Source organism: Pseudonocardia sp., assembly GCF_035305885.1.
GTDB lineage: Bacteria > Actinomycetota > Actinomycetes > Mycobacteriales > Pseudonocardiaceae > Pseudonocardia.
Window position 1 is genome coordinate 1 of sequence record NZ_DATGOP010000115.1, and the last position, 54,338, is coordinate 54,338.

A 54,338-nucleotide genomic window follows, 5' to 3' on the forward strand; every position below is an offset into this window, starting at 1 on the left:
AAGCACCGCAACGGCCCCACCAGCACGATCACCGTGGCCCACCAGCTGCACTACAGCCGCTTCGCCGACCTGGCCCACGGCTGACGGCGCGTGGGCGGCTCAGGTCAGCACGACCTCGCCGCCCACGCCGCTGCGTCCCGCCGGCGTGCCCACCAGCTCCACGGTGGTGCCGGCGCGGACGCGCTCGCCGAACACCCCGACCAGCGCCTCGGTCACGCCCTTGACCAGGCCCGCGACGATGTCGTCCGCGTCGGGGCGGGAGAAGGCCGCGTCCTTGATGCCGAACGTGACCCGGGGTGCGGGGTCCTTCGCGGGCTTGCCGCCGATGCCCCACCGGCCCACCGGGATGCCGACGAGCTGCACGACGGCGATCTCGCGCGCCCACTCCCCGTAGACGGCGACCACGGCGTCGGTGAGCGCGGAGATCACGTCGGCTTCCCGGCCCTGCAGGTCGGGTTCGCTGGCGTACACGACGAGATGGGGCATAGCGTCCTCCTGCCACGAGGCAAATACCTTTGGTTTCAAAGCTATTGGCAAGCTACCACGAGAGCAGGGCGTGTCCACCCCAGAAGACGTCGACTTCGCGGTCCGGGAGCTCATGCTCGTGTTCCCGCGCCTGGTCGGGCGGATCAAGAAGCTGCCCCCGCCGCCGGCCGTGCGGTCCCTCGAGCTGACGCCGCGGCACCTGGCGCTGCTGTCGATGCTGCTCCTCGATGGCCCGCTCACGGTGTCCGAGCTCGCCGAACGGCTCAGCGTGGCGCCGACGACGGTGAGCCTGCTGGTCAGTGAGCTCGCCGGGAAGGGTGTCCTGCGCCGCCGCGTCGACCCCGCCGACCGGCGGCGCCGGATCGTCGACCTGGGCGACGACCTCCGCCCGGCCGTCACGCGGTGGCTCGCCCCGGGGGTACGGGCGTGGCGGGAGGTGCTCGGCCCGCTCTCGCCCGCAGAGCGCCGGCTGATCGTCGACGCCCTGCTCGCCTACGAGGCCGCCGTCGCGCGGATCTCCGGCGTCGACCCGTCCGAGCCGGAGTAGCCCCGGCGAATACCGGTTGCCGCGCCGGCGCGGACCCCGGCAGCATGCCCCGCGACCGAACGACCGGCTGCGGGAGAACCTCGATGCGCGACCTCCTCGGAACACCCCAGCGTCCCCGTCGCTTCGCGGTACCCGAGGTCCTCGTCGCACATGCCCGACCCGCACACCCTGAACATCGGCATCCTCGCCCACGTCGACGCCGGTAAGACCAGCCTCACCGAGCGCCTCCTGTACGACACCGGCGCGATCCCCCGTCTCGGGAGCGTCGACGGAGGCGACACCCAGACCGACACCAGCGCCATCGAGCGGCGACGCGGCATCACCGTCCGCACGGCGGTGGCCGGCTTCTCGGTCGGTGTCACCCGGGTCAACCTGATCGACACGCCCGGCCACCCCGACTTCATCGCGGAGGTCGAGCGCGCGCTGGGCGTGCTCGACGGGGTGGTGCTCGTGCTCTCGGCCGTCGAGGGCGTGCAGGCGCAGACGCGCGTGCTCATGCGCACCATCTCCGACATGCGGCTGCCCGCGCTGCTGTTCGCCAACAAGATCGACCGCCGCGGCGCCCGCCACGACGAGCTGCTCGCCGAGGTGCGGCGCACCGTCGCGCCGAATGTCATCAGCATGACGAGAATCCGTGACCTGGGCACGAAGGCCGCCACCGTGGTCGCGGAGCCCTTCGACGCGCTGGTCGAGACCGTCGCCGAGGTCGACGACCGCGTGCTCGCGCGCGTCGTGGACGGCCCGCCGCCCACCGCGGACGAGGTCGCGGACGCGCTCGCCGCAGGCACCGCCGCCGGGCGCATCCACCCGCTGTACGCGGGCTCGGCGCTCTCCGGCGCCGGCATCCCCCAGCTCCTCGACGGGATCGTGCGGCTGCTGCCGCCCGCGCCGGTCGAGCCCGCCGACGAGCCGCGGGGCACCGTCTTCGCGGTCGAGCGGACCGCGGCCGGTGAGAAGGTCGCCTACCTGCGGCTCGCTGCGGGCGAGCTCCGGCCGCGGCAGCGGGTGGTGGTCCACCGCGGCGGCGCGGAGATCCCGCGGCAGGTGACCTCGCTGCGGGTGGTGGGCCGCTGCCGGGCCGACCGGCTGGTCGCCGGCGACATCGGCCGGGTCGGCGGCCTGGACCCCAAGGTGGGCGACCGGCTCGGCGCCCCGGCGGGCGACGGCGACGCACCCCGCTTCGCCCGCCCCACCCTCCGCACGACCGTGAGCGCGTGCGACCCGGCTGACGCGCCCCGCCTCCACGCGGCGCTCACGGACCTGGCCGACGAGGACCCGCTGATCCACGCGCAGGTGGTGCCGGGCGGCGCCACCGAGGTGCTGCTGTACGGCGAGGTGCAGAAGGAGGTGATCGCGGAGCGGCTCGCGGCCGAGCACGGGGTCGCCGCGCGGTTCGCGCCGAGCCGGATCGTCTGCGTGGAGCGGCCGGCCGGGGTCGGGCTGGCGGTCGAGGAGTTCGACCGGCGCGGGCCCGCGCTCGGCCGGTTCTGGGCCACGGTCGGGCTGCGTGTCGAACCCGGTCCGCGCGGCAGCGGCGTGGTGTTCCGGTACGAGACCGAGCTCGGCGCGCTGCCCCGGGCGTTCCACACCGCGATCGAGGAGACCGTGCACCTCGCGAGCCGGTGCGGGCGCGAGGGGTGGGCGGTCACCGACTGCCGGGTCACGCTCGTCCGCTCCGGCTTCTGCGCCCCGACGAGCGTGGCGGCCGACTTCCGGGGCCTCACGGAGGTGGTGCTGGCCAGGGCCCTCGAGCGGGCGGGCACACGGGTGTACGAGCCGTACCGGGAGTTCGAGCTGGAGATCCCCGCCGGCGCGCTGAGCGAGGTCGCATCGCGCATCACCTCGCTCGAGGCGCGCATCGGGCGGACCGACGGCGGCGCCGACCGGTGGCGGCTCGCCGGCACCCTGCCCGTCCGCCGGCTGGACGAGTTCCAGCGCAGCCTGCCCGGGCTGACCCGCGGCGAGGCGGTGTGGTGGACCCGCCCCGCCGTGGACCAGCCGGTCGCGCGCTGATCGGCTACCTGCGCCAGAACAGGTGGTGGACCACGCCGCTCGGGCTGGGCACGACCTCGAGGTGGAACCGGTCGCGCAGCTCGTCGGCGGACTCCCAGAGCCGCACCCCGGAGCCGAGCTCCACCGGTGCGACCGCCACGTGCATGGTGTCGACGAGGTCGGCGTCGAGGAACTCGCGGATGGTGGTGGGCCCACCGCCGAGCCGGACGTCCTTGCCGTCCGCCGCCTTCCGCGCCTCCTCCAGCACGTCGGCCGGGTCGCCGCCGACGAAGTGGAACGTGGTGTCGGACAGGGTGAACGACGGGCGCGGGTGGTGGGTCAGCACGAACACCGGGGTGTGGAACGGCGGCTCGTCGCCCCACCAGCCGAGCCAGTCGTGGTCGGGCCACCGGCCGCGCTGCGGGCCGAACTTGTTGCGGCCCATGATCTCGGCGCCGATGTTGTGGGTGAAGTCGCGGGTGAAGTAGTCGTCGAGGCCGCGCGTCCCGCCCGGGTCGCTCCGGTTGGGCCAGCTCGCGGTGGCGCCGGCCCAGCCGAGCAGCGCCTGCGGGTCGGCGTGCCCGAAAGGCTGCTCGAGGCTCTGGTGCTCGCCCGCGCCGAAGCCGTCGCGGGAGACGGCGAAGTTCTGGACCTTCAGCAATTGACTCATGCCCCGTGGTCGAAGGGCGCGGGCCGTTCTCGTCACGGCGACGATGTGTCGTGCGTCACAATCGGCTGAGGTGGTCCCGGGTCGCGCTCGCGATGTCGGACGGCACGCCGAGCTCGGCGAGCATCTCGGCCGCCGCGGCCATCTCCGCCGTGCGGCGGACCGCGTGCCGGTAGGAGCCGGTGACCAGCCGCTCGACGGTCGCCGCGTCGGCGCGGGTGAGCTCGTCCTCGATCATCCCCCGCAGCCAGTCCTCGCAGCCCGCGGCCCTGGCCGCGGTGAGGGCCTCGACCACGGCGGCGGACATGCCCTTGAAGAACACGCTCCGCAGCAGCTTGCGTTCCGCCGCCAGACCGGCGGGTCCATCCACGACCTCGACCGAGGCGCCGAACGGCCGCAGGAGCTCCGCCACCCGGGACGCCGCGTCGCCCGTGGCGAGCATCGGCACCCGCAGCCCCTTCCCGGGGACCGGCGCCATGATCGCAACGTCGGCGAACGGCACGGAGTGCTCCGCCGCGATCGCGGCGAGCGTGCGCTTCGTGCCCGGGGACGCGGTGTTCAGGTCGGCCCACGCCCTCGCGGCGGCGACCCCCGCCTTCAGCGCGTCGACCGCGGCGGACGCGCTGTTCACGCTCAGCACCAGGTCGGCGCCCTCGGCGGCCTCGGCCTCGGAGCCGGTGTCGAGCACCCCGTCCGGTGCTGTGACGGCGGGGTCGTAGCCCCGTACCACGGCGCCCGCGGCGACGAGGTCGCGGGCGAAGGCACCCCCGGCCTCGCCGAGGCCGAGCACGGCGATCGTCGTCATCGGCTTCCCTTCGTCATCGGGCATAACGGACCTGCCCTTGAAATTGCTGCCACGATTGTCGACAGTTTGGGCGGAGATTGCAGCGAAGGAGCTCGATGACCGACCACCCCCAGCCGTCCGCCCGTGCCCGCGAGCTGGTCCGGGGCGCCTACGACGTGCACATCCACGTCGCGCCGGACGTGATGCGGCGACGGATCGACGACGTCACCCTCGCGGAGCGGTTCGCCGAAGTGGGCATGGCGGGATTCGTCCTCAAGTCGCACTACTCCTCGACCGCGGAACGTGCGGAGGTGGTGCGCAGGGCCCGCCCCGGCGTCGACGCGCTCGGGGCCATCACGCTCAACGCGTCCGTCGGCGGCCTCAACCCGATCGCCGTGGAGATCGCCGGCCGCGGTGGGGCGAAGTTCGTCTGGTTGCCCACCGTCGACAGCGCGAACCAGCGCTCCTGCCTCGCCGCCGACCCCGAGGGCGCCAAACCGCCGATGTGGGCGCAGCTGCAGGCCGACCTCGCCGCGGCGGGCATGGCAGCCGACCCGGTGGACGTCCTCGACGCCGACGGCAAGGTGCTCGAGCGCACCCGCCAGGTGCTGCGGCTCGTCGCCGCGCACGACATGACGCTCGCGACCGGGCACCTGCACCAGGACGAGTCCACGGCGGTGATCGACGCCGCGCTCGAGGAGGGCGTGCGCCGCATCGTCGTCACGCATCCGGAGTTCACCTCGCAGCGCATCGGCGTGGAACGCCAGCGCGCGCTCGCCGAGAAGGGCGTGCTGCTGGAACGCTGTTACACAACCCCGTACACGGGCAAGGTGCCCTGGGACGTGTGGCTGGGCAACATCCGCGCGGTCGGGCCCCGGCACTCGGTCATCTCCAGCGACCTCGGCCAGCCGTTCAACCCGCCCGTCGAGGACGGGCTCGCGCTCGCCGCCGACCGGTTGCTCGCCGCCGGGTTCACCGACGACGAGGTGCGGCTCATGACCGTCCACAACAGCCGCTGGCTCGCCGGCGCCGACCCGCTGCCCGACGCGCCCGAGGACCTGCGGTGAGCCCGGTGCTCGTCGCCGACTCGGTGAGCAAGCAGTTCACCAAGGGCGACGAGGGGATCGTGGCGCTGCGCGAGCTCAGCGTGAGCATCGCCGAGAGCAGCTTCGTCACCATCCTCGGTCGCAGCGGGTGCGGGAAGTCGACCCTGCTCAACATGCTCGCCGGTCTCATCCCGCCCACCGCGGGCGAGATCCGCTACCGCGACCGCAGGCTGACCGGGCCGAACACGCGGATCGGCTACCTCACCCAGCACGACACGCTCATGCCGTGGCGCGACGTGCTGCGCAACGTCGAGATGCCGCTGGAGATCCGCGGCGTGGACGCCGCGAAGCGGCGCGCGGTCGCGACCGACCTCGTGCAGCGGGTCGGGCTCGCCGGGTTCGAGAAGCACTACCCGCGCGAGCTGTCCGGCGGGATGCGGCGGCGCGCCGGGCTCGCCCGCATGCTCGCGGGCGACCCCGAGACGCTGCTGATGGACGAGCCGTTCGGCGCCCTCGACGCGCAGCTGCGCGCCGAGCTGCAGCACGAGCTGCTGCGGCTGTGGCAGGGCAGTGGCCAGACCGTCGTGTTCGTCACCCACGACATCGAGGAGGCACTGCTCCTGGGCGACCGGGTCGTGGTGCTCGGGCGGGTCGGCCGGATCCTGCTCGACCGCGAGATCGACCTGCCCCGGCCGCGCGCGGCCGACGAGCTGCGGGTGGATCCCCGGTTCGTCGCGCTGCACAAGGAGCTGTCCACCGCGCTCAAGGAGGAGCATTCGTGACCACCGCCGTCGACGCGGGCCCGGTGCGGGTCGGGCTCGACCGCACCTGGTGGCAACGGCACGGGACGACGACCGTGGTCTGGGCGACCCGGGGCCTGCTGCTCGCCGCCCTCGTCGTGCTGTGGGAGGTCGCGTCCGACCGGTGGGTCGACAGCACGTTCATCAGCAGGCCGAGCGACATCGTCGAGCGGCTCGTCGAGTGGGGCGGCGACGGCACGCTGTGGACGAACACGTGGATCACGGTCCAGGAGATCGTCTACGGGTTCCTCCTCGGCGCCGCCACCGGGGCGCTCGCCGGGTTCGCGCTCGCGTCGATGAGCGTCGTGTACCGGGTGCTCGACCCCTTCGTGATGGCGCTGTACTCGATCCCGAAGGTCGCGCTCGCGCCGCTGTTCATCGTGTGGTTCGGCATCGGCATGCACATGAAGGTGCTGCTCGCCGCCGTCACGGTGTTCTTCCTCGTGTTCCTCAACACCGCGGCGGGGGTGCGCGAGGTGGACCGCGGGCTCGTCGATGCGGTGCGCCTCATGGGCGGCACCCGCCGCGACATCGCCCGCAAGGTGGTGCTCCCGGCGTCGATGACGGGCGTGCTGACCGGGCTGAAGGTGGCCATCCCGTACGCCCTGATCGGCGCGGTGATCGGCGAGCTCGTGGCGTCCAACCGCGGGCTGGGGTACCTGATCAACGACGCCGCGGCGCAGTTCGACACCGCGGGCGTGTTCGCGACGCTCGTGGTGCTCAGCGTGATCGCGGCGGTGCTGAACGTCCTCGTCGGCCTGATCGATCGCCGGGTCAACCGCTGGAAGCCCGCCGATGAGTAGTCGGCGGACCGTGCTGAAGGCGTTCGCCGCGGCGCCGCTGCTCGCGGCCGGGTGCGCCACGCGCCACTCCACCACGCCGCCGGGCGTGCTCAACGTCGGTCAGATCAGCAACTCGGTGGCGTTCTTCCCGCTGTTCGTGGCCGAGCGCAGGGGCTACTTCGCCGCCGAGGGGGTGCAGCTCGGCGAGCGGCCGCGGCTCGGCACCGGGGCGAAGGTTGCCGCCGCGCTCAAGGGCGGCAGCATCGACCTCGGGGCGGGCGTCATCACCGACGCGTTCAACCTCGCGAAGATCGACGACGGCACGCGGATCGTGACCAGCCTGGTCACCGAGTACTACGTCGACATCGTCGTGCCGCCGTCGTTCCCGGAGCCGGCCACGCTCGAGGACAAGATCGCCGCACTCGTCGGGAAGCGGATCGGGATCACCGGGCCGGGCAGCGGCACGGAGGCGCTGGTCACGCACCTGTTCACCAGCATCGGCCGCGACGCCGCCGTCGACTCGACGCTGGTCAACCTGGGCGGCGCCGCGACCGCCGCGATCGGGGCGCTCAGCGCGGACCGGGTCGACGCGCTGGCGTTCTTCCAGCCGATAGCCCAGCAGGTCGAGGCCGCGAACCTCGGGCGGACCTACATCTCCCCGGTGCGCGGCGACGTGCCGACCCTGCGGGGCGCGCTGCACGGCGTGGTGTTCAGCACCGAGAAGCTGCTCGACCGCAAGCCGACCGAGCTCGCGGCGTTCAACCGGGCGATCGGCCGGGCGCTGGCCGACATCCACGGCGACCCCGAGCGGGTGCGTGCCCTGCTCGCGCAGTACCTCGACAACACCGATCCGGCCGCGATCGACGCACTCGTGCCCATCCTGGAGCGGGAGGTCCCGCGGACGCCCCAGGTGGGGCGCACCTCCTACGACGTCGCGCGGGCGTTCCACCTCGACAGCGGCCTGGTGAAGAAGGCGCCGACCTACGAGGAGGTGCTGGTCGGCCCGCCGCAGGCCTGACGTGTGACGGGTGGGCCCTGGCCGGGCCAGGCCACGTCGTCGACGGCGAGGAACAGCTCGCCCGCCAGCGCGCGCGGCGTGAGCCCGCTGAACGCCCTGACGTCGCGGTGCAGGTGGGACTGGTCGAAGTAGCCCGATGCGGCCGCGGCGTGCGCCGGAGGGATGCCCGCGGCCAGCCGGTGCGCCGCGTCGTGGAAGCGGACGAGCTTCGCCGCCCGGTTCGGCGCGATCCCGATCTGGGAGCGGAACCGCGCCCACAGGCGCTTGCGGCTCCAGCCGACCTCGGCCGCCAGGCCGTCGACGCGGACCCGGCCGCGGCTGCCGACGATCCGCCGCCACGCCCGCGCCACCTCGGGGTGCACCCGCCGCCGGTCGTCGAACCGGCGGGCGAGCAGCTCGTGCGCCAGCGCGAACCGGTCCTGCCACGAGCCGGCGCAGCCGAGGCGCTCCCGCAGCCGGTCGGCGTCGCGGCCCCACAGGTCGTCCAGGGCGACGACGGCGCCCTCCAGGTCGGCGGGGCAGGTGCCCAGGAGCGAGTACGCGGTGATCGGCGACAGGCGCACCTGCACGGCCTCGACGCCGTGGCCGCGCGCCCGCAGCCGTCCGAAGGCCAGCCCGGCGGCGAAGCTGCCCCGGCGCCGGCCGGCTTCGTCCTCGACGCACACGTCGCCCGCGCCGACGTCGACGGCGAGCGTCACCGCGGGGTGCGGGATCACCCGCATGTCGAGGGGGCCGGGCCCGTGGTGGCGGAACCCCGCCAGGCTGACGCCCGGCAGCTGGCTCGGCCGCGCCGGGGCCACCACCTCCAGCGCGCCCCCGAACACGGCCTGCCCCATGCCCCCGATGCTACGAACGCCCGCACCGCGGAACATCCGTCCAATACGCCGCCGCGGCGGCGCACGACGGTGGGCGCATGGATGTCTCGACCTCCCGCATCCCCCGGCCGCGGCGCCGCGCGGTCGCGGTCGCCGTCCCGCTCGCGCTCGCCGCGCTGCTCGCGATCAACACCGTCGCGGTGGACCGGCAGGAGGCCCCGGCCTCCGGCAACCCGGTGCCGACGGCGGACGGCGAGCTGCACGTCGTGCAGGACGGCCCGCCGGACGCCCCCGCGCTCGTGCTGGTCCACGGGTTCACCGCGTCCAGCCGCTCCTGGGACCTCGTGATCCCGGCCCTGGCGCAGCGGTACCGGGTGATCCGGGTCGACCTGCTCGGCCACGGCCGGTCCGCGAAGCCGGTGGGCGCCGGGTACGCGATCCCCGACCAGGCGCGCCGGCTCGGCGAGGTCCTCGACCGGCTCGGGGTCGGCCGGGCCGTCGTGGTCGGGCACTCGACGGGCGGGTCGGTCGCCACGGCGCTCGCCGAGGCCCGGCCGGAGCTGGTGGCCGCACTGGCGCTGGTGGGCAGCGGGCCGCGGCTCGACGCCTACATCCCGCAGGGGCCCACCGACCAGCTCCTGGAGATCCCGGTCGTCGGGCAGCTGCTGTGGCGGCTGCGCACCGAGTCGCTCGTCCGCCGGGCCGCGGCCACCGCCGTGACCCGCGACGTCGCCATCCCCCAGCCGGTCGTCGACGACGTGCTCGCCATGACCCACCACGCGTTCACCGCGGCGGGCCGCGGCGCCGAGGACTACCTCCGGCAGCGCCCGCTTCCCGACCGGCTCGCCGGGCTGGACGTGCCGCTACTGGTCGTCTTCGGCGCCGAGGACCGCAGGTGGCGCTCGGCGTCGGCCGCCGACTACCGGGTGGTCCCCGGGGTGCGGATCGAGGTGCTGCCCGGGGTGGGGCACTCACCCCCGATCGAGGACCCGGCCCGGACCGCCGATCTGCTCATCGGCTTCGCCGGGAGCCACGCCGGTTAGCTCGCGTGCTCGACGATCAGCCGGGTGGCCTCGTCCGCCTTCTCGATCGTGGCCAGGTGGGCGGCGTCCAGCACCTCCAGCCGGGCGCCGGGGATGCCCTCGGCGATCGTGCGGGCGTGCGGCTCGACCGGCGTGGACGGGTCCTGCGAACCGGCGATCACGAGCGTCGGCGCGGTGATCGCGCCGAGGCGGTCGCGGTGGTCCCACACCTCGATGGCCTGGCAGCAGGCGATGTAGCCCTCGTCGGGGGTCTCCGAGACCCAGCGCACCGCCTCGGCCACCACGTCCGGGTGCTCCGCCGCCCAGCCGGGGGTGAACCACCGCGACACGACCCCCTCGGCGACGGAGCCGGTGCCGCCGGCCGAGACCGCGGCGATGCGCTCCTTCCAGGGGGTGCTGTCCGGGAAGTTCGCCGAGGTGCAGCACAGCGTGAGGCTCGAGATCCGCTCCGGGGCCTCCGAACCGAGGTACATCCCCACCATCCCGCCGAGCGACAGCCCGCACCACGCGACCCGGTCGAGCCCGAGCCGGTCGAGCAGGGCGAGCACGTCGCCCGCGAGGTCGGCCATGGTGTACGGGCCGGGCGGCACCGGGGAGCCGCCGTGCCCCCGGTGGTCGATGCGGATCACCCGGAACCGCTCGGTGAGCGGGGCGACCTGGGGCCGCCACATGTCGAGCGTGGAGCCGAGCGAGCCCGACAGCACGATCGCGGGTGCGTCGCGCGGTCCCTCGTCCACGTGGTGCAGTGCGACGCTCACGAGGCCTCCTTCTCGCCGACGGTGCGCAGGGAGCGCAGGGTCTCCAGTTCGGTCGTGCTCGGCGGGGCGGTGAACACGAGGTCGGCCGCGACCTGCAGCGGCCACCCGGTCTCGGCGCGCACGCGCTCCACCGTCACGCCGGGGTGCAGCGCGGTGAGCACCAGCTCGGCCGTCTCCGGGTCCGGTTCGAGGACGCCGAGGTCGGTGATCACGCGAACCGGGCCCGCCCCGCGCAGCCCGAGCCGCTCCCGGTCCCCCGGCCCGGTTCCGTGCCCGACGGAGGTGACGAAGTCGACGTGCTCCACGAACGACCGCAGCCGGTGGCGCATCACGACGATCACCTGGCGGCACGACGAGGCGATCTCCGGCGCGCCGCCGGAGCCGGGGAGGCGGACGGTCGGGTCGTCGTACTCGCCGATCACGGTGGTGTTGATGTTGCCGAGCCGGTCGATCTGGGCGCCGGAGAGGAACCCGACGTCGATGCGGCCCGGCTGCAGCCAGTAGTTGAAGATCTCCGGCACGCTGACGACCGTCAGGGCGGAGTCGGCGAGGACGCCGTCCCCGATCGACAGCGGCAGCTCGGCGGGCCGCGTGTCGACGGTGCCCGACTCGTAGATCAGCACCAGCCGGGGCGCGTGCAGCCTGCGGGCCAGGTTGGCGGCCCTCGACGGCAGGCCGATCCCGACGAAGCAGACCTGCCCGTCGCGCAGGGCGCGCGCGGCGGCGATGGTCATCATCTCGTCGGAGGACCAGTCCTGCGCCTCCTGCGTCCCGGCCACGGGCTCGGCGGTACCGGTCATGCCGCTTCCTCCTCGATCGAGCGCAGCCAGCGCAGGAACGCCTCGCGGTCGCGGCTGATGGCGTCCCACGCCTTGTACGCGGCGTTGTCGCGCTCGTAGTAGCCGTGCGCGTACGACGGCGCCGCGCCGCAGGGGGCGGTCGCGACCGCGTCGATCGCCCAGCCGGGCAGCACGATCGCCCCCGGCACCGGCGTCAGCTCGTCGACGACCTCCTCGACGGTCACCAGGGACCGGCGCGCGGCGAGCACGGCCTCCTTCTGCACGCCGGTGATGCCCCACAGCTGGACGTTGCCGTCGCGGTCGGCCCGCTGGGCGTGGACGATCGTGACGTCCGGGTTGAGCGCGGCGACCGCCGCCAGCCGCTCGCCGGTGAACGGGCACTGCACGGTCGAGACCGTCTTCGTGTGCTGGGGCAGGTCGGTGCCGGAGTAGCCGCGCAGCACCGCGAACGGCAGCCCGGACGCGCCGGCCACGTACCGGTTCGCCATCCCGGCGTGGCTGTGCTCCTCGATCTCGAGCGGGACCGGCCACCCGTTGGCCAGCGCGTCGCGCATCCGGTGCAGCGACCCGACGCCGGGGTTGCCGCCCCAGGAGAACACGAGCTTGGACGCGCACCCCGCGCCGATCATCTGGTCGTAGACGAGGTCGGGCGTCATCCGCACGAGCGTGAGCTCGCGGCGGTGCTGGCGGATGATCTCGTGCCCCGCGGCGAACGGGATGAGGTGCGTGAACCCTTCGAGGGCGACGGTGTCGCCGTCGTGCACGAGCTCCGACACGGCCTGCGGCAACGGCACGATCTTGGCCACGTCGGAACGGTAGTGCGCCGCTGCAGACCCGGCAATCGACAGCGGTCCCGTTCCTGTACGTGGCACCGGCGGGTGATCGTTCTGACGCACGGCGAGGCGCCTGTCACGTTCTGCGGCGGTCCGTCCTAGCCAATGGGATGGTGTGCGGGGTGAGCACCCTGTCTGACACCCGCCCCGCCGCCGCGTCCGGCCGCTTCCGGCTGGGCGGCGAGCAGGGCCCCCAAGTCCACCGCCTCGGCTTCGGCACGATGCGCCTCACCGGCCCCGGGGTGTGGGGCCCACCCGCCGACCGCGACGCCGCCGTGGCCGTGCTGCGGCGGGCGGCCGACCTCGGGATCGACTTCTTCGACACCGCCGACTCCTACGGCCCCGACGTGGCCGAGGAGCTGCTGCGGGAGGCGCTGCACCCCTACGACGGCCTGACCGTCGCCACCAAGGCGGGCCTCGTGCGGACGGGTCCCGACGAGTGGCACGCGTACGGGCGGCCCGAGTACCTGCGCCAGCAGTGCGAGCAGAGCCTGCGCAAGCTCGGCGTCGAGCGGATCGACCTGTTCCAGCTGCACCGCATCGACCCGCAGGTCCCCGCCGACGAGCAGTTCGGCGCGCTGGCCGAGCTGCAGGCGGAGGGCAAGGTGGCCGCGGTCGGGCTGTCCGAGGTCGGGATCGAGCAGATCCAGGCCGCCCAGCGGGTGGTCGACGTCGCCACCGTGCAGAACCGCTACAACATCGCCGACCGCAGCAGCGACGACGTGCTGCGCTACTGCACGGAGCAGGGCATCGGGTTCATCCCGTGGGCGCCGATCGCGGCCGGGCGGCTCGCGCGGCCGGGTGGGGCGCTCGCCGCCGCCGCCGAGAAGGTCGGCGCCACCCCGGCCCAGGTCGCGCTGGCGTGGCTGCTGCAGCGCTCGTCGGTGATGCTGCCGATCCCGGGCACGAGCGACGTGGCGCACCTGGAGGAGAACGTCGGCGCGGCGGCGATCACCCTCGACCTCGACACCGTCGACGAGCTCGACCGCGCGGCGTAGTGCACGGGGCGTGACGACTACTCGGCAGAGCGTAACGACACGCCGAATCCACCCGAACGAGCGGAATCGGCTCCCGCCCCTGTAACGGGCGGGCCCGAGCCGTTTCCCCGCCAGAGTGTCCCCGTTGTGGGTGGTGGATGCGCCGACCGGCCCAGCCGGGAGTGGGCCGAAACGCGGAGTCGATGGCGCACCGGGAGCCACAACGGAGGTGACGCGTGTCCGAGCTGATGACGGACCTCGACTGGTGGGCGGCCACCCGCTACCCGAGCGCGGACGAGGAGTGGGCGCCGTCGTCCGGGCGGCACTCCTACGACGACGACGCCACGATGACGCCGATCTTCCACGCGCTGACTCGGGGCGGGTGGCGCAGCCGCCAGCACGAGCCCGCCCGCGCGGTCGACCCGGTGGACGAGTTCCGCCGCGACCCGCTCACCGCCCCGATCCCGGTGCAGCCGCCCGCGGCGCCGCGCCGTAGGCGGGAGCTGCCCGAGACCGGCCGCCACCACCGCCTGCGCTGATGAGGAAGCCGGCCGCGGCGACGGGATAGCTAGCCGCGGAGGCGGGCCGCCACCTCGCGCAGCGCGACCGTCGCGGCCCGCCGGTCCACCCGGGTCGGTTCACCGTCCGCGACCACCTGCTCGCCGGCGACCCACACGTCCCGCACCACCCGGGAGCCGCCCGCCCACACCAGGTTGGACAGCAGCTGGGCGTCGTCGTCGGGGGCGACGAACGCCGGGTCGTCCAGGTCGACGTGCACGACGTCGGCCCAACGGCCCGGCTCCAGCGCCCCGAGGTCGTCGCGGCCGATGGCCGCGGCGCCTTCGCGGGTGGCCATCAGCAGCAGCTCGGACGCCGTGACGGCGGCCGCGTCCCCGCTGCCGACGCGGGCGATCAGCCCGGCGAGCCGGGCCTCGGCCCAGAGGTCGAGGTCGTCGCCGGAGGCGGGCCCGTCGGTGCCGAGCCCGACGCGGATGCCCGCCCGGCGCAGCGCCGTCACCCGGGCCATGCCCGCGGCGAGCTTGGCGTTCGACCCGGGGCAGTGGGCGACCGCGGCGCCGCGCGCGGCGAGCAGGTCGATGTCGGACTCCGACAGGTGCACGCCGTGGGCGGCGAGCACCCGTCCGCCCAGTGCGCCGACCGCGTCGAGGAGGGCGGGCACGGAACCGTGCGACTCGCGCAGCGCCCGGTCCTCCTCCTTGGTCTCGGCCACGTGGATGTGCATCAGCGCGCCGCGGGCGCGGGCGTGCTCGGCCACCGAGGCCAGCGCGTCGGGCGGCAGCGTGTACGCCCCGTGCGGGCCGTAGCCGAGCTCGATCCGCTCCCCCGGCCCGGACCGGAGGCCGACCTCGTCGATCCGCGCCGACACGTCGTCGCGCATCTGCTCCCAGGTGCCGAGCCGCTCCCACCCCGGCGCGGCGATGATCCCGGGCGTCAGCACCACGCGGGAGCCGACGGCCGTCACGGCGTCGATCACCGCGTCGGTGAAGAAGTACATCTCGACGCTCGTCGTGCAGCCGGTGCGCAGCAGCTCGATGCAGCCGGACGTCATCGCGACGCGCACGTCGTCGGCCTGCAGCCTGCCCTCGGCGGGCCACATCACGTCCTGGAGCCAGCGCATCAGCGGCAGGTCCCCGCCCATGCCGCGCAGCGCGATCATCGGCGTGTGGGCGTGGGTGTTCACCAGGCCGGGGAGCAGCAGGCCCGGCAGCTCCCGCACCGGGCCCGCGTGCTGCGGGGCGGTCGCCCGCGGGCCGACGTGGGCGATGCGCCCGTCGGCGGCGACGTCGACCACCGCGTCGCGCAGCACCGAGCACCCCGGGTCGCACGGCAGCACCACCGGCGCGACCAGCCGCGTACCCTCGCTCATCTGCGCGGCTCCAGCAGCGAGCGCAGCGACCGGAACGGCGGCAGCCACGCCCCGGTCTCGGGCAGCGTGTCGAGGGTGATCCGCGGCAGCGGCTCGCGGAACACCCCGTCGATGTCCTCGAGGTCCACGAATTCGATCACCTCCGAGTTGAGCGCGAAGCTCGCGTGCTCGCGGAACCCGATGACCGTGACGGCCGTGCCGGCGGCGTCGAGCTCCTCGAGCGGCTCGCGGAACGCCCTGCCGTCGCCGGAGGCCACCACGAGGTGGCGCAGCCCGCCCTCCGAGGCGCGGAGGCGGATGTGGGCGAGCATGTCCTCGTCGATGTCGGAGTCCTCGGTGAGCTTCGGCTTGGCGAACACCGCGAAGCCCACGTTGCGCAGCGCCTCCACCCAGGGCCGCACCACGTCGGTGCTGCCCGGCGCGACGTTGGTGAACACGGTGGCCTCCGCCTCCGCGTCCGGCCCCGCGAGGTCGAGCAGCCACCGGCCGACGGCGTCGAACCGGGGCCGGAACGCCGCCGTCGGGCGGGCCCCGAGCAGCGAACCGAGACTCATGTCCATGTTCGGCGCGTCCCACACGAGCAGCACGCGCGGGACCGGGGACACCGTCGCGGTCGGGATCATCGGTCGACCCTATCCGGATAGCATCCGACGGTGATGGTCGAGCTGCAGGATCGCCGCGCGCACCACCGGCACCGGACCCGGGCCCGCCGTGGGTGACGAGCTCGAGGTCGCCCGGCGCACCGCCGCCGCCATGGAGCGGGCCGACGCCGCCGGCCGGGGTGCGGGCGTGCGCCTGCTGGACGTCGGGCCGGGCCGGGCGCGTGTCGCGCTCACGGTCGAGGAGCGGCACGTCAACGGGCACGGCATCTGCCACGGCGGCTACCTGTTCCTGCTCGCCGACGCCGCGCTCGCCTACGCGTCGAACAGCTACGGGACCTCCGCCGTCGCCGCGGGAGCGGACATCACGTTCCTGCGCCCCGTCACGCTCGGCACCGAGCTGGTCGCCGAGGCCGTGGAGCGGGCGAAGGTCGGGCGGTCCGGGCTGTACGACGTCACGGTCCGGGCAGGCGACGAGCCCGTCGCCGAGTTCCGGGGCCGGACCCGGCAGGTCCCGGGCCTGAAGGCGCCGGACTGAGCCCGCGCACCCGGCCCGCGACTCGCCCGCACCCGGCCAGCGACTCGCCGACAGCCAGACCGCGACTCGCTGACACCGATACCGCGACTCGCTGACACCGAGACCGCGACTCGCCCGCACTCAACGCGCGACTCGCCGAGAGCGAGCGCGCGACCCGCGGGAGGCGGGCTAGCGGTGCCGGGCGCGGTAGAGCAGGTCGTGCACCGTCCGCCCCTCGCGGAGGGCCCGCCGTTCGAACTTCGTCTCCGGCCGCCACTCCGGGCGCGGCAGCCAGCCGCCGGGCTGGTCGGCCGCGGCGTTCTCCAGGGCGGGCTCGGCGTCGCACACGGTGCGCATCTGCACCGCGTAGTCGTCCCAGTCGGTGGCGAGGTGCAGGAAGCCGCCGTGCTCCAGCCGCGACGCCGCGAGCGCGACGAACTCCCGCTGGATCAGGCGGCGCTTGCGGTGCCGGCGCTTCGGCCACGGGTCGGGGAAGAAGATCCGGATCCCGGCGAGCGACTCGGGCGGCACGCGCTCGCGCAGCAGCGCCACGGCGTCGCCGCGCAGCAGCGCCACGTTGGTGAGGCCGAGCTCGACGATGCGCATCAGCAGCTGGGCGAGGCCCGGCTCGTACACCTCGACGGCGATGTGGTCGACCTCGGGCGCGGCCGCGGCCATCGCGGCGGTCGACTCCCCCGACCCGGACCCGATCTCCAGCACCAGCGGCGCGGTGCGCCCGAACCACGCCGGAGGGTCGTACGGCTCAGCCCCGCTCAGGATGTCGGCGACGTCCCGGCCGCGCTCCGGCCACCAGCGCTCCCACGCGTGCTGCTGGCCCTCGGTGAGCCGGCTGCGGTGGTGGACGAAGGTGGGGATCGGCGGGTGCGGCGCCTCCTCGGCCACCCCGGGCCTCATCCCGCGCTGCGCGGGCGGACCGCCTCGGCCGCGGGCAACCGCACGCCGGACGTCGCTCCGGGCAGCCTGCCGCGCAGGTAGCCCGCGGTTGTGCAGGCGAGCGCGGTGACGATCGCGGCCGCCGACGAGACGCGGCCCTCCTTGAGCTCGCGCAGCACGGCGACGGGGAGCACCCGCGCCACGTAGCTGCGCTCGGTGGACAGCGCGTCGTCGCTGCCGACGAGCTTGGACACGGCCGCCTTCGACAGCCCCTCCGCCCAGCTGCGGCGGCGCAGGTAGTCCCACCGGATGCGGTCGGGGCTCACCCGGTGGTCGACGACGGCGGCGGGCTCGAAGATGATCCGGATCTTCTCGCCCGCCCGCTTGTAGTGCTGCCGGGCCCGGATGCAGAGCTCGGTCTCCTCGCAGCCCAGCGGGTTCTTGCCGATGCGGCCGATGTCCTCGGCGAAGCCGCCGACGCGCTCGAACACCTCGCGCCGGAACGACATGTTGCAGCCCATGAGGTTGCGCACCTCGGCCTGACGCACCGGCTGGCCGGTGTAGGTACACCCGACGATCCAGTCGAGCTCGCCCGTGGCGTTGGGGTCGTAGGGCGCCGCGCCGGGCAGCACCCGCGGCCGGTTCACCGGCCAGCGCGGGTGCGCCACGCCGCCCACCGCCTTGACCGTGGGGTCGCTGTAGGGCGCGAGCAGCGCGGCGAGCCAGCCCGGCCGGGCCGCCGCGTCGTCGTCGAGGAACACGATGACGTCGCCCGCCGCCTCCGCGATGGCGGTGTTGCGCGCCCCGGACAGCCCCTGCTTGTGCGCGTTCGGCAGCACCCGCACGCCTCGTGGGCCGAACGCCTCCTGCGCCCGCGAGAGCAGCGCGGGGTTGTGGTCGACGATCACGAGCGTTTCCGCCGGCGCCACGTCCTGCGCGAAAACCGAGTCCACCGCGGCGACGATGTCGTCCCACCGCTTCTCGGTGTACACGCAGACGACGACACTCGCCGTGACGGCCGGACTCTCCACGGGTGGTCTCCTCCTACCGGACGACCGCGCGTCAGAAGCGGCGGCGTGACTTCCGGCGGACGGCCCGCCGGTGCTCGGCGAGAAGCGTACGCAGCACCCGTGCACCGTCTGCGAAGGTACGGAGGTTGGTGTCCCCGAACACGCGCTGGCGCTCGATGGACGGCACCTCGGTGATCTTCAGACCGGCCGCGGCGACGCGGCAGTTCAGCACGGTCTCGATCTCGAAGCCGTCGCCCCAGAGCATCCCGTCCGGGGGCGCGGGCGCGTCGACCGGCGGCAGGTCGAGCAGCGGGAGCAGGTCGGCCCAGAAGGCGTTGTAGCCGTAGCAGAGGTCGGTGTAGCTCGTGCCGAACAGCGCGTTGGCCACGCCGTTGAGCCCGGCGTTGCCGGTCTTGCGCAGCAGCGTGATGTCGTCGCTGCCGCCACCGGGGGTGAACCGGCTGCCCTTGGCGAAGTCGGCGCCCGCCACGAGCGCGGCGACGAACGCCGGGATCTCGTTCGGGTCGGCGGAGCCGTCGGCGTCGAACATGACGAGGACGTCACCGGTGGCCGCGGCGAACCCGCAGGCCATGGCATTGCCCTTGCCCTTGCGGGTCTGCTTGATCACCTTGACCCACGGCAGCACCCGCTTCGCGGTCTCCACGGTCCCGTCGGTCGAGTCGCCGTCGACCACGATGATCTCGTGGACGGAGGGGCGCACCGCGGCGATCGCGGGGAGCACGATCTCGAGGTTGCGCGCCTCGTTCCGCGTCGGAACGATCACCGACACCGTGGGGTACGGCGTGCGGGTGCGCTGTGCGTGCGGTCGCGGACCGCGGGTCGGGCCTTGTGCGTGCAGCTCGACGGGGGCCGGGCCGCCGTAGGCGGCCGCACGGGCGGGTGAAACGGCGCTCACACATCCTCCAGACGGGTCCGCTCCAACAGGACAACGAAGCCGGCCCGCGCCGGTTGCGGCGGACGGGGGGCGGGTCGCCCGTACGGGCGTCCGCTCCGGGTCGTCGTTGCCCGCTGGACCGTGGTCACGTTCTTGATGACGCACGGGAGCCGCGATCGGTTGCCCCCCGGTTTCGGATCACCCTGTCGGGCGGGTCGCGTCGCCCTCTCGTGACGCGACCCGCCACGCGGTGCCACCCGGTCACCCGGGCGGGTGCCCGCGCGGGGAGCGGCAGGTCGGCGCCACTCTGCTGCGTCGATCCGCCGGTCGGTCGAGGCGCGCCGCCCACCCCGGCCGCCGTTATCGGTTCGTGATCGAACGCCGGTAGCGCTACGGAGCACGCGGGCGTGCCCCCGGACGGATGCTTCCGGCATGGGCACCGATCCGTACCTGGCAGTCGTGGCCGAGCTGGACCTGCTCGCCAGGCGGGTCGATGCGCTGAGCGGCGAGCTGCGGCGGCTGCGCGGGGCGGACGCGGTGGGAGCTGCGGGGACTGAGGGGATCCCCGCAGCACCGCCTCGCCCCGCGCCGGTGCCGTGGGCGCCCGCCGCGCAGCCCGCCCGGGGCCGGCCCGGGCCGTGGGGGGTGGGCGGGCGTGCCCAGGCGCCCGCGGACCACGGGGGCGGTCCGCGGGCGCCGCGACGGCCCCGGATGTCGGGCGCGCGCGTGCTCGCCTGGACCGGCGGCGGCGTCACGCTCCTCGGCGTCGTGCTGTTCCTCGCGCTCGCCGCGTCGAGGGGGTGGTTCGGCCCGGTCGGCCGGGTGGCGTGCGGTGCGGTGCTCGGCGCCGCGCTGATCGGCGTCGCGCTGCGCCTGCAGCCGAGGGCGAACGCCCGCCTGGGCGCGCTCGCGCTGGCCGGCACCGGCGTCGCGACGCTCTACCTCACGGTCGCGGCCGCCGCGGCGGTGTACGGCTTCCTCGCCCCGGCGCCCGCGCTCGCACCGGCCCTCGCGGTCGCGGGGGGTGGCGTCGCGCTCGCCGACCGCTGGCGGGCGCAGTCGCTCGCGTGCGGTGCGGTGGTCGGCGCCGTGACGCTGGCGCCCGTCCTCGTGTGGGGCTGGCTGCTGGTCGCGCTCGCGCTGGCGCTGCAGCTCGCGGCGCTGCCCGTGGTGCTGCGGCGCTCCTGGTCGGCCCTCGCGCTCGTGGCGGCGGCCGGCCCCGTGCTCTACGGCGCGGCCGTCGGCGGGCTCGCCGACGAGGTCGCCCGCGGGCCTGCGGTCGCCGTGGCGCTCGGTGCGTTGGTCGCCGGGCTCGCCACCGCGCTGCCCGCGGCGCGGCTGCTGCCGGCCCGCCCGGTCGCGGCGCTGGTGGCCGCGGCGCCGGTGCCCGCCCTCGTGACCGCGGCCGCGGGGGGGAGGGTGGCGCGGCGCGGCCGTGGCGGCGGCCGCTGCGGGCGCCCTCGCCGCCTTCGCGGCGGTGCCGGGAACCGCGCGTGCGGTCCGGGTGGTGGCCGTCGCCGCGGCGGCGGTGGCGCTGTTCGAGGCCACGGTCGTCGCGTTCGAGGGGGCGACGGCCACGCTCGTGCTGCTCGGCCAGGCGGTCGTCGCCGCCGTGCTGGCGGCGCAGCTGCGGGGCCGGCTGCCGCTCGCGGTCGGGGCCGGCTACGGCGGGATCGCCGTGCTGCTCGCGCTGGCCACCGACGCGCCGCTGGAGCGCCTCGTCCACCACCCCGCGGCCGTGGACGCGCCGCTCGGCACCGCGACCGCGGTGTCGGCGCTCGTGGTGGCGTTCGCGGTGGCCGCCCTGGTGGCGGCCGTGCGGGTCGGGCTCGTGCGCCCCGACCCCGGGTCCGCGCCGCTGTGGGCGCCGCTGGGCGTGGTGGGCCTCTACGGCGCGGCCTCGCTCGTGGTGACCCTGGCCCTGGTCGTCTCGGACGACCACGCCGGGTTCACCGCGGGGCACGCGCTGGTCACCGTGTCGTGGACGGTGGTCGCGCTCGTGCTCCTGGCGGCGGGCATCCGCAGGCCCGCCCTGCGGGTCGCGGGGATGGTGCTGGTCGGGGCCGCGGTGGCGAAGCTCGTGCTGTTCGACCTCGTGGCCCTCGACGGGCTGGCGCGTGTGGCGGCGTTCCTCGGCGCGGGCCTCGTCCTGCTGGCGGCCGGCACGCGGTACGCGCGCCTCGTGGCGGAGGCCGGGGCGGACGCGGCGTAGCGGCTCGCCGTTCACGCGCGCACACGTTCGGCCCGGATCCGGTCCCGGCGGGTGGGGGTGGCTGGCAGCCTGCTGCCATGCCGGACCGCTACGCCGACGCCGTGGTGGCGCGCCGCCGCGAGCTGCGGGAGCTGCGGGAGCGCCTGGGCGGGTCGCACCGCGGCGAGCTGCGCGGCTGCCTCGCCCTCTCCCGGCTCACCGCGGCCCGGGACGCCGAACGGGCGCTCGCCGACCTGCGCCGGGAGGCCGCCGAGCACGTCCGGTGCGGCGACCGGGCCGCGCGCCGCCGCCTCCCCGACCTGGTCGCGGCCGCGGTGGACGCCCTCGCCGCCGACGCGGCCGCGCGCTGGGCGGCCGACCTGGCGCCCGCCCTGCGCCGGATCGCGACCGAGCGCGAGCTGGCCGTGGGGCCCGGCTGGCCCCGCCTGCCCGCCGCGAGCCCGCCCGGCCCGCCGCCGACCGACGAGCCGGCGCCCGACCGCCCGCTCCTCACCCGCCTCGTCGAGGGTGTGGCGCTCGGCCGGCTGGCCCTGTTCCCCCTGGCCGTCCTGCCGCTCGCCGGCCTGCCCGCGCTGGGCGGACCGGCGCTCGCCCCGCTCGCCGTGGTGGTGGGCCTCGCCGCGCTGGCCGTTGCCACCTGCGCCCGCCGGGCCGCGGCCGAACGCGAGCGCCTGCGCCGCAGGGTCGAGCGGATCGTCCAGGCGGCCGCCGTCGCCATCGAGGCCGACCTGGACCGCAGGCTCGTCGAGGTCGAGCTCGCCGCCTCCACCGCGCTGGACGCCGCCGTGCTGCGCAGGCGCGCCGAGGTCGACCGCGAGCTGGCCGCGCTCGCCCCCGCCGGGGCCGGCCGTGGATGAGCCCGGCCGGGTGCCCGACGGGCCCCTCGACGTCGGGACGGGGTTCGACACCGACGGCGACGGCAGCCCCGACACGCTCGTCACCGCCGACGGGATCGACCTCGTCGTCGCGATCGACCACGACGGCGACCGGTTCGCCGACCGGGTGCTGCGGATCGGGCCGGACGCCGCGGTCCGGGAGGCGGGCGTGATCGGCTGGGCCGCCGTGGACGGCTCGGAGGACGGCTAGCGGTCCCCGGCTACGTTGGTCGGGTGCCCGACGATCGCATCGACCCCGAGTTCCGCGCGCTCCCGCTCGCCGCGCTCGCCGACGCGGCGCTGGGCCGGGCGCGCGAGCTCGGTGCCCAGCACGCCGACATCCGCGTCGAACGGATCCGGTCGCAGGGGATCGACCTGCGCGACGGCGCCGTCACCGGCGTCGACGACACCACGACCATCGGCCTCGCGGTGCGCGTGATCGTCGACGGGGTGTGGGGTTTCGCCTCCCACGTCGAGCTCACGCCGACCCGCGCCGCGGCCGCCGCGGAGCGGGCCGTCGAGGTGGCGCGCACGCTCGCGCCGGTGGCCGTCGAACGGGTCGAGCGGGCCGACGAGCCGGTGTACGCGGGAGCCGAGTGGGTGTCGGCCTACGACGTCGACCCGTTCACCGTGCCGGTGCGGGACAAGGTCGCGCTGCTCGCTGAGTGGTCGGGGCGGCTGCTCGCCGCCGACGGCGTCGACCACGTGCACGCGGCCGTCGCGCAGGTGCTGGAGAACAAGTTCTACGCCGACACGGCGGGCACGAGCACCACCCAGCAGCGGGTGCGGATCGGCCCGTCGATCGTCGCCACCGCCGTCGACCGGGCCGAGGGCGGTTTCGAGACGATGGCCTCGCTCGCCCCGCCGGTCGGCCGGGGCTGGGAGTACCTCACCGGCACGGGCTGGGACTTCGACGACGAGCTCGCCCGGATCCCCGAGCTGCTCGCCGAGAAGGTCAAGGCGCCGTCGGTGGAGGCGGGCAGGTACGACCTGGTGATCGACCCGAGCAACCTGTGGCTCACCATCCACGAGTCGGTGGGCCACGCCACCGAGTACGACCGCGCGATCGGCTACGAGGCGGCCTACGCGGGCACGAGCTTCGCCACCCCCGACCAGCTGGGCAGGCTGCGCTACGGCTCGGAGCTCATGCACGTGACCGGCGACCGCACGGAGCCGCACGGCCTGGCCACGATCGGCTACGACGACGACGGCGTGGCGACGACCCGCTGGGACCTGGTCCGGGACGGGATCCTGGTCGGCTACCAGCTCGACCGCACGTTCGCGCCCCGGCTGGGGCTCGAGCGCAGCAACGGGTGCGCGTTCGCCGACTCGCCTCACCACGTGCCGATCCAGCGGATGGCGAACGTGTCCCTGCAGCCGGACCCCGAGCGGGACACCACCGTCGACGAGCTGATCGCGGGCGTCGACCGCGGCATCTACGTCGTCGGCGACAAGTCCTGGTCGATCGACATGCAGCGCTACAACTTCCAGTTCACCGGCCAGCGCTTCTACCGCATCGAGGGCGGCCGGCTCGCCGGGCAGCTGCGCGACGTGGCCTACCAGGCCACCACCACCGACTTCTGGGGGTCGATGGACGCCGTGGGCGGGCCGTCGACCTGGCAGCTGCACGGGGCGATGAACTGCGGCAAGGCCCAGCCGGGGCAGGTGGCCGCGGTGAGCCACGGGTGCCCGGCCGCCCGGTTCCGCGGCGTGAACGTGCTCAACACGCGGGAGGAGGGGCGTTGAGGGCCCAGGAGGTCGTGGAACGCGCGCTGGCGGCGGCGCGGCACCTGCACGGGTGCGCCGTGCTCGTGCGCGAGTCGAGCGAGGCGGCGCTGCGGTGGGCCAACTCGACCATGACGACGAACGGGCACACCACGTCCCGGCGCACCACGGTGATCGCGTTCGTCGAGGTCGACGGGGGCGTCGCGGCGGGCGTCGTCGGCTCCAGCGCTGCGATCGAGGACACGGCCCAGCTCGAGGGGATCGTGCGGGCCGCCGAGGCCGCGGCGCGGGACGCGGGCCCGGCGAAGGACGCGGCGCCGCTGGTGGAGCCGGACGGGGCGGACCCCACCTGGGACGAACCGGCCGCCGAGACCTCGATCGGGGTGTTCGGCCCGTTCGCCGAGGGGCTCGCCGAGGTGCTGGCCGGGCCGCACCTGCAGTACGGCTTCGCCACGCACGAGCTGTCCACGGTGTGGCTCGGCACGTCGACCGGCATCCGCAGGCGCTGGGTGCAGCCCACCGGTTCGGTGGAGCTCAACGCCAAGACCCGAGACCTCCGCGGCTCGGCGTGGACCGGCGCGTCCACCACCGACTTCACCGACGTCGACGCGCGCGCGCTCGCCGCCGAGGCCGAGCGCCGGCTGGCCTGGAGCACCCGCCGCATCGCGCTGCCCCCGGGCCGGTACGAGACGCTGCTGCCGCCGTCGGCCGTCGCGGACCTGATGGTCTACCTCGCCTGGTCGATGGGCGGCAGGGCGGCGCAGGAGGGGCGCAGCGCGCTGGCCGGGCCGGACGGGCCGCGGGTCGGCGAGAAGCTCACGGCGCTCCCGCTCACCCTGGCCAGCGACCCGGCCGCGCCGGGCCTGGAGTACGAGCCGTTCCTCACCGCGACCCGCTCCGGCGAGGGCATCTCGGTGTTCGACAACGGCGCTGCGACGCGGCGGGCCGAGTGGGTGCGCGAGGGCGCGATCGGCGAGCTCGTCTACTCCCGCGCCGAGGCGGAGGAGTTCGGCACGCGGTTCACGCCCGCGGGCGAGAACCTGATCCTCACCGGCGGCTCGCAGGACACGCTCCCCGACCTCGTCGGCCGCACCGAACGCGGCCTGCTGCTGACCTGCCTCTGGTACATCCGGGAGGTCGATCCGACGTCGCTCCTGCTCACCGGGCTCACCCGCGACGGCGTCTACCTCGTGGAGAACGGCGAGGTGGTGGCCGAGGTCGAGCACAACTTCCGCTTCAACTACTCGCCGCTGGACGTGCTGCGGCGGACCACCGAGGTCGGGGCGACCGAGCGCACGATCCCGCGGGAGTGGAAGGACTGGTTCACGCGCACGGCCATGCCGCCGATGCGGGTGCCGGAGTTCAACATGTCGTCGGTGTCGCTGGGCCGATAGGGGGCTGTCGCCGAACGGACGAAGTTCCGATCATCCGAACGGTTGTGCTGCTGGTCACAGCGCGATCGGCCGTTCGCCGCCGGTCAGCGCACCGGTCGGCGCGTCGCGGGCCCAACCGGCACCCGGTGGGGCCGCTTTGCCGTTGACTACCTCGACAGAGCGCCGACGTCGTCGCCGGGTCGAAGGACCGGGAAGGGGCGAGGAGTGTCGTTCGAGGTCGTGAGCGCATACACCCTGCTCGTCGGGGACGCCGACGAGCCCGCCACCGTCAGCGTGCACACCACCGCCGAGGAGGCGTGGCGGGCCCTCGATCGGGAGGTGCGCAGGCGCTGCGGCATGCGCCCGCGCCCCCGTCGCCGCGCGGACGCCGAAGCCGCCACCCGCCTCGCGAACGCGTGGCGGGCCGGCGACCCGGAGGGCCGCTACTGGAACGTGACCGTCCACCGGCTCCCCATCCCGCTGCCGGTGATCGCCCGCGAGGCGGTGGTCGCGGGCCGCTGAGCCGCTTCCGCTATCCCCTGCGCGCGAGCTCGCGCATCCGCTCCAGCAGGTCGTCCACGCTCAGGCCGGGCGGGAGCGGGGTGCCGGTGAGCGTGCGCAGGTAGAGCCCGTCGCCGACGAGCTGGGCGAGCCAGGCGAGCACCGGGTCGCCCAGCTCGTCGAGCAGGGCCGCGTACCCGTCGGCGTCGACCCGGGCGAGCGCGTCGCGCACGGCCTGCTTGGCCGCCGTGGTGTCGGCCAGCCGCAGGACGGCGAGGTAGGTGCGGGTGAGGCCGCCCGGTGACGCGCCACCGGGCGCCGACGTGCGCACGTAGTAGGCCACGGCACCCTCGGGTGCGCTGCGGATCGCTTCGGCGTCGGCCGCGCTGCGCTCCCGCAGCCGGTCGAGCAGTCCCGCGGCGAGCGCCTCCTTCGAGGCGAAGTGGTACAGCAGCCCGCCCTTGGACACGCCGGCGGCCGCGGCCACGGCGTCGAGCGTGACGGCCGCGCCGCCGTGCTCGATCAGCAGCGTCTCGTAGGCGTCCAGCACGCGGTCGCGGGCGCTCGGCACCCGGCGAGTCTATGCACGGGGGTGGTTCCCACCACATGGGGGAATGACCAGGGCTTCTGTACCGTCTAGACGGTACAGTTCCCGCCCCGGAGGACTCCCCGTTGACCACCACCGCCCACCGGAGCGCCCCGCCCGCGCGCGCAGGCCGCCGCGAGTGGGCCGCGCTCGCCGTGCTGCTGCTGCCCACGCTGCTCGTCACGATCGACAACACCGTGCTCGGGTTCGCGCTCCCCGCGATCAGCACGGCGCTGTCGCCGTCGGCCGCGCAGCTGTTGTGGCTCGTGGACGTCTACCCGCTCGTCCTGGCCGGTCTGCTGGTGACGATGGGCACGCTCGGCGACCGGGTGGGCAGGCGCCGCACGCTGATGGTCGGCGTGGCGGGCTTCGGCGCCGTCTCCCTGCTCGCCGCGTTCGCGGCCGACGCCGCGCACCTGGTGGCTGCGCGGGCCCTGCTCGGGTTCTTCGGCGCCATGCTGATGCCCGCCACGCTCGCGCTGCTGCGCACGCTGTTCCGCGACCGCGCGCAGCGCCGGTTCGCCGTCGCGGTCTGGGCCACCGGCTTCGCCGCGGGCTCCGCGCTCGGCCCGATCGTGGGCGGGCTGCTGCTGGAGCACTTCTGGTGGGGCTCGGTGTTCCTGCTCAACGTGCCGGTGATGCTGGTGATGCTGGCGCTCGGCCCGGTGCTGCTGCCGGAGTCGCGCATGGCGAACCCGGGCCGGTTCGACCCGCTCGGGGTCGTGCTCTCGCTGCTCGCCATGGCGCCCGCCGTGCTGGCCGTGAAGACCGTCGCCCACGACGGGATCACCCCGTTCGCCCTGCTGTGCCTGCTGGTCGCCGTGGTCGCGGGCGCGCTGTTCGTGCGCCGGGCGGAGCGGCGCCGAGCCGCCGGCGAGGAGCCACTGCTGGACGTGACGCTGTTCGCCTCGCCGGTGCTGCGGCTGTCCGCGCTCGCCAACGCGACCACGATGTTCGCCCTCACCGGCCTGCTGTTCTTCTCCGCGCAGTACCTCGTGCTCGTGCGCGGGCTCTCGCCGATGGACTCGGGGCTGGTGCTGCTGCCCGGCTTCGTCGTGACGATGGTCGCCGGGCTCGTGGCCGCGCGGCTGGGCCGCCGCTACCCGGTCCGGGCTCTGGTGCCCGCGGGGCTGCTGCTGGCCGCGGCCGGGTACCTGCTGTGCACGCTGCTCGCCGGCGACGAGGCGGTGGTCGTGCTGCTGGCGGCGAGCGTGCTGGTCGGCGCCGGGATCGGCCTGTCGGAGACGATCACGAACGACGCGATCCTGTCCGCGGCCCCGACCGAGCGCGCGGCGTCCGCCTCGGCGGTGTCGGAGACCGCGTACGAGGTCGGCGCGGTGCTCGGCACGGCGGTGCTGGGCAGCGTGCTGTCGGCGGTGTACCGCGCGGGCGTCGAGGTGCCGAGCAGCGTCGGCCCGTCGTTCGCCGCGACCGCCCGCGAGACGCTCGGCGGGGCGGTGGGCGTCGCCCGGCGGCTCACCGGGCGGCCCGCGGGCGAGCTGCTGGAGTCGGCCCAGGCCGCGTTCACCGCAGGGGTGGCGGTCACCTCGCTCGCGGGCTTCGCCGTGCTCGTTCTCGTCGCCGTGACGGTGTTCAGGGGGCTGGCGCGCCGGTGACCCGGTCGTAGGCGGCGCGGGCCGCCGCCACCTCGTCCATGTGCTGCTCGGCCCACTCCTTGATGTGCGCGAGCAGGGGCATGAGCGGGGTGCCGAGCGGCGTGAGGGCGTAGTCGACGCGAACCGGCACCGACGGGGTGACCGACCGGCTGACCAGCCCGTCGCGCTCCAGCGAGCGCAGCGTCTGGGTGAGCATCTTCTGGCTGACGCCCGCGATGCGGCGGCTCAGGTCCGAGTACCGCTGCGGGCCGTCGGCCAGTGCCGAGAGCACGAGCGTGACCCATTTGTCGCCGATCCGGTCCAGCAGCCGGCGCGCCGGGCAGGAGGCGAGGTAGGCGTGGTAGCGGCGCGCCGCCTCCGCGCGGCGCTCCTGGGCCGTGAGCGTGGTCATCCCACCGCCGCGTGCGATGCGCACTGCCGGACGCGATCGAGCTGGTCGAGGTTCCCACGCCCGAGCCGGGGCCGGGGCAGGTCCGGATCGCGGTGGCCTGCGGCCGCGGTGAACCCCGGTGGACGTGGCCACGGCGAGCGGCGCGCCCCTGGAGATCGGGCTCACCGCCCCGCGGGAGCGGTTCGGCCTCGGCTGGGACGTGGCCGGCACGGTTGACGCGGTCGGCGAGGGCAGCGTCGGCGAAGGCGAGCGTCGCCGAGGACCTCGCCGTCGGCACGGCGGTGATCGGCCTGTCCGACCTCCTGGGCCTGCCGCTCAAGACCCACGGGGAGCACGTCGTGCTCGACGCGTCGGCGGTCGCCCCCGCGCCGCGCGGCCTCGACCCGGTCGCGGCGTCGACGATCGCCCTGAACGCACTCACCGCGGACCAGGCCCTGGACGCGCTGGCGCTGCCCGCCGGGTCCACGCTGCTCGTCACCGGGGCCGCGGGGGCGGTCGGCGGGTATGCCGTGCAGCTCGCCCGCCACCGCGGGCTCGAGGTCGTGGCCTGCGCGGCGGCGGCCGACGAGGAGCTGGTCCGCGAGCTGGGAGCGCAGGGCGTCGTGCCCCGCGGCGCCGACCTGCCGACCGCGGTGCGCGCGCTCGTGCCGGGCGGGGTGGACGGCGTCGTCGACGCGGCGCCCGTCGGGGCCGCCGCGCACGAGGCCCTGCGCAACCGGGGCGCGTTCGCCCACCTCGCGGCGACGCCCGCCCCCGCGCCGTTGCGCGGCGCGCGGGTGCACACCGTGCTCATCACCGCCGACGGCGCCCGGTGGCGGGAGCTCGTCGGGCTGGTCGAGGCCGGCGTGATCGGGACGCGGGTCGCGGGCGGCTGGTGCTCGTCCCCTGACGGCCCGGGGCTCAGTCCCGCAGCAGCCGCACCAGGTCGACGACCTGGCGGCCCAGCGGGCGCAGCACGGGCATGCGCGAGAGCCGGATGAGCCGCGCGACGATCGGGACGGTTCGGTCCACGAGCAGGCGAGTGCGCGCCGCCCCCTCGGACCGGTCGTGCACCCAGAACAGCACGACCCCGAGGTGCTGCAGCCACAGCAGCTCGGGCAGCTCGCGGGCGAGCTCCGGGTCGGGGTCGATCCGGGCGCCCGCGAGCACCTCCCGGTAGAGGTCGATCGACGCCGTGCGGGCGGGCCCCGCCTCGGGGCTGAACGGCGACAGCGGGTTGCCCGGCTGGGCGGCCACCGCGAAGAAGCGGCCTGCGAACTCCCGGTACGGCTCGGCCGCGGTGATCCAGGCATGCAGCGTGACCGACAGCCGGGAGGCGAGGTCGGTGCGTCCGGCCAGCTCGGGGAGCGCGAGCGCCCGGTGCTCGGCGACGAGCTGGTCGTAGAAGCCCTGGACCAGCTCGTCCTTGGAGGAGAAGTAGTAGTACGCGTTGCCGACCGACACCCCCGCCCGCTCGGCGACGGCACGCATCGTCGTGCCCTCGAAGCCGCGCTCGCGGAACAGCTCGAGCGCGGCCTCCACGATCGCGTCGCGGGTGCGTCCGCGAGCGGCGGTCACAGGCGGCCCGGGTCACCCACCGGGTTGGTGGGCGTGGTGCCCATGCCGCGTTCGGCCAGGCGCTCCTGGACCTGCTCGGAGATCTCCGAGGCCCGCCTGCGCTCGCGGACCCGGATGAGCACCAGCATCGAGATGCCGTAGGCGAGGCCGAGCGTGAGCAGCACCACCCCGAGCTTGACGACGAACGTCTGCACCGAGTTGTCGCCGGCGACGTCGCTGACCGAGATGATCGCCAGGACACCCAGCGTGACCAGGTGGAACAGCACCGACAGCAGGAGGTTCACCGAGCGGGTGACCTTCTCGTCCTTGAAGACCTCCTGCAGGAACGGCTCGCCCGCCCGCACGAGGAGCCGACCCACCAGGAAGGTCAACCCGACCGATACCGCGAGCAACGCGACGTACTGACCCATCTCCGGCTCCATGGGGCCCTCCCCGAGCATTTGAACGTGTTCAACAGTCTACGCGCACCGTGCGTCGCGGGCCACGTGCGCGGGCTGGTCGCGAGGTCGTGAGGTGTCTGCGCTCCTGGTGGGGGTACCCGCTCCGCCGGGGGCTACGCCTCCGCCCGGACCCGCGGCGCAATGGGTCGGGAGGAAAGCGCTTTCGATTCTTCTGAATCGATTACCTGATCGGTCCTGTGAGTGAGCCGACAGCCACTCGTCGTGCATGGAATCGGCGTTCGCGGGTACCGTCGAGTTCCATCTCCCATGAGCACACCCTCCCCAATCCGGGGTTGGGTGTGCGCAGCATTTCCAGGACCGGGGAAGCCGGCGAGGAGCGAGGACGATATGACTGCGATGACCGTGCCGGGGATCGACGAAGCGCCCACCGCGAACGCTGAGCTGCTGTCCTGGGTGCGTGAGGTCGCGGACCTCACCACGCCGGACCGCGTCGTCTGGTGCGACGGCTCCGACGAGGAGTGGGACCGCCTGACCACGCAGCTCGTCGAGGCGGGCACGTTCGTGAAGCTCAACGAGGAGAAGAAACCGAACTCGTTCTGGGCCGCCTCCGACCCCGACGACGTCGCCCGCGTCGAGGAGCGCACGTTCATCTGCACCGCGGAACGCGAGGGTGCGGGCCCCACCAACAACTGGGTGGACCCGGTCGAGATGAAACGGACGATGACGGACCTCTTCCGCGGGTGCATGCGCGGTCGCACGATGTACGTCATCCCGTTCTGCATGGGCCCGATCGACGCCGAGATCCCGATGCTCGGCGTGGAGATCACCGACTCCGAGTACGTCGTCGTGTCCATGCGGATCATGACCCGGATGGGCGCGAAGGTGCTGCCGCTGTTCGACGACCGCGGCGCCTCCTTCGTGAAGGGCCTGCACTCGGTGGGCGCGCCGCTCGAGCCCGGCCAGAAGGACGTGCCGTGGCCGTGCAACGAGACCAAGTACATCAGCCACTTCCCGGAGACCCGGGAGATCTGGAGCTTCGGCTCCGGCTACGGCGGCAACGCCCTGCTCGGCAAGAAGTGCTACGCGCTGCGCATCGCCTCGGCCATCGCCCACGACGAGGGCTGGCTCGCCGAGCACATGCTGATCCTGAAGTTGATCTCGCCCGAGGGGAAGGCCTACTACATCGCGGCCGCGTTCCCCTCGGCGTGCGGCAAGACGAACCTCGCGATGCTGCAGCCGACCGTTCCGGGCTGGCGCGCCGAGACGATCGGGGACGACATCGCGTGGATGCGATTCGGGGAGGACGGCCGGCTCTACGCGGTGAACCCCGAATACGGCTTTTTCGGGGTGGCGCCGGGTACGAACTGGAAGACCAACCCGAATGCGATGCGCACCATCGAAAAGGGCAACTCGCTGTTCACCAACGTCGCCCTCACCGACGACGGCGACGTGTGGTGGGAGGGCCTCGAGGGCGACCCCCAGCACCTGACGTCGTGGCTCGGCGAGGACTGGACCCCCGACTCCGGCAAGCCGGCCGCCCACCCCAACTCCCGCTACACCACGCCGATCTCGCAGTGCCCGGTCGTGGCGCCGGAGTGGGAGGACCCGAAGGGCGTGCCGATCTCGGCGATCTTCTTCGGCGGCCGCCGCAAGACCACGGTCCCGCTGATCACCGAGTCGCGCGACTGGGTGCACGGCACCTTCATGGGCGCGACGATGTCCAGCGAGATGACCGCCGCGGCCAAGGGCGGCGTGGGCCAGGTGCGCCGCGACCCGATGGCGATGCTGCCCTTCCTCGGCTACAACGTCGGCGACTACTTCCAGCACTGGGTGAACGTCGGCAAGTCGGCCGACGCCGCCAAGCTGCCGCGGATCTTCTACGTCAACTGGTTCCGCCGCGGTGAGGACGGCCGCTTCCTGTGGCCGGGCTTCGGCGAGAACTCCCGCGTGCTGAAGTGGGCGATCGAGCGGATCGAAGGCAAGGCGGCCGCCGTCGAGACCCCGATCGGCTACGTCCCCACCCCCGAGTCGCTCGACCTCGAGGGCCTCGACGTTCCGCGGGAGGACCTGGAGGCGGCCCTCGCCGTCGACCCGGAGGAGTGGAAGCAGGAGATCCCGCTCATCGAGGAGTGGTTCGAGAAGGTCGGCGACCGGCTCCCCACCTCGATGCGCGACGAGCTGGAGGCGCTGAAGCTCCGCCTGGGGGCGTGATCCTCGAGACCGGGGCGCCCCGGGGCCGGACCGGCCCCGGGGCGCCCCGGCGCTCGTAGGATGACGGCCGTGCGCCGATGGCACCTGCTCCTGCTCGTGCCCTTCCTCGCTCTCGTCACCCCGTGGTTCAACTCGGTGGAGCCGCGGCTCGCCGGGATCCCGTTCTTCTACTGGGCGCAGTTCGCCTGCATCCCGGTCACCATCGCGTGCCTCGCGGTGGTGCACCTGCGCACGAAGTGCCCACCGGACGTGCCTCCACCCGACGAGCGACCGTTCACCGCACCGTAGCTACCGTTCATCGCACGTTCGCGAACCTTTCACGGCCCTCGATCGTTGTCGCCGCCCCGCGAAAATTGATCCACTCGCCCGAACCCCCGATCGGGTGGCCGGACGCCGCCCAACGCGGCCGTTCTGGCGCTCCGTGACCGCCGAACGCTGTCCTCCCTCCTCAGCGGGGTGCAACAGTCGGACGGCGCCCGCGATGACGACGGTGACCACCGCGCGCGAGCGGTGGCAGCGGAGGTGACCACGTGCTCGAAGTGGGAACGGCGAACCAGCGCAGCGAGGACGACGACCTGGCCGTCTTCGTCGACCGTCTGGCGGCGGCGGGTGACGACCAGGCCACCACCGACGCGCAGGCCCGGATCCGCGACCTGATCGCGGCGGGCGACCCGCCGCCCGGCGTGCGCAGGCTCGCCGAGGCGCTCGCCGCCTCGGTCGCCGACCTCCCCCCGCCGCCCCGCCGTCCGTTGGAGGACGCGTCGTCGCTGGTCGCGGCGGTCCGGGACAACACGCTGGTCGTCCTCGAGGACTTCGACGCGGCCGCGACGGGCCGCGCCGTCGCCGCGCTGCTCGGCGACGGGCGGCGCGTGGTCGTCACCGGTGCGGACGCCGCCCGGCTGGACGCGGTGCGCGAGGCGCTACCCGCCGACGCGGCCGACCGCGCCCTTTCCGGCCTGCCCGACGTGCCCCCCGCGGAGTCGCGCGAGCTGCGGCGGCTGCTCGCGACCTCCACGCCGCAGCGCCGCGCGCGCGGCGACCAGGTCCTGCCCCCGGAGTCGGCGGTGCCGGACGCGGCCGAGGTCGCGCGGCTGTGCGCGCTCGCCATGGGCTCGGAGGCCGCGGGCGACGGCGAGTTCGTCCTGCCCACCCTGCTCGCGAACCTCGACGAGGAGCGCCGCGCGGCCGTCACCTCCGTGGCCGAGCGCGTCGACAGCGCCTTGGCCGCGATGCCGGCGCGCGAGGAGCACGGGTGGGCGTGGCAGCTGCTGTCGGAGCTGATCTTCGGGCAGCAGCGGGCGGCGTTCGACCGGATGGTCGAGGACGTGGCGGAGGTCATCGCCGTGCTCGACCGCACGCGCGACGCCCCGCCGGTGTCGTTCACGGCGCCTCCCCCGCCGGACGCGGCGGAGGCCCTCATCCGCTACCGCGAGTTCCTCGCCGCGGGCGGCCGGGCGCGCTCCTACTTCCGGCCGGCGGTCCAGCGCGACGTGGAGCCGGTGCTGGAGGTGGCCCGGGTCGGGGCGCGCGTGCCCGAGACGCAGGAGGACATCGACCGGGTGCTCGAGTACCTCGAGCTCGTCGAGCGCCAGGCCAGGGTCGACGCCGCCTGCACCGAGCTGGGCGTGCCGCTGCCCGCCGACGAGCACGAGCTGGGCGAGGTCGGCGACGCGCTGGGCCGCATCGCGACGGCGGCGCGGGCGGTCGGCGCCCTCCGCCACGACGTGCTGTTCATCGCGGAGGACTCCCCGTTGTCGGTCCCCGACGTGGAGACCGCCCAGGAGATCGCCGCGGCCATCCTGGAGTTCGCGGTGCACGGCTCGGGCGTCGACGCCGCCCGCAGGCTCGACGCGCTCGCCGAGGAGCTGGAAGCGCTGAGCCCCGTCAGCACCACGGCGCCCGAGCACGAGCAGGCGGTCGCGGCGTTGCGCAGGCGCGACGCCGCCGATTTCGCGGCCGCCGTCGACGCGCTGGGCGCGGCCCGCCGCGAGCAGGTCGACCACCAGCGGTGCGCGCTGCTGCAGCAGCGCCTCGCCGAGGGCGCGCCCCGGCTCGCGGAGGCGTGGGCTGCGCTCGCCGAGACCGAGCCCGCCGCGCTCGGGTTCGCGTCGTTCGTGCCGGTCGAGCCGCTGCTGTCCACGCTCCCGCCGTCGGACAGCGCGGACGTCGTGCTCGTGCTGGGCGCGAGCGGCCTCGGGGTGGAGCGGCTGCTGCTCAGCGCCGTGGCGCCGCGCATCGTCGGCGTGGTCGCCCCGGGCGAGGCGGCCGGCGAGGGCCCCACGCTGCTGAGCGTGCTCAGGCGCGCCAACGCCCTCGTCATCAGGGGGCGCACCGGCGGCGGCCGGGTGGTCCCGCTCAAGCAGAACCAGCCGCGGGCGGCGGCGCCGGTCGGCCAGGCCGGCTAGCGACCCGACTCCCCCCACCCGGAGCGCACCTCACACAGCGCCGGAGGTCTGCGAAGCGGATCAACGGTGTGGGGAAGTCGCCCCGGCGCGGGCTGAACACCAGCAGGCCGGAGGGCGCCTACGCCCGCACCTGGTCGAGCAGCTCGATCGGGTCGGCCCCGGTCGAGTCGGGTTGCCACTCGCCGCGCCCGGCGGGGCGCTCCAGCTGCCACCGGTCGCCCTGGCGGACCAGGCGCGCCACCGGCGTGGCCGACCAGGCGGCGCCCAGTTCCGGGTAGGCGGGTGGCCTGCGCTCGAGGATCGTGATCGCGTCGCCGTGGATCGTGTAGGCGACCTGACGGGTGTCGCGCTCCTCAGCGGGGACGCGCGCGGCACACCAGTGCGACAGCCGCGTGCGGATCTCCTCGGGCACGGCCATGTCCGCATCGTCCCTGTTCGGCGGGCCGTCGTCGGGCGCTATGAGGGGGAAGCTCGCGGGGGTTAGCGTCGGGGTATGACGGATTCCGCCCCCGTGAGCCGGTTCGGCCACGTCGAGCTGGAGGACATGCCCGAGGACCTGCGGGCCCGGGTGGGCGCCATCGCCGAGAAGTCGGGCTTCGTGCCGAACGTGTTCCGCGCGCTCGCCCGCAGGCCCGCCGAGCTGCGCGCGTTCCTCGACTACCACGACGCGCTCATGAACTCCGACGAAGGGCTGAGCCGGGCCGAGCGGGAGCTCGTGGTCGTGGCCACGTCGGGAGCGAACCACTGCACGTACTGCGTCGTTGCCCACGGGGCGATCCTGCGGGTGCGCACGAAGGACCCGGAGATCGCCGACCGGGTCGCGACCAACCCGTGGGGTGTCGAGCTGAGCAGGCGGGAGCGGGCTATCGTCGACCTGGCGCTGCTCATCGCCACCGACTCGGCGTCGCTCACCGAGGCCGACCTCGACGCGGCGCGCGCCGCGGGCCTCACCGACGAGGAGATCTGGGACGTCGGCGCCATCACGGCGCTGTTCGCGATGTCCAACCGGCTCGCGCACCTGACCGCGCTGCGGCCGAACCCGGAGTTCTACCTGATGGGGAGGCTGCCGCGGTCCTGAGCCCGCGCGCACCTGCGCGCAACCGCCCGTACACGTGCCCGTGACCGAGAACGGAGACGATCAGTTGATGGGGAACCTGTTCGGCAAACGGGCGGCGATCGTCTCCTACCGGCTGGGCATGGCCGACGGCGTGTCGGTCACGGCGGCCCAGTGGGCCAGCGCGCTGCAGCTCATCGGCATGCGGGTGCGCACGGTCGCGGGCGACGGCGAACCGGACGTGACCGTCCCGGGCCTCGCCCTCGACGCGGAGCGGCCGCCGTCGCGGCACGAGCTGGCCGCCGCCCTCGACGATGCCGACGTCGTGATCGCCGACAACATCTGCTCGCTCCCGATGAACATGGCCGCGGGCGACGCGGTGGCCGACTACCTGCGCGGGCGCCCCGCCGTGCTGCGCCACCACGACCTGCCCTGGGAACGCGAGTGGTACGCCGACATCACCGCGTGGCCGCCGGACGACCCGCAGTGGCGCCACGTCACCGTCAACGAGCTCGCCAGGGCCCAGCTCGCCGAGCGGCGCGGGATCGCGGCGACCACGATCTACCACGGGTTCTCCGAACGGCCCCGCCCGGAGGCCCGCGCCGACGTCCGCGCCGCCCTCGGCGTCGGCGACGGCGAGCGGCTGGTCCTGCAGCCGACGCGGGCGATCCCGCGCAAGAACGTCGACGTGGGCATCGCGATCGCCGAGAGGCTCGGCGCCACGTTCTGGCTCACCGGGCCCGCCGAGGACGGCTACGCGGGCGAGCTGGAGCGGCTGGTGCGGGCCGCGCGGGTGCCCGTCCGGCGCCGGCTGCCCGCCGGGGTGGACATGGCGGCCGCCTACGCCGCGTGCGACGCGGTGGTCCTGCCCTCCTCGTGGGAAGGGTTCGGACTGCCGCTCATCGAGGCCGCCCTGCACCGCAGGCCCATCGTCGTGGCCGACTTCCCGGTGGCGGCGGAGCTGCGGGCGTTCGGCTTCCGCTGGTTCCCGGTCGACGACCCCGGCCGGCTGGAGGCCTGGCTCGCCGATCCGGACACCACCCTGCTCGACCACAACGAGAAGATCGCCGTGGAGCACTTCGGCATCGACGCGCTGGCCCGCCGCCTGGAACGGCTGCTGACCGGCGCGCCGGTGTGCCACCACGCCCTCGGCGGCAGCGCCGGCTGCGACTGCCTGACCGCGTGACCGGGGCCGGGAGCTGCGGCTAGTTCTTCGGACGCAGCCGCAGCTCCTGCATCCCGCCGTCCACGGCGAGCACGATGCCGGTGGTCGAGGTCGAGCGCGGGCTCGCGAGGTAGGCCACGGCGCCCGCCACCTCGTCGGCCGACACGAGCCGCCCGTGCGGCTGGCGCGCCTCGAGGGCCGCGCGCTCCGCCGCCGGGTCCTCGGCGCGCTCCAGCAGCCTGCCGATCCACGGGGTGTCGGCGGTGCCCGGTGCGACGGCGCAGACCCGGATGCCCTCGGCGAGGTGGTCGGCCGCCATGGCCCGGGTGAGGGCGTGCACGGCGCCCTTGCTCGCGCTGTAGGCGGCCCGCTGCGGCAGGCCGGCGGTGGCCGCGATCGAGCCGGTGTTCACGATGGCCGCCGACGGCGACCGGCGCAGCGCGGGCAGGGCGGCCCGGGTGACGCGGACCATCCCCAGCAGGTTCACGTCCAGCACCCGCAGCCACTCGTCGTCCGGGTTGTCGGCGACGGTGCCCTGCGCGCCGATCCCGGCGTTGTTCACCAGGATGTCGAGGCGGTCCCACTCCTGCAGCACGCGGTCCACCGCGGCCCGCACCGACGCGTCGTCGGTGACGTCGGCCTGCACGGCGAGCGCGCCCTCGGGCGGGGTGCTCACGTCCCGGTCCAGCACGGCGACGCGGGCGCCGTCGGTCATGAGGCGCCGCGCGATGGCCGCCCCGATGCCGGACGCCCCGCCCGTGACGACCGCGACCAGCCCGTCGAACTCCCCCGCCATCAGCGGGCCTCCACGAACGTGTGGCGCTGGCGGCCGAGGCCCTCGACCTCGATCTCGACCACGTCGCCCGCCTTCAGGTACGGGAAGCGGCCCGACAGGCCCACGCCCTGCGGGGTGCCGGTGATCACCAGGTCGCCCGGCTCGAGCGTCATGTACTGCGACAGGTGCCAGACGAGGAACTCGACGTCGAAGATCATGTCCTTCGTCGTGGAGTCCTGGCGCGGCTCGCCGTTGACCCAGCTGCGCAGGCGCAGGTTGCGGTGGTCGACCTCGTCCGGCGTGACCAGCCACGGGCCGGTGGGGCAGAACCCGGGCGCGCACTTGCCCTTGCTCCACTGGCCGCCGGAGACCTCGAGCTGGGCGTAGCGCTCGGACAGGTCGTCGGCGGCCACGAAGCCGGCCACGTGGGCGAGGCTCTGCTCGGGGGAGTCGAGGTACGCGGCGGTGCTGCCGATCACGAGCCCGAGCTCGACCTCCCAGTCGACCTTGGCGTTCTCGCTGCGCGGCATGGCCACGTCGTCGTCCGGGCCGCCGACGGTGTTCGGCGTCTTGAAGAAGATCACCGGGTTCTCCGGGGGCGGCGAGCCGGACTCGGCGGCGTGCGCGGCGTAGTTCATCCCGATGCAGATCACGGCGCCGGGGCGGGCGATCGGCGCGCCGACCCGCAGGTCCGCCGCCCCGTCGAGCACGGGGAGCGAGCCCGCGTCCGCGGCCGCCCGCACCTCGTCCAGGCCGCCGCGGGCGAGGAAACCACCGTCGATGTCGCGGGTGATCCCGCGCAGGTCGTAGGTCGCGGCGTCGGTGACGAGGGCGGGGATCTCGGCTCCGGCGGGTCCGAGGCGGGCGAGCTTCATCGCGGCTCCAAGACGAATCGAGAGGGGCAAAGATCTGATGTCCCGGAGGGAACCTACCTCCCGAGTGCGCGGTGATCGACCCCGCGGGTCACGGCCGGGTCGCCAGCAGCGCGGCGGCGATCCGCTTCGCCCGGTGCGCGGGCCCCGGTCCGCGCTCGCGGACGGCGCTCACGATGGCGCCGTCGATGAGCAGCAGGAACTGCGCGGCGAGCTCGGCGTGGTCGGCGCGGCCGAGTCCGGCGAGCCAGCGGTCGAGGTCGGCGACGACCGCCTCCTTGTGGGCCACCGCCGCGCGGTGCAGCGGGTGGTCCGGGTCCACGAACTCGATCATCGTGCGGATGGCGGCGCAGCCCCGCAGCGCGGAGGTGCCGAAGCGCTCGGCGAGGGCGTCGAACAGCGCGGTCGGGTCGTCGCCCGCCTCCTCGACGGCGTGGGCGAGCCACTCGCGGAAGCGCTCGTCGTAGCCCCGGAGCATGGCCAGGACCAGGTCGTCCTTGCTCGGGAAGTGCCGGTAGAAGGACGCCCGGCCGACGCCGGAGACCGACAGCAGGCGCTCGACGCCGACGGCCCGGATCCCCTCCTCGTAGAACAGCTGCTCCGCGGCCGCGACCAGGCGATCGCGGGCGTGTGTCGGCATGGCCACACGGTAGCGGGCCTCGACCCGGATGGAACCGATCGGTTCCGTCCGGGTGGAACCGATCGGTACCGAATTGAGGAGAAGGCATGCGCGACGCGCCGCCCGACGCGCGCTGGCGCTCGCACGCGGTCGTTCTGGCCACCGGGACGTTCGCGGTAGGCACCGACGCGTTCGTCATCGCCGGGCTGCTCCCGTCGATCGCCGAGTCGCTGCAGGTCAGCGTCGGCCGGGCCGGCCAGCTGGTCACCGTCTTCGCGCTCGCGTACGCGATCTCGGCGCCGCTCGTGGGCGCGCTCGCCGCCGGGTGGCCGCTGCGCACCACGGTTCTCGCAGCGCTCGTGGTGCTCGGCGCGGGCAACGCGCTCACCGCGCTCGCGCCCACCTACTCGCTCGTGCTGGCCGGACGGGTCGTCGCGGCGGTCGGTGCGGCGCTCTACACCGCGAGCGCGACGGCCGCCGCTGCCGCGCTCGCCGGCCCGGCCCGCCGCGGCCGGGCGATCGCGATCGTGATCACCGGGAGCACGTCCGCGCTGGTGCTCGGCACGTCGACCGGTACGGCGGTCGGCTCGGCGCTCGGGTGGCGGGTCACGCTGTGGCTGGTGGCCGGGCTCAGCGCGGTGGCGGGCGCCGTGGTCGCGGTGCGCCTGCCGCTGCTGCGCCGGGCGGCCGCGCCCGCGGGCCCCCGGTTCGCCCCGCTGTTCGACCGGCGGGTGCGCGGCGTGCTGGCCTGCACGTTCGTCGCGTTCCTCGGGATCTTCGTCCCGTACACGTACTTCAGCGCGGCGTACGAGCCGACCACCGGCGGTGACGGGGCGCACCTCGCGGGCCTGCTGCTGGTGTTCGGGGTGGGCGGCACCGTCGGGAACCTCTCCGCGGGCGCGCTCGCCGACCGGTTCGGCGCGCGGCGGGTGATCGTGTCGGTCACCCTCGCCCTCGCCGCGGTGTTCGGCGCCCTCCCGCTGCTGCAGGGGTCGTTGCCGCTGGCCGTCGCGGCGGCCGTGGTGAGCGGGGTGCTGTCGTTCGGCGTCACGGCGCCCGCGCAGCAGCGGCTGGTCACGCTCGCGCCGGGGGCGGGGCCGGTGCTCACGGCGCTGCACCAGTCCGCGGCCTACTTCGCCGTCTCCGCCTCGGGGGTGGTCGGCGCCGTCGCGGTCGACGGCTGGGGCGGGGGTGCGGTCGGTCCGCTCGGCGCGGCCCTCCTGCTCGCCGCCGCGGCGCTCGCGGGGGCGCGCCTCCAACCGCCTTGACCGCTAGACATCCGATGTCTACCGTGAGCGCGCATCTGGCAGAAAGGACTGCGTGTGAGCCGCATCACCGCTCTCGAGACCGCGGACGTGCGGTTCCCGACCTCGCTCCAGCTCGACGGGTCGGACGCGATGAACCCGGACCCCGACTACTCGGCGGCGTACGTCCGCGTGGTCACCGACGCGGGCGACTCCGGCCACGGGTTCGTCTTCACGATCGGCCGCGGCAACGACGTGCAGGTCGCGGCGATCGAGGCCCTCGCGGGGCACCTCGTCGGCAAGGAGGTCGAACCGCTGCTCGCCGCGATGGGCGCGACGTGGCGCGACCTCGTGCACGACTCCCAGCTGCGCTGGCTGGGCCCGGAGAAGGGCGTCATGCACATGGCCATCGGCGCGATCGTGAACGCGCTGTGGGACCTGCGCGCCAAGCGGGAGGGCCGGCCGCTGTGGCAGGTGCTCGCCTCGATGACGCCCGAGGAGCTCGTCGAGCTCGTCGACTTCCGCTACCTCACCGACGCGCTCACCCCCGACGAGGCGCTGCAGATCCTGCGCGACGCCGAGCCGGGCCGGGCCGAGCGGCAGGAGCTCCTGCTGCGCGAGGGCTACCCCGCCTACACCACGACGCCCGGCTGGCTCGGCTACGACGACGAGAAGCTCGCGCGGCTGTGCCGGGAGGCCGTCGAGGAGGGGTTCGAGCAGATCAAGCTCAAGGTCGGCGCCGACCTGGCCGACGACGTGCGCAGGCTGCGGATCGCCCGCGAGGTGGTCGGCCCGGACGTGCGCATCGCCGTCGACGCCAACCAGCGCTGGGACGTCGCCGACGCGATCGCGTGGGTGAAGGAGCTGGCGAGCTTCGACCTCGCCTGGGTCGAGGAGCCGACCAGCCCCGACGACGTGCTCGGCCACGCCGCCATCGCCCGGGGCATCGCCCCGATACCGGTGGCCACCGGGGAGCACATGGCCAACCGGGTGATGGCCAAGCAGTTCCTCGCCCACGACGCGCTGCAGGTGCTGCAGATCGACGCCACGCGCGTGGCGGGCGTCAACGAGAACGTGGCGATGCTGCTGCTCGCGGCCAAGTTCGGGGTGCCGGTCTGCCCCCACGCAGGCGGCGTCGGCCTGTGCGAGGCGGTGCAGCACCTGGCCATGTTCGACCACGTCGCCGTGTCCGGTCGGCGCGACGGGCGGATGATCGAGTTCGTGGACCACCTTCACGAGCACTTCGTCACGCCGGTCCGGGTGACCGGCGGCCGGTACCGCACGCCGACCGAGCCGGGCGCGGGGACCGAGATGCACCGGGCCTCGCTCGCCGAGTACTCGGTGGCGCGCCATGCCTGACCGGGTCCCCGAGCTGGGGAGGCTCGGCTACGGCGGGGCCAACCTCGGCAACCTCTTCACGGCGATGTCCGACGAGCAGGCCCACGCGGTGCTGCAGGCGGCCTGGGACGCGGGCATCCGCTACTTCGACACCGCACCGCACTACGGGCTCGGTCTCGCCGAGCGCAGGCTCGGCGCGTTCCTCGCCACCAAGCCGCGCGACGAGTTCGTCGTCTCGACCAAGGTGGGGCGGCGGCTCGTACCCAGCCCGGAAACATCAGATGAGTTGGACGAGGAGGGCGGGTTCGTGGTGCCCGCCGATGTCCGCCGGGTCTGGGACGCATCGCCCGACGGCGTGCGCCGCAGCCTCGAGGAGTCGCTCGGACGGCTCGGCCTCGACCGGGTGGACATCCTCTTCCTGCACGACCCCGACGAGTACGACGACATGGAGGGCTCCGTCGCGAGCGCCGTGCCCGCGCTGGTCGGGCTGCGCGAGGAGGGCGTCGTGCGGGCCGTCGGGATCGGCTCGAAGTCGGTGGCGGCCCACCTGGCCGGCGTCCGCGCGGGCGATGTGGACCTGCTGATGGTCGCCGGCCGCTACACGCTGCTCGAACAGCCCGCGGCGCCCGAGCTGATCCCGCTGTGCCGGGAGCGCGGGATCGGCATCGTCGTCGCGGGCGCGTTCAACTCCGGCCTGCTGTCGACGTCGGAGCCCGGGCCGGGGGCACGCTACGAGTACGGCGACGCCCCGGCCGAGGTCGTGGAGAAGGCGAGGCGGCTCGCGGCCGAGTGCCGCGCGTTCGGGGTCGAGCTGCCGGCCGCCGCGCTGCAGTTCCCGCTGCGCGAGCCGGCCGTCCGCTCGATCGTGCTCGGCGCCACCGAGCCGGCGCACATCGAGCAGAACGTGGCCAGGGTCGCCGCGCCGATCCCCGAGGAGCTGTGGCAGCGGCTCGCGGCGGAGGGGTACGTGCCGTGATCGACGCGCACCTGCACCTGTGGGACCTGCAGCGCAGCGCCTACTCCTGGATCACCCCCGAGCTGGGGCCGCTGCACACCACGATCACCGCGGAGCGGGCGCACGCCGAACTCACCGCGGTGGGCGTCGAGCGGGCGGTGCTCGTCCAGGCCGAGGACTCGGTGACCGACACCGAGTTCATGCTGGAGGTCGCCGCCGAGCACGACTGGGTGGCGGGCGTCGTGGGGTGGGTGCAGCTGGACGCCCCGGCCGTCGCCGCCGAGCAGCTGGAGCGGTTCACCGCCGACCCGGCGTTCTGCGGGGTGCGCCACCTCGTGCACGACGACCCGCGCGACGAGTTCCTCGCGCTGCCCGCCGTGCGGACGTCGCTGCGCCTGCTCGCCGAGCGCGGGCTGCCCTACGACGTGCCGGACGCGTGGCCGCGCCACCTCGCCGCGACCGCCGAGCTCGCCGCCGCGCTGCCCGAGCTCACGGTCGTGCTCGACCACCTGGGCAAGCCGCCGCACGGCAAGCCGGACTTCCCGGACTGGCGGGAGGCCTTCGCCGCCGTCGCCGCCCGCCCCAACACCGTGGCGAAGGTGTCGGGGCTGCAGGTGCGGGGTGAGCCGTTCACGGTGGAGCGGATCCGGCCGGCGTGGGAGGAGGCGCTCGAGCGCTTCGGGCCCGACCGCCTGATGTGGGGCAGCGACTGGCCGATGACGTTGCTCACCGCCGGGTACCGCGGGACCTGGGAGGTGGTGGAACAGCTCCTCGGCGAGCTGACCGACGAGGAGCGCGGCAAGATCCTCACCGGCACCGCGCGGCGGGTCTACCGCCTCGGACGAACAGGAGACGCATGAGCGCGAGCGGGCCGGCGCCGTCCTGCGGAGGAGGCGTGCAGGGGGCGAGGGACGAGCGACCGAGCACCGGCGGAGCGGGACGGCGCCGGAAAGGCGCACGGGCCGCCGGAGCGAGGTCAAGGCGATCGGAATTGGAGGAGTGACGCGCGTGCTCTCCGGCATCCACCCGCTCCTGACCGGGCCGCTGCTGCTCCACCTCGACGCGATGGGGCACTCGGACGCGGTCGTGCTCGCCGACGCGCACTTCCCGGCCCACCGGCTGGGCAGCCGCGTGCTCGACCTGCCCGGCGTCGCGACGCCGGACCTCATGGCCGCGATCCGCACCGTCGTGCCGCTGGACGACGCGCCGGCCGTGGACCTCATGGCCACGCCCGACGGCGCGCGGCTGCCCGTCCAGGAGGAGCTGATCTCCGCGGCGGGCACCGACGAGGTGCGCTTCCTCGACCGGTTCGCCTTCTACGACGCGGCGGCCCCCGCCTACCTGATCGTGCGCACCGGGGAGACCCGCGTGTACGGCAACGCGATCCTGCGGAAGGGCGTCGTCACATGACGGAGACACCGCTGCTCGAGGCCAGGGGCGTCGGGAAGAGGTTCCCCGGCGTGCAGGCCCTGCAGGACATGCACATCGAGCTGCGCCGCGGCGAGGTGCTCGCCCTCGTCGGCGAGAACGGCGCCGGCAAGTCCACCCTGATGAAGCTGCTGTCGGGCATCTACACCCCCGACGAGGGCGAGTTCTTCCTCGACGGCAAGCCGCTCGTGGTCTCCGGCCCGCGCGACGCGCTGGAGAAGGGCATCAGCATCATCCACCAGGAGTTCAACCTGATGCCCGACCTCACGGTCGCGCAGAACATCTTCATCGGCCGCGAGCCGCGGGCCGGGCGGTTCTTCCTCGGCGACCGGGCCCTCGAGGCGCAGGCCGCCGAGCTGCTCGACCGGCTGCACATGCCGCTCACGCCGCGGGAGCGGGTGGGCGACCTGACCGTCGCGAAGCAGCAGATGGTCGAGATCGCCAAGGCGCTGTCCTACGAGCCCCGCATCCTGATCATGGACGAGCCCACGGCGGCGCTGAACGACGCCGAGGTGCGCACCCTGCACGACCTCATCCGGCGCTTCATCGGCCCGGAGACCGGCGTCATCTACATCTCGCACCGGATGGACGAGCTGAAGCGGATCAGCGACCGGATCACGGTCATCCGCGACGGCCGCTACATCGACACCCTCGACACGGCCACCACCACGATGCCCGAGGTGATCTCGCGGATGGTGGGCCGGGAGATCGTGGGCGACTTCCGTCCCGAGGGCGTGCGGCCGGACCGTCCCGTCGTGCTGAAGGTGCGCGGGCTGACCACGAAGGACCTGCTCAAGGACGTCTCGTTCGAGCTGCGCGAGGGCGAGATCCTCGGCTTCGCCGGCCTGATGGGCGCCGGGCGCACCGAAGTGGCCCGCGCGCTGGTCGGTGCCGACCCGATCGAGTCGGGCACCATCGAGCTGCGCGGGCAGCCGGTGCGGATCACCTCGCCCGCCGAGGCGGCCGAGCACCGCATCGGCTACCTGTCGGAGGACCGCAAGAACCTCGGGTTGCTGCTCGAGCAGGACGTCAACGCCAACATCGGGCTCAGCTCGATCCGTGAGCGGTTCCAGAGGTGGGGGTTCGTCAAGGACAAGGCGATGCGGGCCCGCTCGCGCGAGCTGGTCGAGTCGCTGCGCATCCGAACCCCCTCGATCGACCAGACCACCAAGTTCCTCTCCGGCGGCAACCAGCAGAAGGTCGTCATCGCCAAGTGGCTGGTCAAGGACTGCGACATCCTGATCTTCGACGAGCCGACGCGCGGGATCGACGTGGGCGCCAAGGAGGAGATCTACCGGCTGCTCAACGAGCTCGCCGCCCAGGGCAAGTCGATCATCATGATCTCCTCCGAGCTGCCGGAGGTGCTGCGCATGTCGCACCGGATCGTGGTGATGAGCGAGGGCCGGGTCACCGGGCAGCTCGAGGCAGCCGAAGCCACCCAGGAGAAGGTCATGCACTTCGCCACCATGCGTCCGGAGACGGAGGCCGTCAGTTGACCACCCCCACCGCCACCGAGGAGCAGCAGAAGAGCGTGTCCACGGGCGTGCGCGACACCCTGCGGGCCGGGCTCCAGCAGTTCCTCGCGTTCGCGAGCCTGATCGTCATCTTCGCGTTCTTCTCGGTGGTCAGCCCGAACTTCTTCAACTACGGCAACGTCACCAACATCCTGTTCTCGACCGTCGTCATCGGCACGCTCGCGCTCGGGACCACGTTCGTGATCATCACGGGCGGGATCGACCTGTCGATCGGCACCGGGATGGCGCTGTGCGCCGTGATGTCCGGCGTGCTGATCGTCAACGCCGGGATACCGCTGCCGATCGGCGTGCTCGGCGCGATCCTCTTCGGCGGGCTGATCGGGCTGGTCAACGGCCTCAACGTGGCCGTGCTCAAGCTCCCGCCGTTCATCGCGACGCTCGCGATGATGCTGGTGGCGCAGGGTCTCGCGCTCGTCATCTCCGACAGCGCGCCGATCTACTTCGACCAGACGCCCGCCTACATCGACATCTCGATCGGCAGCATCATCCCCGGCACGAACTTCCCGAACGCGGTGCTGATCCTGGCGCTCGCGGCGGTGATCGCGGGCGTGCTGCTCAACAAGACGGTGCTCGGCCGCTACACCTACTCCATCGGCAGCAACGAGGAGGCCACCGCGCTCTCCGGGATCGACGTCCGCCGCTGGAAGATCGTCATCTACACGCTCGCCGGCCTGTTCACCGGCCTGGCCGGGGTGATGATCTCCGCCCGCCTCGGCTCGGCGCAGCCGGCCACCGGGATGGGCTACGAGCTGCAGGCGATCGCCGCCGTCGTGATCGGGGGGACCTCCCTCTCGGGCGGCAAGGGGTCGATCGTCGGTACGGTCATCGGCGCCCTGATCATCTCGGTGCTGAACAACGGGTTGCAGATCATGTCGATCCCGCAGGAATGGCAGAACGTCATCCTCGGCTGCGTGATCCTGCTCGCCGTCTACGCGGACCGGGCGCGCAAGGGCGCCACCGCCTGACCAGTAGATTTCACCCCCACCAAGCTCGACCAAGGGAGCTCGATCGACAATGCGGATCCACCGGATCGGCGCGGCCATCGCGGCGGCCGCCTTCGCCCTGACGGCCGCGGCGTGCGGCGGTTCGTCCGACGAGGGACAGGGCGGCGACCAGCCGTACCTCGCCATCGTCTCCAAGGGCTTCCAGCACCAGTTCTGGCAGGCCGTCAAGCAGGGCGCCGAGCAGGAGGCGGCCGAGCAGGGCATCCGGATCAGCTTCGAGGGCCCGGCCAGCGAGTCCGAGGTCGAGGCCCAGGTGACCATGCTGCAGAACGCGCTCGGTCGCCAGCCGGACGTCCTCGGCTTCGCGGCGCTCGACTCGCGGGCGGCGGCCCCGCTGCTGCAGCAGGCGCGCGCCCAGAACATCCCCGTGATCGCCTTCGACTCCGGGGTCGACAGCGACATCCCGCTCACCACGGCGGCCACCAACAACAAGGCCGCCGCGGCCGAGGCCGCCAAGCACATGGCCGAGGCGATCGGCGGCACCGGGAAGGTCGCCCTGGTCGTGCACGACCAGACCAGCAAGTCCGGCGCCGACCGCCGCGACGGGTTCATCGAGTGGATGCAGGCCAACGCGCCCGGCATCGAGGTGCTCGAGCCCCAGTACGGCGGCGGCGACCAGGCGAAGTCGGCCGACATCACCAAGGCGATCATCGCCGCGAACCCGGACCTCAAGGGCATCTACGGTGCGAACGAGGGCTCGGCGATCGGCGTCATCCGCGGTGTGCAGGAGAGCGGGGCCCAGGGCCTTGCGATCGTCGGGTTCGACTCCGGCTCCGGCCAGATCGAGGCGATCCGCAACGGGCAGATGCTCGGCGCGGTCACCCAGGACCCGATCGGCATGGGCCGGGCGCTCGTCGACGCGGCGGTGAAGGCCATCAACGGCGAGCCGCTGCCGCCGGTCATCGACACCGGCTTCTACTGGTACGACCAGAGCAACATCGACAGCGACCAGATCAGGCCGCTGCTCTACGAGTGAGCCGGCACCGGCTCCCTGCTGATTTGCCGGAAGGCCACCTCCCCGCGACGCGGGGGGTGGCCTTCCGGTCGTTCTGGGCTCAGCCCATCGCCCGGCGCAGCCACTGCGCCACGCCGTCGATGTGCACCGTCGCGTGCGCGGCCGCCAGCGTCGCGTCGCCCCTGGCGAGCGCGTCGACGATCGCGCGGTGCTCGGTCAGCGTGCGTTCCACCGCGCCCTCCTCGGACAGGCCGCGCCAGATCCGCGCCCGCAGCGTCGAGCTGGACAGGGTGTCCAGCAGGCTCGTCAGGTAGGCGTTGCCGGCGAGCTCGTTGATGTAGCGGTGGAAGACCTGGTCGTGGGCCACGAGGTCGTCCACCGACGTCGTGCCGTGCACCTGCTCGAGCAGGTCGTGCAGGTGCGCGATGGCGTCGGCGTCGGCGCGGGGCGTGGCGAGCGTGACCGCGGCCGGCTCGAGGATCCGCCGCACCTCGAACAGCTCCAGCACCGACGAGTCCTGGTGGATGTCGACGATGAACGACATCGCGTCGAGCAGGATGTCCGGGGTCAGGCTCGTGACGTACGTGCCGTCGCCGCGGCGCACGTCCAGCACGCGGATCACTTCGAGCGCCTTCACGGCCTCCCGCAGCGAGCTGCGCGACAGCCCCAGCGCCTCGGACAGCTCCTTCTCCGGCGGGAGCCGGTCCCCGGGACGCAGCTCGCCGGAGCGGATCATCGCCTTGATCTTGAGGATCGCCTCGTCGGTGACGGCCACCTCACGAGTTTGTCAGCACGCGGGCCTAGCGTCTGCCCGGTGTTGACCACGCTGGCCGTCGAGAACTACCGGTCGCTGCGCGACCTCGTGCTGCTGTCGCGGCTCACGGTGGTCACCGGGGCTAACGGGAGCGGCAAGTCCAGCCTCTACCGGTCGGGCTGCGGCTCGGCTTCGCGGGCGACGAGTTCGGCTACGCCCTCGACCTCGGCATGCCCGTCCCCACCGACACGGTGTTCAACCGCGACCCCGAGTTCAAGCGGGAGTGCGTGTGGCGCGGCCCGGTGCTCCGGCAGGCCACCCTGCTCGCCGACCGGGCGGGGCCGGTGGTGCGCACGCGCGACGAGAGCGGCGCCTGGGGCGGGGAGCCGCACCGCATCTCCCCCACCGACAGCATGCTCACCGCGTTCGCCGACCCGCGGATCTCGCCCGAGGTGCTGCTGCTGCGGGAGCGCATCCGCTCGTGGCGGTTCTACGACCACTTCCGCACCGACGCCGACGCCCCGGCGCGCAAGGCCCGGGTGGGCACCCGCACCCCGGTGCTCGACCACGACGGCGCCGACCTCGCGGCGGCGCTGCAGACGATCCGCGAGGTCGGGGACGCCGACGCCCTGCACACGGCCGTCGACAACGCCTTCCCGAGGTCGCGGCTCGCGGTGGCGGTGGCCGAGGACGGTCGGTTCGCGCTGGAGTTCCACCAGCAGGGCCTGCTGCGCCCGCTGTCGGCGGCGGAGCTGTCCGACGGCACGCTGCGCTACCTGCTGTGGGTCGCGGCGTTGCTCACCCCGCGCCCGCCCGAGCTGCTGGTGCTGAACGAGCCGGAGACGAGCCTGCACCCGGACCTGCTCCCCGCCCTCGCGGCGCTGATCGCGAACGCCGCATCCCGGACCCAGGTCGTGGTCGTCACCCACGCCCGCCCGCTCGTGCGCGCGCTGGAGGCCGTCGACGACCCCGAGGCGACCACGCTGGAGCTGGCCAAGGAGCTCGGTGCCACCGTGCTCGCGGGGCAGGACCTGCTCGACCGCCCCGCGTGGCACCGGCCGAAGCGCTGAGGCCCTAGAGCACCTTCGACAGGAACGACTTGGTGCGCTCCTGCTGGGGGTTGGACAGCACCTCGCGCGGGTCGCCCGACTCCACCACCCGGCCCTCGTCCATGAACACGAGCTGGTCGCCCACCTCGCGGGCGAAGCCCATCTCGTGGGTCACGACGACCATCGTCATGCCGTCCTTCGCCAGCCCGCGCATGACGTCGAGCACCTCGCCGACGAGCTCGGGGTCGAGCGCGGAGGTGGGTTCGTCGAACAGCATGAGCCGCGGCTCCATCGCCAGCGCCCGCGCGATCGCCACCCGCTGCTGCTGGCCGCCGGACAGCTGCGCGGGGTAGGCGTCGCACTTGTCGGCGAGGCCCACCCGGTCGAGCAGCTCCACGGCGCGTTTGCGAGCCTCCCGCTTGGGTTCCCCCCGGACGGTGCGCGGCGCCTCCATGACGTTCTCGGCCGCCGTCATGTGCGGGAAGAGGTTGAACCGCTGGAACACCATGCCGATGTCGCGGCGCTGGCGCGCCACCTCGGACTCGCGCAGCTCGTAGAGCTTGCCGCCGTGCTCCCGATAGCCGATCAGCTCGTCGTTGACCCGCATCTGCCCGGCGTCGATCCGCTCCAGGTGGTTGATGCAGCGCAGGAACGTGGACTTGCCGGAGCCGGACGGGCCGATGATGCACGTGACCTCGCCGGGCTGGACGACGAGGTCGATGCCGCGCAGCACCTCGACGCGCCCGAAGCTCTTGTGCACGTCGATCGCCTCGACCATGGGAACGCTCATCCGTGCACCCCACCCTGCTCCGCGCTCCGCCGGAAGAGGCGGGCCCCTGCGCCGGTCTGGCCGACGTCGACGCCGCGCCCGTAGTAGCGCTCGACGTAGTACTGCCCGATGGACAGAAGCGACGTGAGCGCCAGGTACCAGATGGCGGCCACGATCAACAGCGGGATCGTCTGGAAGTTCGTGGAGTAGATCCGCTGCACCGAGGTCAGCAGCTCGAAGTAGCCGATCACGACCACGAGCGAGGTGGTCTTCAGCATCCCGATCGTCTCGTTCCCGGTCGGCGGGATGATCACCCGCATCGCCTGCGGCAGCACGATCCGCCGCAGCGTCTGCGCCCGGGACATGCCGAGCGCACCCGCCGCCTCGGTCTGGCCGCGGTCCACCGACTGCAGCCCGCCGCGCACGATCTCGGCCATGTAGGCCGCCTCGTTGAGGCCGAGGCCGAGCAGGCACGCGGCGAACTGGTTGATCAGCTGGTTGGTGTCGAACGAGACGAACTCCGGCCCGAACGGGATGCCGAGCGACAGCCGCGGGTACAGCGCGGCCAGGAAGTTCCAGAACAGCAGCTGCGCGATCAGCGGCGTGCCGCGGAGCAGCCAGATGTAGACCGCCGACACCCAGGACAGGACCGGGTTCGGCGACAACCGCATGATCGCGAGCGCGATCCCGCCGACGATGCCGATCAGCATCGACAGCGCCGTGAGGATCAGCGTGTTGCGCAGCCCGTTCAGGACCGGCGGCGAGAACAGGTACTCCCCGACGATGTGCCACCGGAAGTTGTCGTTGGTGAGCACCGTGTTGACGAACATCGCCGCCAGCACGGCGAGCACCGCGACGGCCAGCCACCGGCCGGGGTGGCGCACCGGCACCGCTTCGATCGGCTTCGGCCGTCGCTGCTCCTGCTCGACGGGAGGAGAAGCCACCGCGTCAGCTCCGGATCTCCGCGGTCGAGATGGCGCCGTCGCTCACGTTCCACTTCTCGAGGATCGCCGCGTAGGTGCCGTCGTCCATCAGCGACTGCAGGGCGGCCCGGATCGCCTCGGCGAACTCGCCCTGGTTCTTCTTCACCACGATGCCGTACGGCGCGGTGTCGTAGGTCTCGCCGATCTGCTCGACGGCGCCCTGCGTGGTGGTCTCCGCGTAGGAGATGACGGGGGAGTCGGCGAGCATGGCGACGATCCGGTTCGCGGTGAGCGCCAGCGTCACGTCGGTCTGCTGCTGCAACTCCGACATCTGGATCTCCGGCTTGCCCGCGGCCCGGCACGCCTCGTTGCGCGCGGTGAGGTCCTCGACCTGGATCGTGCCGCGCTGCACGCCGACCGCGAGCCCGCACAGGTCGTCGGGGTTGACGTTCTGCGGGTTGCCGGCGGCGACGGCGATGCTGGTGCCCGCCGTGAAGTAGCTGATCATGTCGACGGCCTGCACGCGCTCGTCGTTGATGGTGAACGACGACATCGAGATCTCGTAGTTGCCGGCCTCGACGCCCGGGATGATCCCGTCGAAGGAGGTGTTCTCGAACTGCGCCTCGAGCCCCAGCTTCTGGGCGATCGCGGTGCCGAGGTCGACGTCCATGCCGATGATCGTGGTGCCGTCGGTGTCGGTGAACTCGTTGGGCGGGTAGGACGCGTCCAGCCCGAACTGCAGCACGCCGTCGGAGGCGATCTCCTGGGGCACCATCGCGGCGAGCGCGTCGTCACGGGACACGGTCGGCACCGACTCGGTGGGGGCGGCGCCGCCGGAGGCGGGGTCGCCGGCGGGTGGCGCTCCGCCGCTGCCGTCGCCGCCTGCGCCGCACGCCGCGAGCAGGGCGGTGAGCGCGGCTGCGCCGAGCGCGACCGGGAACGAACGGCGGATGGCGGGCACGGTGAACCTCCTCGTGGGCGGTGAGTACGCCCGGATGCTGCCACCCGGACGTCATTCGGACACCTCGCTGGTGGTCACTGTTGTGTGACAACACCGAGAGTGATTCGGTCCGAAAGGCCCGTGAGGAGCCGGGCTAGGTTGGGTACCCCCGGAACCGGCAGACACCGTGTGCGCGTTGTCCGCGGTGAGACCACTCAACGGAGGACCCGATGGCCCTGATCAAACGCCTGGCACTGCTGGCCACCGCGGCCGAGGCGGCCCGGCGCTACGCGAAGAGCAACCCGGACAAGGCGGCCAAGTACCTCGACCAGGCCGCCGAGTTCGTCGACAAGCAGACCAAGGGCAAGTACTCGGGACAGATCCGCGGCGTGGCCGACAAGGCGAAGGGGCTCGCCGGGATCCGGCAGACGCCCGGGTTCGGCGCCAGCGGCGGCAACGGCCAGACGCAGGGCTACGACAACAACGCGGGGTTCGGCAGAACCTCCGACTACTCGGCGCCCCCGCCGCCGCAGCAGCAGACCGGCACGGCCGGATTCAGCGAGCCGGCGAAGGAGCAGCCCGGCACGGCCGGCTTCAGCGAGCCTCCGAAGAGCTAGCGAGAACCCCCTCGAACGGCACGTCCCGGACCCACCGGGACGTGCCGTTCGGCATGTTCGCAGCTACCTCCCCCCGGGCCCGGTGCCGTGTCAGGATGACGCTTGAGCCGGTCGGGGAACCGCACCGGGGTGTCCTCGACCGGACGCGCCCCGACTTGCGACCCGCCACGAACGGGAGCAGGTCGACGAGCACGAGGAGGCACCGTGTCCGTACCGCAGGACTGGAGTCCGCCCACCGCGGGCGACGTTCAGGGATCGCGGCCCAGCCGCGAGCACGTGGTCGCCGGCCTGAAGGCCACCGACGAGGGGGACCCGGAGCTCGTACAGCTCCTCACCCCCGAGGGCGAGCGGGTGTCCGATCCCCGCTTCGACGCCTACGCCGCCGACGTCGACGCCGACGCCCTCCGCAGCCTGTACCGGGACCTGGTGCTGGTCCGCCGGTTCGACCGCGAGGGCAACGCGCTGCAGCGCCAGGGCCAGCTCGGGATCTGGGTTCCCCTGCTCGGCCAGGAGGCGGCGCAGATCGGCGCGGGACGCGCGATGAAACCGCAGGACATGGCCTTCCCGTCCTACCGCGAGCACGGGGTGGCGTGGACGCGCGGGGTCGACCCCACCGAGCTGCTCGGCATCTTCCGCGGCACCGACCACGGCAGCTGGGACCCGAAGGCCACCCGCTTCCACCTCTACACCATCGTCATCGGCAACCAGGTCCTCAACGCCACCGGCTACGCGATGGGCCAGCGGTTCGAGGGCAAGGTCGGCGAGGGCCCCGACACCGAGGCCACGATCTGCTTCTTCGGCGACGGCGCCACCAGCCAGGGCGACGTCCACGAGGGGTTCGTGTGGGCGGCCGTGTACGACGCACCGGTCGTCTTCTACTGCCAGAACAACCAGTGGGCCATCTCCGAGCCGACCGAGCGGCAGAGCCGGGTGCCGCTCTACAAGCGCGCCGCCGGCTACGGCTTCCCGGGGATCCGGGTCGACGGCAACGACGTGGTGGCCTGCCTCGCGGTCACGCGCTGGGCGCTGGAGGAGTGCCGGTCCGGCAACGGCCCGGTGCTGATCGAGGCGTTCACCTACCGCATGGACGCCCACACCACGTCCGACGACCCGTCCCGCTACCGCCTCGCCGACGAGCTGGAGCTGTGGAAGCTCAAGGACCCGATCGAGCGGGTGCGCGTCAACCTCGTGCGCGAGCACCACGTCGGGCAGGAGTTCTTCGACGAGGTGCAGGCCGAGTCCGACGAGCTGGCCGCCCGGTTCCGCGAGTTCTGCGTGAACATGCCGCAGCCCGCGCCCGACCGCATGTTCTCGCAGGTCTACGCGGAGCCGTCGCCG

At 73.9% G+C, this 54,338-nt stretch carries 58 protein-coding genes and 1 pseudogene (1 of these 59 running past the window's edge); 34 read left to right on the forward strand and 25 right to left on the reverse strand.

Annotated elements, in window-relative coordinates:
• Positions 1-99: 99 nt before the first annotated feature.
• On the reverse strand, positions 100-486 hold the full coding sequence (locus VKZ81_RS24570; protein WP_324244036.1) for a hypothetical protein: 387 nt from the start codon (positions 484-486) through the stop codon (positions 100-102).
• 112 nt (positions 487-598) lie between these two features.
• Here VKZ81_RS24570 and VKZ81_RS24575 point away from each other — a divergent pair, with 112 nt between their 5' ends.
• Positions 599-1,033 (forward strand): MarR family winged helix-turn-helix transcriptional regulator, encoded by a 435-nt coding sequence (locus VKZ81_RS24575; protein WP_324244349.1) that lies wholly within the window; start codon positions 599-601, stop codon positions 1,031-1,033.
• Positions 1,034-1,183: 150 nt separating this feature from the next.
• Entirely contained in the window at positions 1,184-3,046 is a 1,863-nt protein-coding gene (locus tag VKZ81_RS24580) for a translation factor GTPase family protein (protein WP_324244037.1), read from the forward strand.
• 4 nt (positions 3,047-3,050) lie between these two features.
• On the opposite strand, the gene VKZ81_RS24585 is transcribed toward VKZ81_RS24580, so the two are convergent.
• Positions 3,051-3,695, reverse strand: a complete 645-nt coding sequence (locus VKZ81_RS24585) for a dihydrofolate reductase family protein (protein WP_324244038.1) — start codon at positions 3,693-3,695, stop codon at positions 3,051-3,053.
• Positions 3,696-3,750: 55 nt separating this feature from the next.
• Complete coding sequence (locus tag VKZ81_RS24590; RefSeq protein ID WP_324244039.1) at positions 3,751-4,497, reverse strand: NAD(P)-dependent oxidoreductase; 747 nt, start codon at positions 4,495-4,497, stop codon at positions 3,751-3,753.
• 95 nt (positions 4,498-4,592) lie between these two features.
• On the opposite strand from VKZ81_RS24590, the gene VKZ81_RS24595 reads away from it, so the two are divergent.
• Genes VKZ81_RS24595 through VKZ81_RS24610 form a run of 4 tightly spaced genes read left to right on the forward strand, consistent with a single transcriptional unit; the run spans position 4,593 to position 8,122 of the window.
• Positions 4,593-5,543: a DUF6282 family protein gene (locus VKZ81_RS24595; RefSeq protein WP_324244040.1), complete on the forward strand. Its 951-nt coding sequence runs from the start codon at positions 4,593-4,595 to the stop codon at positions 5,541-5,543.
• On the forward strand, positions 5,540-6,304 hold the full coding sequence (locus VKZ81_RS24600) for an ABC transporter ATP-binding protein (RefSeq protein WP_324244041.1): 765 nt from the start codon (positions 5,540-5,542) through the stop codon (positions 6,302-6,304). The genes VKZ81_RS24595 and VKZ81_RS24600 overlap by 4 nt, the downstream gene beginning before the upstream one ends.
• The gene (locus tag VKZ81_RS24605) at positions 6,301-7,125 is read left to right on the forward strand and encodes an ABC transporter permease (RefSeq protein ID WP_324244042.1); all 825 of its coding nucleotides are present in this window, start codon (positions 6,301-6,303) and stop codon (positions 7,123-7,125) included. The genes VKZ81_RS24600 and VKZ81_RS24605 overlap by 4 nt, the downstream gene beginning before the upstream one ends.
• Positions 7,118-8,122: an ABC transporter substrate-binding protein gene (locus tag VKZ81_RS24610; protein ID WP_324244043.1), complete on the forward strand. Its 1,005-nt coding sequence runs from the start codon at positions 7,118-7,120 to the stop codon at positions 8,120-8,122. Before VKZ81_RS24605 ends, VKZ81_RS24610 begins: the two co-directional genes overlap by 8 nt.
• On the opposite strand, the gene VKZ81_RS24615 is transcribed toward VKZ81_RS24610, so the two are convergent.
• Positions 8,086-8,958: an AraC family transcriptional regulator gene (locus tag VKZ81_RS24615; RefSeq protein WP_324244044.1), complete on the reverse strand. Its 873-nt coding sequence runs from the start codon at positions 8,956-8,958 to the stop codon at positions 8,086-8,088. The two genes, VKZ81_RS24610 and VKZ81_RS24615, sit on opposite strands and share 37 nt — an antisense overlap.
• A gap of 77 nt (positions 8,959-9,035) precedes the next feature.
• On the opposite strand from VKZ81_RS24615, the gene VKZ81_RS24620 reads away from it, so the two are divergent.
• Positions 9,036-9,980 carry an alpha/beta fold hydrolase gene (locus VKZ81_RS24620; RefSeq protein WP_324244045.1) on the forward strand — a complete coding sequence of 315 codons (945 nt, stop codon included), beginning with the start codon at positions 9,036-9,038 and terminating at the stop codon, positions 9,978-9,980.
• Here VKZ81_RS24620 and pcaD read toward each other — a convergent pair.
• From pcaD to VKZ81_RS24635, 3 genes are read right to left on the reverse strand one after another with little or no spacing between them, the layout of a single operon-like run.
• Positions 9,977-10,738, reverse strand: coding sequence for a 3-oxoadipate enol-lactonase (pcaD, locus tag VKZ81_RS24625; RefSeq protein WP_324244046.1), 762 nt, complete (start codon positions 10,736-10,738; stop codon positions 9,977-9,979). The two genes, VKZ81_RS24620 and pcaD, sit on opposite strands and share 4 nt — an antisense overlap.
• Positions 10,735-11,538, reverse strand: a complete 804-nt coding sequence (locus tag VKZ81_RS24630) for a CoA-transferase subunit beta (RefSeq protein WP_324244047.1) — start codon at positions 11,536-11,538, stop codon at positions 10,735-10,737. Before VKZ81_RS24630 ends, pcaD begins: the two co-directional genes overlap by 4 nt.
• On the reverse strand, positions 11,535-12,344 hold the full coding sequence (locus VKZ81_RS24635) for a CoA transferase subunit A (protein ID WP_324244048.1): 810 nt from the start codon (positions 12,342-12,344) through the stop codon (positions 11,535-11,537). Before VKZ81_RS24635 ends, VKZ81_RS24630 begins: the two co-directional genes overlap by 4 nt.
• Before the next feature lie 158 nt (positions 12,345-12,502).
• Between VKZ81_RS24635 and VKZ81_RS24640 the strand changes: the two genes are divergently transcribed.
• Entirely contained in the window at positions 12,503-13,369 is an 867-nt protein-coding gene (locus VKZ81_RS24640; protein ID WP_324244350.1) for an aldo/keto reductase, read from the forward strand.
• Between the two features lie 215 nt (positions 13,370-13,584).
• Positions 13,585-13,887 (forward strand): hypothetical protein, encoded by a 303-nt coding sequence (locus VKZ81_RS24645; protein WP_324244049.1) that lies wholly within the window; start codon positions 13,585-13,587, stop codon positions 13,885-13,887.
• Positions 13,888-13,916: 29 nt separating this feature from the next.
• Here VKZ81_RS24645 and VKZ81_RS24650 read toward each other — a convergent pair whose 3' ends face one another.
• Positions 13,917-15,236 carry an amidohydrolase family protein gene (locus VKZ81_RS24650; RefSeq protein ID WP_324244050.1) on the reverse strand — a complete coding sequence of 440 codons (1,320 nt, stop codon included), beginning with the start codon at positions 15,234-15,236 and terminating at the stop codon, positions 13,917-13,919.
• Positions 15,233-15,859 (reverse strand): NYN domain-containing protein, encoded by a 627-nt coding sequence (locus tag VKZ81_RS24655; protein WP_324244051.1) that lies wholly within the window; start codon positions 15,857-15,859, stop codon positions 15,233-15,235. The genes VKZ81_RS24650 and VKZ81_RS24655 overlap by 4 nt, the downstream gene beginning before the upstream one ends.
• Before the next feature lie 130 nt (positions 15,860-15,989).
• Here VKZ81_RS24655 and paaI point away from each other — a divergent pair, with 130 nt between their 5' ends.
• Complete coding sequence (gene paaI / locus VKZ81_RS24660; RefSeq protein WP_324244351.1) at positions 15,990-16,373, forward strand: hydroxyphenylacetyl-CoA thioesterase PaaI; 384 nt, start codon at positions 15,990-15,992, stop codon at positions 16,371-16,373.
• Positions 16,374-16,541: 168 nt separating this feature from the next.
• Here paaI and trmB read toward each other — a convergent pair whose 3' ends face one another.
• From trmB to VKZ81_RS24675, 3 genes are read right to left on the reverse strand one after another with little or no spacing between them, the layout of a single operon-like run.
• The gene (gene trmB / locus VKZ81_RS24665; protein ID WP_324244052.1) at positions 16,542-17,267 is read right to left on the reverse strand and encodes a tRNA (guanosine(46)-N7)-methyltransferase TrmB; all 726 of its coding nucleotides are present in this window, start codon (positions 17,265-17,267) and stop codon (positions 16,542-16,544) included.
• A complete protein-coding gene (locus tag VKZ81_RS24670) occupies positions 17,264-18,277 on the reverse strand; it encodes a glycosyltransferase family 2 protein (RefSeq protein ID WP_324244053.1) in 1,014 nt (337 codons plus the stop codon). Before VKZ81_RS24670 ends, trmB begins: the two co-directional genes overlap by 4 nt.
• 31 nt (positions 18,278-18,308) lie before the next feature.
• On the reverse strand, positions 18,309-19,040 hold the full coding sequence (locus VKZ81_RS24675) for a glycosyltransferase family 2 protein (RefSeq protein WP_324244054.1): 732 nt from the start codon (positions 19,038-19,040) through the stop codon (positions 18,309-18,311).
• 822 nt (positions 19,041-19,862) lie between these two features.
• Here VKZ81_RS24675 and VKZ81_RS35220 point away from each other — a divergent pair.
• Together VKZ81_RS35220 and VKZ81_RS24680 are read left to right on the forward strand one after the other, a co-directional pair.
• A pseudogene (locus VKZ81_RS35220) lies at positions 19,863-20,546 on the forward strand (DUF2339 domain-containing protein); the annotation flags it as partial.
• A gap of 40 nt (positions 20,547-20,586) precedes the next feature.
• A complete protein-coding gene (locus VKZ81_RS24680) occupies positions 20,587-21,363 on the forward strand; it encodes a DUF2339 domain-containing protein (protein WP_324244055.1) in 777 nt (258 codons plus the stop codon).
• Between the two features lie 11 nt (positions 21,364-21,374).
• Here the strand turns inward: VKZ81_RS24680 and VKZ81_RS35225 are convergent, their stop codons facing one another.
• Positions 21,375-22,271 (reverse strand): hypothetical protein, encoded by an 897-nt coding sequence (locus VKZ81_RS35225; RefSeq protein WP_414709467.1) that lies wholly within the window; start codon positions 22,269-22,271, stop codon positions 21,375-21,377.
• On the opposite strand from VKZ81_RS35225, the gene VKZ81_RS24690 reads away from it, so the two are divergent.
• The 4 genes from VKZ81_RS24690 (at position 22,213) to VKZ81_RS24705 (ending at position 25,858) form a co-directional block, all read left to right on the forward strand.
• A complete protein-coding gene (locus tag VKZ81_RS24690) occupies positions 22,213-22,449 on the forward strand; it encodes a hypothetical protein (protein ID WP_324244057.1) in 237 nt (78 codons plus the stop codon). The genes VKZ81_RS35225 and VKZ81_RS24690 overlap by 59 nt on opposite strands.
• Before the next feature lie 23 nt (positions 22,450-22,472).
• A complete protein-coding gene (locus tag VKZ81_RS24695; RefSeq protein WP_324244058.1) occupies positions 22,473-23,984 on the forward strand; it encodes a TldD/PmbA family protein in 1,512 nt (503 codons plus the stop codon).
• The gene (locus VKZ81_RS24700; protein WP_324244059.1) at positions 23,981-25,357 is read left to right on the forward strand and encodes a metallopeptidase TldD-related protein; all 1,377 of its coding nucleotides are present in this window, start codon (positions 23,981-23,983) and stop codon (positions 25,355-25,357) included. The genes VKZ81_RS24695 and VKZ81_RS24700 overlap by 4 nt, the downstream gene beginning before the upstream one ends.
• A 219-nt stretch (positions 25,358-25,576) precedes the next feature.
• A complete protein-coding gene (locus VKZ81_RS24705) occupies positions 25,577-25,858 on the forward strand; it encodes a hypothetical protein (RefSeq protein WP_324244060.1) in 282 nt (93 codons plus the stop codon).
• Between the two features lie 10 nt (positions 25,859-25,868).
• Here VKZ81_RS24705 and VKZ81_RS24710 read toward each other — a convergent pair whose 3' ends face one another.
• The gene (locus tag VKZ81_RS24710; protein WP_324244061.1) at positions 25,869-26,408 is read right to left on the reverse strand and encodes a TetR/AcrR family transcriptional regulator; all 540 of its coding nucleotides are present in this window, start codon (positions 26,406-26,408) and stop codon (positions 25,869-25,871) included.
• Between the two features lie 101 nt (positions 26,409-26,509).
• On the opposite strand from VKZ81_RS24710, the gene VKZ81_RS24715 reads away from it, so the two are divergent.
• Entirely contained in the window at positions 26,510-28,039 is a 1,530-nt protein-coding gene (locus VKZ81_RS24715) for an MFS transporter (protein ID WP_324244062.1), read from the forward strand.
• On the opposite strand, the gene VKZ81_RS24720 is transcribed toward VKZ81_RS24715, so the two are convergent.
• The gene (locus VKZ81_RS24720; RefSeq protein WP_324244063.1) at positions 28,017-28,430 is read right to left on the reverse strand and encodes a winged helix-turn-helix transcriptional regulator; all 414 of its coding nucleotides are present in this window, start codon (positions 28,428-28,430) and stop codon (positions 28,017-28,019) included. The genes VKZ81_RS24715 and VKZ81_RS24720 overlap by 23 nt on opposite strands.
• 212 nt (positions 28,431-28,642) lie before the next feature.
• On the opposite strand from VKZ81_RS24720, the gene VKZ81_RS24725 reads away from it, so the two are divergent.
• Positions 28,643-29,410: a zinc-binding dehydrogenase gene (locus tag VKZ81_RS24725; protein WP_324244064.1), complete on the forward strand. Its 768-nt coding sequence runs from the start codon at positions 28,643-28,645 to the stop codon at positions 29,408-29,410.
• On the opposite strand, the gene VKZ81_RS24730 is transcribed toward VKZ81_RS24725, so the two are convergent.
• Together VKZ81_RS24730 and VKZ81_RS24735 are read right to left on the reverse strand one after the other, a co-directional pair.
• The gene (locus tag VKZ81_RS24730) at positions 29,331-29,987 is read right to left on the reverse strand and encodes a TetR/AcrR family transcriptional regulator (protein WP_324244065.1); all 657 of its coding nucleotides are present in this window, start codon (positions 29,985-29,987) and stop codon (positions 29,331-29,333) included. The genes VKZ81_RS24725 and VKZ81_RS24730 overlap by 80 nt on opposite strands.
• On the reverse strand, positions 29,984-30,409 hold the full coding sequence (locus VKZ81_RS24735) for a hypothetical protein (protein ID WP_324244066.1): 426 nt from the start codon (positions 30,407-30,409) through the stop codon (positions 29,984-29,986). Before VKZ81_RS24735 ends, VKZ81_RS24730 begins: the two co-directional genes overlap by 4 nt.
• Positions 30,410-30,775: 366 nt before the next feature.
• Between VKZ81_RS24735 and VKZ81_RS24740 the strand changes: the two genes are divergently transcribed.
• The 3 genes from VKZ81_RS24740 (at position 30,776) to VKZ81_RS24750 (ending at position 35,004) form a co-directional block, all read left to right on the forward strand.
• A complete protein-coding gene (locus VKZ81_RS24740; protein ID WP_324244067.1) occupies positions 30,776-32,599 on the forward strand; it encodes a phosphoenolpyruvate carboxykinase (GTP) in 1,824 nt (607 codons plus the stop codon).
• Positions 32,600-32,668: 69 nt separating this feature from the next.
• Complete coding sequence (locus tag VKZ81_RS24745) at positions 32,669-32,887, forward strand: DUF3311 domain-containing protein (RefSeq protein WP_324244068.1); 219 nt, start codon at positions 32,669-32,671, stop codon at positions 32,885-32,887.
• A gap of 242 nt (positions 32,888-33,129) precedes the next feature.
• Positions 33,130-35,004, forward strand: a complete 1,875-nt coding sequence (locus tag VKZ81_RS24750; protein ID WP_324244069.1) for a hypothetical protein — start codon at positions 33,130-33,132, stop codon at positions 35,002-35,004.
• Positions 35,005-35,122: 118 nt separating this feature from the next.
• Here VKZ81_RS24750 and VKZ81_RS24755 read toward each other — a convergent pair whose 3' ends face one another.
• A complete protein-coding gene (locus VKZ81_RS24755; RefSeq protein WP_324244070.1) occupies positions 35,123-35,422 on the reverse strand; it encodes a DUF3024 domain-containing protein in 300 nt (99 codons plus the stop codon).
• A 75-nt stretch (positions 35,423-35,497) separates the two neighbouring features.
• Here VKZ81_RS24755 and VKZ81_RS24760 point away from each other — a divergent pair, with 75 nt between their 5' ends.
• Complete coding sequence (locus VKZ81_RS24760; RefSeq protein WP_324244071.1) at positions 35,498-36,082, forward strand: peroxidase-related enzyme; 585 nt, start codon at positions 35,498-35,500, stop codon at positions 36,080-36,082.
• Positions 36,083-36,149: 67 nt separating this feature from the next.
• Positions 36,150-37,244, forward strand: coding sequence for a glycosyltransferase family 4 protein (locus VKZ81_RS24765; protein ID WP_324244072.1), 1,095 nt, complete (start codon positions 36,150-36,152; stop codon positions 37,242-37,244).
• A gap of 19 nt (positions 37,245-37,263) precedes the next feature.
• On the opposite strand, the gene VKZ81_RS24770 is transcribed toward VKZ81_RS24765, so the two are convergent.
• From VKZ81_RS24770 to VKZ81_RS24780, 3 genes are all read right to left on the reverse strand, one after another.
• Entirely contained in the window at positions 37,264-38,019 is a 756-nt protein-coding gene (locus VKZ81_RS24770; RefSeq protein WP_324244073.1) for an SDR family NAD(P)-dependent oxidoreductase, read from the reverse strand.
• Entirely contained in the window at positions 38,019-38,873 is an 855-nt protein-coding gene (locus VKZ81_RS24775; RefSeq protein ID WP_324244074.1) for a fumarylacetoacetate hydrolase family protein, read from the reverse strand. The genes VKZ81_RS24770 and VKZ81_RS24775 overlap by 1 nt, the downstream gene beginning before the upstream one ends.
• An 88-nt stretch (positions 38,874-38,961) precedes the next feature.
• Positions 38,962-39,510, reverse strand: coding sequence for a TetR/AcrR family transcriptional regulator (locus VKZ81_RS24780; RefSeq protein ID WP_324244075.1), 549 nt, complete (start codon positions 39,508-39,510; stop codon positions 38,962-38,964).
• An 86-nt stretch (positions 39,511-39,596) separates the two neighbouring features.
• On the opposite strand from VKZ81_RS24780, the gene VKZ81_RS24785 reads away from it, so the two are divergent.
• The 8 genes from VKZ81_RS24785 to VKZ81_RS24820 all read left to right on the forward strand — a co-directional run bounded on the left by VKZ81_RS24785 (position 39,597) and on the right by VKZ81_RS24820 (position 47,969).
• Positions 39,597-40,757, forward strand: coding sequence for an MFS transporter (locus tag VKZ81_RS24785; RefSeq protein ID WP_324244076.1), 1,161 nt, complete (start codon positions 39,597-39,599; stop codon positions 40,755-40,757).
• A 54-nt stretch (positions 40,758-40,811) separates the two neighbouring features.
• Entirely contained in the window at positions 40,812-42,092 is a 1,281-nt protein-coding gene (locus VKZ81_RS24790; RefSeq protein WP_324244077.1) for an L-fuconate dehydratase, read from the forward strand.
• Positions 42,085-43,047: an aldo/keto reductase gene (locus tag VKZ81_RS24795; RefSeq protein ID WP_324244078.1), complete on the forward strand. Its 963-nt coding sequence runs from the start codon at positions 42,085-42,087 to the stop codon at positions 43,045-43,047. Before VKZ81_RS24790 ends, VKZ81_RS24795 begins: the two co-directional genes overlap by 8 nt.
• Entirely contained in the window at positions 43,044-43,886 is an 843-nt protein-coding gene (locus VKZ81_RS24800) for an amidohydrolase family protein (protein WP_324244079.1), read from the forward strand. The genes VKZ81_RS24795 and VKZ81_RS24800 overlap by 4 nt, the downstream gene beginning before the upstream one ends.
• Positions 43,887-44,034: 148 nt before the next feature.
• Positions 44,035-44,436 carry an RbsD/FucU family protein gene (locus VKZ81_RS24805; protein WP_324244080.1) on the forward strand — a complete coding sequence of 134 codons (402 nt, stop codon included), beginning with the start codon at positions 44,035-44,037 and terminating at the stop codon, positions 44,434-44,436.
• Positions 44,433-45,950 (forward strand): sugar ABC transporter ATP-binding protein, encoded by a 1,518-nt coding sequence (locus tag VKZ81_RS24810; RefSeq protein WP_324244081.1) that lies wholly within the window; start codon positions 44,433-44,435, stop codon positions 45,948-45,950. Before VKZ81_RS24805 ends, VKZ81_RS24810 begins: the two co-directional genes overlap by 4 nt.
• Positions 45,947-46,954 carry an ABC transporter permease gene (locus VKZ81_RS24815; RefSeq protein WP_414709468.1) on the forward strand — a complete coding sequence of 336 codons (1,008 nt, stop codon included), beginning with the start codon at positions 45,947-45,949 and terminating at the stop codon, positions 46,952-46,954. The genes VKZ81_RS24810 and VKZ81_RS24815 overlap by 4 nt, the downstream gene beginning before the upstream one ends.
• A gap of 49 nt (positions 46,955-47,003) precedes the next feature.
• Positions 47,004-47,969, forward strand: coding sequence for an ABC transporter substrate-binding protein (locus VKZ81_RS24820; RefSeq protein ID WP_324244082.1), 966 nt, complete (start codon positions 47,004-47,006; stop codon positions 47,967-47,969).
• Between the two features lie 79 nt (positions 47,970-48,048).
• Here VKZ81_RS24820 and VKZ81_RS24825 read toward each other — a convergent pair whose 3' ends face one another.
• Positions 48,049-48,723 (reverse strand): FadR/GntR family transcriptional regulator, encoded by a 675-nt coding sequence (locus VKZ81_RS24825; RefSeq protein ID WP_324244083.1) that lies wholly within the window; start codon positions 48,721-48,723, stop codon positions 48,049-48,051.
• A 209-nt stretch (positions 48,724-48,932) separates the two neighbouring features.
• Between VKZ81_RS24825 and VKZ81_RS24830 the strand changes: the two genes are divergently transcribed.
• Complete coding sequence (locus VKZ81_RS24830; protein WP_324244084.1) at positions 48,933-49,772, forward strand: AAA family ATPase; 840 nt, start codon at positions 48,933-48,935, stop codon at positions 49,770-49,772.
• A 4-nt stretch (positions 49,773-49,776) separates the two neighbouring features.
• Here the strand turns inward: VKZ81_RS24830 and VKZ81_RS24835 are convergent, their stop codons facing one another.
• From VKZ81_RS24835 to VKZ81_RS24845, 3 genes are read right to left on the reverse strand one after another with little or no spacing between them, the layout of a single operon-like run.
• Positions 49,777-50,541, reverse strand: a complete 765-nt coding sequence (locus tag VKZ81_RS24835) for an amino acid ABC transporter ATP-binding protein (protein ID WP_324244085.1) — start codon at positions 50,539-50,541, stop codon at positions 49,777-49,779.
• The gene (locus VKZ81_RS24840; protein WP_324244086.1) at positions 50,538-51,464 is read right to left on the reverse strand and encodes an amino acid ABC transporter permease; all 927 of its coding nucleotides are present in this window, start codon (positions 51,462-51,464) and stop codon (positions 50,538-50,540) included. Before VKZ81_RS24840 ends, VKZ81_RS24835 begins: the two co-directional genes overlap by 4 nt.
• A gap of 4 nt (positions 51,465-51,468) precedes the next feature.
• A complete protein-coding gene (locus tag VKZ81_RS24845) occupies positions 51,469-52,404 on the reverse strand; it encodes an ABC transporter substrate-binding protein (protein ID WP_324244087.1) in 936 nt (311 codons plus the stop codon).
• 209 nt (positions 52,405-52,613) lie between these two features.
• On the opposite strand from VKZ81_RS24845, the gene VKZ81_RS24850 reads away from it, so the two are divergent.
• Together VKZ81_RS24850 and pdhA are read left to right on the forward strand one after the other, a co-directional pair.
• Positions 52,614-53,000: an antitoxin gene (locus VKZ81_RS24850; protein WP_324244088.1), complete on the forward strand. Its 387-nt coding sequence runs from the start codon at positions 52,614-52,616 to the stop codon at positions 52,998-53,000.
• Positions 53,001-53,204: 204 nt separating this feature from the next.
• Positions 53,205-54,338, forward strand: partial view of a pyruvate dehydrogenase (acetyl-transferring) E1 component subunit alpha gene (gene pdhA, locus VKZ81_RS24855; RefSeq protein ID WP_324244089.1) — the 5' portion only. 60 nt of this gene lie beyond the right edge of the window; the window shows 1,134 of its 1,194 coding nt (coding positions 1-1,134); it begins with the start codon at positions 53,205-53,207; the stop codon falls past the right edge of the window.

Coding starts and splice junctions, on each gene's coding strand:
- VKZ81_RS24650 (WP_324244050.1), bottom strand. CDS start 15,236: ATGAGCGAGGGTACGCGGCTGGTCGCGCCGGTGGTGCTGCCGTGCGAC.
- VKZ81_RS24720 (WP_324244063.1), bottom strand. CDS start 28,430: ATGACCACGCTCACGGCCCAGGAGCGCCGCGCGGAGGCGGCGCGCCGC.
- VKZ81_RS24770 (WP_324244073.1), bottom strand. CDS start 38,019: ATGGCGGGGGAGTTCGACGGGCTGGTCGCGGTCGTCACGGGCGGGGCG.
- VKZ81_RS24620 (WP_324244045.1), top strand. CDS start 9,036: ATGGATGTCTCGACCTCCCGCATCCCCCGGCCGCGGCGCCGCGCGGTC.
- VKZ81_RS24615 (WP_324244044.1), bottom strand. CDS start 8,958: ATGGGGCAGGCCGTGTTCGGGGGCGCGCTGGAGGTGGTGGCCCCGGCG.
- VKZ81_RS24835 (WP_324244085.1), bottom strand. CDS start 50,541: ATGAGCGTTCCCATGGTCGAGGCGATCGACGTGCACAAGAGCTTCGGG.
- VKZ81_RS24775 (WP_324244074.1), bottom strand. CDS start 38,873: ATGAAGCTCGCCCGCCTCGGACCCGCCGGAGCCGAGATCCCCGCCCTC.
- VKZ81_RS24570 (WP_324244036.1), bottom strand. CDS start 486: ATGCCCCATCTCGTCGTGTACGCCAGCGAACCCGACCTGCAGGGCCGG.
- VKZ81_RS24590 (WP_324244039.1), bottom strand. CDS start 4,497: ATGACGACGATCGCCGTGCTCGGCCTCGGCGAGGCCGGGGGTGCCTTC.
- VKZ81_RS24810 (WP_324244081.1), top strand. CDS start 44,433: ATGACGGAGACACCGCTGCTCGAGGCCAGGGGCGTCGGGAAGAGGTTC.
- VKZ81_RS24780 (WP_324244075.1), bottom strand. CDS start 39,510: ATGCCGACACACGCCCGCGATCGCCTGGTCGCGGCCGCGGAGCAGCTG.
- VKZ81_RS24655 (WP_324244051.1), bottom strand. CDS start 15,859: ATGATCCCGACCGCGACGGTGTCCCCGGTCCCGCGCGTGCTGCTCGTG.
- VKZ81_RS24735 (WP_324244066.1), bottom strand. CDS start 30,409: ATGGAGCCGGAGATGGGTCAGTACGTCGCGTTGCTCGCGGTATCGGTC.
- VKZ81_RS24575 (WP_324244349.1), top strand. CDS start 599: ATGCTCGTGTTCCCGCGCCTGGTCGGGCGGATCAAGAAGCTGCCCCCG.
- VKZ81_RS24820 (WP_324244082.1), top strand. CDS start 47,004: ATGCGGATCCACCGGATCGGCGCGGCCATCGCGGCGGCCGCCTTCGCC.
- VKZ81_RS24595 (WP_324244040.1), top strand. CDS start 4,593: ATGACCGACCACCCCCAGCCGTCCGCCCGTGCCCGCGAGCTGGTCCGG.
- VKZ81_RS24785 (WP_324244076.1), top strand. CDS start 39,597: ATGCGCGACGCGCCGCCCGACGCGCGCTGGCGCTCGCACGCGGTCGTT.
- VKZ81_RS24585 (WP_324244038.1), bottom strand. CDS start 3,695: ATGAGTCAATTGCTGAAGGTCCAGAACTTCGCCGTCTCCCGCGACGGC.
- VKZ81_RS24765 (WP_324244072.1), top strand. CDS start 36,150: ATGGGGAACCTGTTCGGCAAACGGGCGGCGATCGTCTCCTACCGGCTG.
- VKZ81_RS24795 (WP_324244078.1), top strand. CDS start 42,085: ATGCCTGACCGGGTCCCCGAGCTGGGGAGGCTCGGCTACGGCGGGGCC.
- VKZ81_RS24610 (WP_324244043.1), top strand. CDS start 7,118: ATGAGTAGTCGGCGGACCGTGCTGAAGGCGTTCGCCGCGGCGCCGCTG.
- VKZ81_RS24830 (WP_324244084.1), top strand. CDS start 48,933: ATGCCCGTCCCCACCGACACGGTGTTCAACCGCGACCCCGAGTTCAAG.
- VKZ81_RS24755 (WP_324244070.1), bottom strand. CDS start 35,422: ATGGCCGTGCCCGAGGAGATCCGCACGCGGCTGTCGCACTGGTGTGCC.
- VKZ81_RS24850 (WP_324244088.1), top strand. CDS start 52,614: ATGGCCCTGATCAAACGCCTGGCACTGCTGGCCACCGCGGCCGAGGCG.
- trmB (WP_324244052.1), bottom strand. CDS start 17,267: ATGAGGCCCGGGGTGGCCGAGGAGGCGCCGCACCCGCCGATCCCCACC.
- VKZ81_RS24580 (WP_324244037.1), top strand. CDS start 1,184: ATGCCCGACCCGCACACCCTGAACATCGGCATCCTCGCCCACGTCGAC.
- paaI (WP_324244351.1), top strand. CDS start 15,990: ATGGAGCGGGCCGACGCCGCCGGCCGGGGTGCGGGCGTGCGCCTGCTG.
- VKZ81_RS24760 (WP_324244071.1), top strand. CDS start 35,498: ATGACGGATTCCGCCCCCGTGAGCCGGTTCGGCCACGTCGAGCTGGAG.
- VKZ81_RS24740 (WP_324244067.1), top strand. CDS start 30,776: ATGACTGCGATGACCGTGCCGGGGATCGACGAAGCGCCCACCGCGAAC.
- VKZ81_RS24630 (WP_324244047.1), bottom strand. CDS start 11,538: ATGACCGGTACCGCCGAGCCCGTGGCCGGGACGCAGGAGGCGCAGGAC.